The organism is Candidatus Bathyanammoxibius amoris (genome assembly GCA_024451685.1).
Lineage (GTDB): Bacteria > Planctomycetota > Brocadiia > Brocadiales > Bathyanammoxibiaceae > Bathyanammoxibius > Bathyanammoxibius amoris.
The window spans coordinates 1-55,986 of sequence record JAMXCW010000015.1; the positions used below are offsets into that span (position 1 = coordinate 1).

The 55,986-nt window shown below is 53.0% G+C and carries 63 protein-coding genes and 1 tRNA gene; 10 read left to right on the forward strand and 54 right to left on the reverse strand.

Annotated elements, in window-relative coordinates; genetic code table 11:
* Together NOU37_08180 and NOU37_08185 are read left to right on the forward strand one after the other, a co-directional pair.
* A partial coding sequence (locus tag NOU37_08180) for an ATP-binding protein (GenBank protein MCQ4575207.1) occupies positions 1-2,205 on the forward strand: 2,205 nt, incomplete at its 5' end.
* Positions 2,206-2,613: 408 nt separating this feature from the next.
* On the forward strand, positions 2,614-4,680 hold the full coding sequence (locus NOU37_08185) for a diguanylate cyclase (GenBank protein MCQ4575208.1): 2,067 nt from the start codon (positions 2,614-2,616) through the stop codon (positions 4,678-4,680).
* Between the two features lie 447 nt (positions 4,681-5,127).
* Here the strand turns inward: NOU37_08185 and NOU37_08190 are convergent, their stop codons facing one another.
* Complete coding sequence (locus NOU37_08190) at positions 5,128-7,110, reverse strand: DUF1858 domain-containing protein (GenBank protein MCQ4575209.1); 1,983 nt, start codon at positions 7,108-7,110, stop codon at positions 5,128-5,130.
* Between the two features lie 595 nt (positions 7,111-7,705).
* Between NOU37_08190 and NOU37_08195 the strand changes: the two genes are divergently transcribed.
* The 3 genes from NOU37_08195 (at position 7,706) to NOU37_08205 (ending at position 8,436) form a co-directional block, all read left to right on the forward strand.
* Positions 7,706-7,936 (forward strand): hypothetical protein, encoded by a 231-nt coding sequence (locus NOU37_08195; protein MCQ4575210.1) that lies wholly within the window; start codon positions 7,706-7,708, stop codon positions 7,934-7,936.
* A gap of 96 nt (positions 7,937-8,032) precedes the next feature.
* Positions 8,033-8,188: a hypothetical protein gene (locus tag NOU37_08200; GenBank protein MCQ4575211.1), complete on the forward strand. Its 156-nt coding sequence runs from the start codon at positions 8,033-8,035 to the stop codon at positions 8,186-8,188.
* A gap of 65 nt (positions 8,189-8,253) precedes the next feature.
* Positions 8,254-8,436 (forward strand): hypothetical protein, encoded by a 183-nt coding sequence (locus tag NOU37_08205; protein MCQ4575212.1) that lies wholly within the window; start codon positions 8,254-8,256, stop codon positions 8,434-8,436.
* A 318-nt stretch (positions 8,437-8,754) separates the two neighbouring features.
* Here NOU37_08205 and NOU37_08210 read toward each other — a convergent pair whose 3' ends face one another.
* The 8 genes from NOU37_08210 to NOU37_08245 all read right to left on the reverse strand — a co-directional run bounded on the left by NOU37_08210 (position 8,755) and on the right by NOU37_08245 (position 16,558).
* Positions 8,755-9,867, reverse strand: a complete 1,113-nt coding sequence (locus NOU37_08210; GenBank protein MCQ4575213.1) for a hypothetical protein — start codon at positions 9,865-9,867, stop codon at positions 8,755-8,757.
* 127 nt (positions 9,868-9,994) lie between these two features.
* Positions 9,995-10,855: a hypothetical protein gene (locus tag NOU37_08215; GenBank protein MCQ4575214.1), complete on the reverse strand. Its 861-nt coding sequence runs from the start codon at positions 10,853-10,855 to the stop codon at positions 9,995-9,997.
* Positions 10,831-11,223 (reverse strand): dual specificity protein phosphatase family protein, encoded by a 393-nt coding sequence (locus NOU37_08220; GenBank protein MCQ4575215.1) that lies wholly within the window; start codon positions 11,221-11,223, stop codon positions 10,831-10,833. Before NOU37_08220 ends, NOU37_08215 begins: the two co-directional genes overlap by 25 nt.
* Before the next feature lie 14 nt (positions 11,224-11,237).
* Positions 11,238-12,734 carry a S8 family serine peptidase gene (locus tag NOU37_08225; GenBank protein MCQ4575216.1) on the reverse strand — a complete coding sequence of 499 codons (1,497 nt, stop codon included), beginning with the start codon at positions 12,732-12,734 and terminating at the stop codon, positions 11,238-11,240.
* A gap of 78 nt (positions 12,735-12,812) precedes the next feature.
* Positions 12,813-14,285, reverse strand: coding sequence for a hypothetical protein (locus NOU37_08230; protein MCQ4575217.1), 1,473 nt, complete (start codon positions 14,283-14,285; stop codon positions 12,813-12,815).
* Between the two features lie 53 nt (positions 14,286-14,338).
* A complete protein-coding gene (locus NOU37_08235) occupies positions 14,339-15,013 on the reverse strand; it encodes a hypothetical protein (protein ID MCQ4575218.1) in 675 nt (224 codons plus the stop codon).
* Between the two features lie 272 nt (positions 15,014-15,285).
* Positions 15,286-15,741: a hypothetical protein gene (locus tag NOU37_08240; GenBank protein ID MCQ4575219.1), complete on the reverse strand. Its 456-nt coding sequence runs from the start codon at positions 15,739-15,741 to the stop codon at positions 15,286-15,288.
* Between the two features lie 160 nt (positions 15,742-15,901).
* Positions 15,902-16,558 carry a hypothetical protein gene (locus NOU37_08245; protein MCQ4575220.1) on the reverse strand — a complete coding sequence of 219 codons (657 nt, stop codon included), beginning with the start codon at positions 16,556-16,558 and terminating at the stop codon, positions 15,902-15,904.
* A gap of 60 nt (positions 16,559-16,618) precedes the next feature.
* Between NOU37_08245 and NOU37_08250 the strand changes: the two genes are divergently transcribed.
* A complete protein-coding gene (locus NOU37_08250) occupies positions 16,619-17,524 on the forward strand; it encodes a hypothetical protein (protein ID MCQ4575221.1) in 906 nt (301 codons plus the stop codon).
* Here NOU37_08250 and NOU37_08255 read toward each other — a convergent pair.
* The 30 genes from NOU37_08255 to NOU37_08400 all read right to left on the reverse strand — a co-directional run bounded on the left by NOU37_08255 (position 17,521) and on the right by NOU37_08400 (position 40,372).
* Complete coding sequence (locus NOU37_08255; protein ID MCQ4575222.1) at positions 17,521-18,231, reverse strand: hypothetical protein; 711 nt, start codon at positions 18,229-18,231, stop codon at positions 17,521-17,523. The two genes, NOU37_08250 and NOU37_08255, sit on opposite strands and share 4 nt — an antisense overlap.
* Positions 18,228-18,668 carry a class I SAM-dependent methyltransferase gene (locus NOU37_08260; protein MCQ4575223.1) on the reverse strand — a complete coding sequence of 147 codons (441 nt, stop codon included), beginning with the start codon at positions 18,666-18,668 and terminating at the stop codon, positions 18,228-18,230. The genes NOU37_08255 and NOU37_08260 overlap by 4 nt, the downstream gene beginning before the upstream one ends.
* Positions 18,665-19,282, reverse strand: a complete 618-nt coding sequence (locus NOU37_08265) for a hypothetical protein (GenBank protein ID MCQ4575224.1) — start codon at positions 19,280-19,282, stop codon at positions 18,665-18,667. The genes NOU37_08260 and NOU37_08265 overlap by 4 nt, the downstream gene beginning before the upstream one ends.
* Positions 19,264-19,533 (reverse strand): hypothetical protein, encoded by a 270-nt coding sequence (locus NOU37_08270; protein ID MCQ4575225.1) that lies wholly within the window; start codon positions 19,531-19,533, stop codon positions 19,264-19,266. Before NOU37_08270 ends, NOU37_08265 begins: the two co-directional genes overlap by 19 nt.
* Before the next feature lie 35 nt (positions 19,534-19,568).
* Positions 19,569-20,513, reverse strand: a complete 945-nt coding sequence (gene rfbB, locus NOU37_08275) for a dTDP-glucose 4,6-dehydratase (protein ID MCQ4575226.1) — start codon at positions 20,511-20,513, stop codon at positions 19,569-19,571.
* A 355-nt stretch (positions 20,514-20,868) separates the two neighbouring features.
* Positions 20,869-21,705: a sugar phosphate nucleotidyltransferase gene (locus tag NOU37_08280; protein MCQ4575227.1), complete on the reverse strand. Its 837-nt coding sequence runs from the start codon at positions 21,703-21,705 to the stop codon at positions 20,869-20,871.
* Between the two features lies 1 nt (position 21,706).
* A complete protein-coding gene (locus tag NOU37_08285) occupies positions 21,707-21,958 on the reverse strand; it encodes a hypothetical protein (GenBank protein ID MCQ4575228.1) in 252 nt (83 codons plus the stop codon).
* Between the two features lie 16 nt (positions 21,959-21,974).
* A complete protein-coding gene (locus NOU37_08290; protein MCQ4575229.1) occupies positions 21,975-22,418 on the reverse strand; it encodes a hypothetical protein in 444 nt (147 codons plus the stop codon).
* Positions 22,419-22,420: 2 nt separating this feature from the next.
* Positions 22,421-23,791, reverse strand: a complete 1,371-nt coding sequence (locus NOU37_08295; GenBank protein ID MCQ4575230.1) for a hypothetical protein — start codon at positions 23,789-23,791, stop codon at positions 22,421-22,423.
* Between the two features lie 163 nt (positions 23,792-23,954).
* The gene (locus NOU37_08300; GenBank protein MCQ4575231.1) at positions 23,955-24,149 is read right to left on the reverse strand and encodes a hypothetical protein; all 195 of its coding nucleotides are present in this window, start codon (positions 24,147-24,149) and stop codon (positions 23,955-23,957) included.
* 72 nt (positions 24,150-24,221) lie between these two features.
* Complete coding sequence (locus NOU37_08305) at positions 24,222-24,986, reverse strand: glycosyltransferase (protein MCQ4575232.1); 765 nt, start codon at positions 24,984-24,986, stop codon at positions 24,222-24,224.
* Positions 24,987-25,006: 20 nt separating this feature from the next.
* A complete protein-coding gene (locus NOU37_08310; protein ID MCQ4575233.1) occupies positions 25,007-25,258 on the reverse strand; it encodes a hypothetical protein in 252 nt (83 codons plus the stop codon).
* Positions 25,255-26,253, reverse strand: coding sequence for a glycosyltransferase (locus tag NOU37_08315; GenBank protein MCQ4575234.1), 999 nt, complete (start codon positions 26,251-26,253; stop codon positions 25,255-25,257). Before NOU37_08315 ends, NOU37_08310 begins: the two co-directional genes overlap by 4 nt.
* Positions 26,250-26,783 carry a hypothetical protein gene (locus NOU37_08320; GenBank protein ID MCQ4575235.1) on the reverse strand — a complete coding sequence of 178 codons (534 nt, stop codon included), beginning with the start codon at positions 26,781-26,783 and terminating at the stop codon, positions 26,250-26,252. The genes NOU37_08315 and NOU37_08320 overlap by 4 nt, the downstream gene beginning before the upstream one ends.
* 53 nt (positions 26,784-26,836) lie before the next feature.
* A complete protein-coding gene (locus NOU37_08325; protein ID MCQ4575236.1) occupies positions 26,837-27,922 on the reverse strand; it encodes a hypothetical protein in 1,086 nt (361 codons plus the stop codon).
* 1 nt (position 27,923) lies between these two features.
* Positions 27,924-28,307 (reverse strand): hypothetical protein, encoded by a 384-nt coding sequence (locus NOU37_08330; GenBank protein MCQ4575237.1) that lies wholly within the window; start codon positions 28,305-28,307, stop codon positions 27,924-27,926.
* A 16-nt stretch (positions 28,308-28,323) separates the two neighbouring features.
* Entirely contained in the window at positions 28,324-28,548 is a 225-nt protein-coding gene (locus NOU37_08335) for a hypothetical protein (GenBank protein MCQ4575238.1), read from the reverse strand.
* The gene (locus tag NOU37_08340) at positions 28,545-30,524 is read right to left on the reverse strand and encodes a hypothetical protein (GenBank protein MCQ4575239.1); all 1,980 of its coding nucleotides are present in this window, start codon (positions 30,522-30,524) and stop codon (positions 28,545-28,547) included. Before NOU37_08340 ends, NOU37_08335 begins: the two co-directional genes overlap by 4 nt.
* 4 nt (positions 30,525-30,528) lie before the next feature.
* The gene (locus NOU37_08345; protein MCQ4575240.1) at positions 30,529-31,476 is read right to left on the reverse strand and encodes a phage tail tube protein; all 948 of its coding nucleotides are present in this window, start codon (positions 31,474-31,476) and stop codon (positions 30,529-30,531) included.
* A gap of 10 nt (positions 31,477-31,486) precedes the next feature.
* Positions 31,487-31,960, reverse strand: a complete 474-nt coding sequence (locus NOU37_08350; protein MCQ4575241.1) for a hypothetical protein — start codon at positions 31,958-31,960, stop codon at positions 31,487-31,489.
* 233 nt (positions 31,961-32,193) lie between these two features.
* Positions 32,194-32,715, reverse strand: a complete 522-nt coding sequence (locus NOU37_08355; GenBank protein MCQ4575242.1) for a head-tail connector protein — start codon at positions 32,713-32,715, stop codon at positions 32,194-32,196.
* A gap of 333 nt (positions 32,716-33,048) precedes the next feature.
* The gene (locus tag NOU37_08360) at positions 33,049-34,209 is read right to left on the reverse strand and encodes a phage major capsid protein (protein ID MCQ4575243.1); all 1,161 of its coding nucleotides are present in this window, start codon (positions 34,207-34,209) and stop codon (positions 33,049-33,051) included.
* An 81-nt stretch (positions 34,210-34,290) separates the two neighbouring features.
* Positions 34,291-34,962: an HK97 family phage prohead protease gene (locus NOU37_08365; GenBank protein ID MCQ4575244.1), complete on the reverse strand. Its 672-nt coding sequence runs from the start codon at positions 34,960-34,962 to the stop codon at positions 34,291-34,293.
* A gap of 173 nt (positions 34,963-35,135) precedes the next feature.
* Entirely contained in the window at positions 35,136-35,327 is a 192-nt protein-coding gene (locus NOU37_08370; protein ID MCQ4575245.1) for a hypothetical protein, read from the reverse strand.
* Positions 35,328-35,409: 82 nt separating this feature from the next.
* Positions 35,410-35,805 carry a retroviral-like aspartic protease family protein gene (locus NOU37_08375; GenBank protein ID MCQ4575246.1) on the reverse strand — a complete coding sequence of 132 codons (396 nt, stop codon included), beginning with the start codon at positions 35,803-35,805 and terminating at the stop codon, positions 35,410-35,412.
* A gap of 3 nt (positions 35,806-35,808) precedes the next feature.
* On the reverse strand, positions 35,809-36,483 hold the full coding sequence (locus NOU37_08380) for a DUF5678 domain-containing protein (GenBank protein ID MCQ4575247.1): 675 nt from the start codon (positions 36,481-36,483) through the stop codon (positions 35,809-35,811).
* 3 nt (positions 36,484-36,486) lie between these two features.
* Complete coding sequence (locus NOU37_08385) at positions 36,487-37,131, reverse strand: hypothetical protein (protein MCQ4575248.1); 645 nt, start codon at positions 37,129-37,131, stop codon at positions 36,487-36,489.
* A 223-nt stretch (positions 37,132-37,354) separates the two neighbouring features.
* The gene (locus tag NOU37_08390) at positions 37,355-38,560 is read right to left on the reverse strand and encodes a phage portal protein (GenBank protein ID MCQ4575249.1); all 1,206 of its coding nucleotides are present in this window, start codon (positions 38,558-38,560) and stop codon (positions 37,355-37,357) included.
* Between the two features lie 128 nt (positions 38,561-38,688).
* The gene (gene terL, locus NOU37_08395) at positions 38,689-40,158 is read right to left on the reverse strand and encodes a phage terminase large subunit (GenBank protein ID MCQ4575250.1); all 1,470 of its coding nucleotides are present in this window, start codon (positions 40,156-40,158) and stop codon (positions 38,689-38,691) included.
* Positions 40,064-40,372: a hypothetical protein gene (locus NOU37_08400; GenBank protein ID MCQ4575251.1), complete on the reverse strand. Its 309-nt coding sequence runs from the start codon at positions 40,370-40,372 to the stop codon at positions 40,064-40,066. Before NOU37_08400 ends, terL begins: the two co-directional genes overlap by 95 nt.
* Positions 40,373-40,764: 392 nt before the next feature.
* Here NOU37_08400 and NOU37_08405 point away from each other — a divergent pair, with 392 nt between their 5' ends.
* The gene (locus NOU37_08405; GenBank protein MCQ4575252.1) at positions 40,765-41,529 is read left to right on the forward strand and encodes a hypothetical protein; all 765 of its coding nucleotides are present in this window, start codon (positions 40,765-40,767) and stop codon (positions 41,527-41,529) included.
* A gap of 143 nt (positions 41,530-41,672) precedes the next feature.
* On the opposite strand, the gene NOU37_08410 is transcribed toward NOU37_08405, so the two are convergent.
* The 5 genes from NOU37_08410 to NOU37_08430 all read right to left on the reverse strand — a co-directional run bounded on the left by NOU37_08410 (position 41,673) and on the right by NOU37_08430 (position 47,308).
* Positions 41,673-42,650 carry an acetylserotonin O-methyltransferase gene (locus tag NOU37_08410; protein MCQ4575253.1) on the reverse strand — a complete coding sequence of 326 codons (978 nt, stop codon included), beginning with the start codon at positions 42,648-42,650 and terminating at the stop codon, positions 41,673-41,675.
* Positions 42,651-44,255, reverse strand: coding sequence for a B12-binding domain-containing radical SAM protein (locus NOU37_08415; GenBank protein MCQ4575254.1), 1,605 nt, complete (start codon positions 44,253-44,255; stop codon positions 42,651-42,653).
* Positions 44,256-44,580: 325 nt separating this feature from the next.
* A complete protein-coding gene (thiC, locus tag NOU37_08420) occupies positions 44,581-45,909 on the reverse strand; it encodes a phosphomethylpyrimidine synthase ThiC (GenBank protein MCQ4575255.1) in 1,329 nt (442 codons plus the stop codon).
* 56 nt (positions 45,910-45,965) lie between these two features.
* Positions 45,966-46,505 carry a class II SORL domain-containing protein gene (locus NOU37_08425; protein MCQ4575256.1) on the reverse strand — a complete coding sequence of 180 codons (540 nt, stop codon included), beginning with the start codon at positions 46,503-46,505 and terminating at the stop codon, positions 45,966-45,968.
* 38 nt (positions 46,506-46,543) lie between these two features.
* Positions 46,544-47,308 carry a hypothetical protein gene (locus NOU37_08430; protein MCQ4575257.1) on the reverse strand — a complete coding sequence of 255 codons (765 nt, stop codon included), beginning with the start codon at positions 47,306-47,308 and terminating at the stop codon, positions 46,544-46,546.
* 273 nt (positions 47,309-47,581) lie between these two features.
* Between NOU37_08430 and NOU37_08435 the strand changes: the two genes are divergently transcribed.
* A complete protein-coding gene (locus tag NOU37_08435; protein MCQ4575258.1) occupies positions 47,582-48,553 on the forward strand; it encodes a polyprenyl synthetase family protein in 972 nt (323 codons plus the stop codon).
* 45 nt (positions 48,554-48,598) lie between these two features.
* Here NOU37_08435 and NOU37_08440 read toward each other — a convergent pair whose 3' ends face one another.
* From NOU37_08440 to NOU37_08485, 10 genes are read right to left on the reverse strand one after another with little or no spacing between them, the layout of a single operon-like run.
* Positions 48,599-49,132 carry an NUDIX hydrolase gene (locus tag NOU37_08440; GenBank protein MCQ4575259.1) on the reverse strand — a complete coding sequence of 178 codons (534 nt, stop codon included), beginning with the start codon at positions 49,130-49,132 and terminating at the stop codon, positions 48,599-48,601.
* A 14-nt stretch (positions 49,133-49,146) separates the two neighbouring features.
* Positions 49,147-50,061, reverse strand: coding sequence for a radical SAM protein (locus NOU37_08445; GenBank protein MCQ4575260.1), 915 nt, complete (start codon positions 50,059-50,061; stop codon positions 49,147-49,149).
* A 2-nt stretch (positions 50,062-50,063) separates the two neighbouring features.
* Positions 50,064-50,522 (reverse strand): glycine cleavage system protein H, encoded by a 459-nt coding sequence (locus NOU37_08450; protein MCQ4575261.1) that lies wholly within the window; start codon positions 50,520-50,522, stop codon positions 50,064-50,066.
* A 20-nt stretch (positions 50,523-50,542) separates the two neighbouring features.
* Positions 50,543-52,534 (reverse strand): (Fe-S)-binding protein, encoded by a 1,992-nt coding sequence (locus NOU37_08455; protein ID MCQ4575262.1) that lies wholly within the window; start codon positions 52,532-52,534, stop codon positions 50,543-50,545.
* Between the two features lie 58 nt (positions 52,535-52,592).
* Positions 52,593-52,844, reverse strand: a complete 252-nt coding sequence (locus NOU37_08460) for a sulfurtransferase TusA family protein (GenBank protein ID MCQ4575263.1) — start codon at positions 52,842-52,844, stop codon at positions 52,593-52,595.
* A 21-nt stretch (positions 52,845-52,865) separates the two neighbouring features.
* Positions 52,866-53,135, reverse strand: coding sequence for a hypothetical protein (locus NOU37_08465; protein MCQ4575264.1), 270 nt, complete (start codon positions 53,133-53,135; stop codon positions 52,866-52,868).
* A gap of 11 nt (positions 53,136-53,146) precedes the next feature.
* The gene (locus tag NOU37_08470) at positions 53,147-53,500 is read right to left on the reverse strand and encodes a DsrE family protein (protein ID MCQ4575265.1); all 354 of its coding nucleotides are present in this window, start codon (positions 53,498-53,500) and stop codon (positions 53,147-53,149) included.
* Between the two features lie 10 nt (positions 53,501-53,510).
* A complete protein-coding gene (locus NOU37_08475; GenBank protein MCQ4575266.1) occupies positions 53,511-53,864 on the reverse strand; it encodes a DsrE family protein in 354 nt (117 codons plus the stop codon).
* A gap of 18 nt (positions 53,865-53,882) precedes the next feature.
* The gene (gene moeB, locus NOU37_08480) at positions 53,883-54,686 is read right to left on the reverse strand and encodes a molybdopterin-synthase adenylyltransferase MoeB (protein ID MCQ4575267.1); all 804 of its coding nucleotides are present in this window, start codon (positions 54,684-54,686) and stop codon (positions 53,883-53,885) included.
* Positions 54,687-54,690: 4 nt separating this feature from the next.
* Positions 54,691-54,960, reverse strand: a complete 270-nt coding sequence (locus NOU37_08485) for a sulfurtransferase TusA family protein (protein MCQ4575268.1) — start codon at positions 54,958-54,960, stop codon at positions 54,691-54,693.
* Between the two features lie 186 nt (positions 54,961-55,146).
* Between NOU37_08485 and NOU37_08490 the strand changes: the two genes are divergently transcribed.
* Entirely contained in the window at positions 55,147-55,554 is a 408-nt protein-coding gene (locus NOU37_08490; GenBank protein ID MCQ4575269.1) for a bifunctional nuclease family protein, read from the forward strand.
* Positions 55,555-55,643: transfer RNA gene (locus tag NOU37_08495), tRNA-Ser, on the forward strand.
* The last annotated feature ends 343 nt before the right edge of the window (positions 55,644-55,986 follow it).

A 55,986-nucleotide genomic window follows, 5' to 3' on the forward strand; every position in this document is an offset into this window, starting at 1 on the left:
TGCATCTCGCTCATACCCATCGTCTTAATCTCCACCCTGGGCTACATCCATGCGAGGAGGACGCTGAAGGAAGAGACACTGAACTGGCTGACGGCGGTTGCGGAATCGAGAAAGGCCCAAGTCTTGGAGTTTATGGAGGTAAAGAGTAAACAGGCCGTAAATTTTGGCTCCGACGGGTTCATAAGGGATAAACTCGAGACAATCAATGGCAAGGGATTTCTTAATGACAAGGCGGTCATTGCCCTGAATAAACACCTTTCCTTGGAAAAGATGCCGCTGGACACCAATATTTTAGCGATAGAAATTTTGGGCATGAACGGCACGACCGTAGCATCCACTAACGAATTGATGGTTGGGCGGGATGTGTCCGACGATGAAATATTTAAGCAGGGCATACATAGGAAGTATAATGAGTCCTATATCAGTCAGCCCCACAACTCTCCCGTCCTCAAGATGAAGAGCATAGATGTTTCCATTCCTATTACGTCGAGGAGAGGCACTGATACAATAGGCGTCTTAGTCAATCACTATGATGCTTCCACTCTGAATGAGCTTACAGCCAGCCGTGCCGGGATGGGCGAGACTGGAGAGGTCGTGTTAGTGCGGAGGGAAGGGGACAACATAGTATTCTTGAACTCCTTGCGCCATGCTCCCGATGCACCCTACAGCCTGTCCATACCTGTGGATTCCAGAGAGGCGAAAGCTATGAGACTTGCGCTGGAGGGGGAGAGCGGGACGCTGATAGCCCCTGATTACAGGGACGTTACGGTACTGGCCGCATATCAAGACATCCCCTCCCTGGGCTGGGGGCTTGTTGTGAAGATAGACGAGTCAGAGGCCTTTGCCCCGGTAAAAATGGTAGGCATCTTTGCGCTGATAGTAGGCCTGATAAGTGTCGCGGCGGTTATCAGCGTGGCGTTCTTCTTTGCCGCTTCGACGTCAAGGCCCATCAGGAGATTGACTGATGTAACCCGGAGATTTGCGGGCGGTGACCTGAAACACAGGGCTGTGGTAAACCGTGGTGATGAGATAGGCGTTCTGGCCCGGAGTTTTAATGCAATGGCCGACACCATTGAGGGCGACATTAAAGAAATCAAGAACGGCCACGACCACCTCAATATCATTTTAGCCAATATAGGGTGCCTGGTAAGGGTCATAGACCCTGAAACCCATAAGGTCTCTCTGCAAAACGACCCGTTTTGGGAGCTCTGTCCCGACGGACTCAAACACCCCTGTTACACCTTTTGGGGGAGAGAAAGCGAGTGCGAGCGCTGTGTCTGCCGTGAGGCCGTTAAGGATAACGCCCATCGCCATAAGGAGGAGCTGACACCGGACGGGAAGATCTATGAGGTCCATGCCTTCCCCCTCCCTAATCCCGATGGCAGCGTAACAAGGGCTATAGAGGTTATCAGGGACGTTACAGCCAGGAGGAAGATGGAGGCCGATCTTGAGGAAACGAGGATGCAGGTACTTCAGGCCCAGAAGATGTCAGCCATCGGAAGCCTCTCAAGCGGCGTGGCCCATTCTATAAACAATCCCCTCTCCGGGATAAACATGTTCTCCGACCTCCTCCTGAAGAAAACAGAGGAGATTAAAGACTCGGCCCTCCACAAGGAATTCAAGGACGGTCTCACGGAGATAAGAGAGGCCGCCAGACGCTGTAGCAATGTGACGAAAGACCTGCTGCGCATATCAAGGATGCCGAAACCGGCGAAAGAACCCGTTTACATCAACGAAATCCTGCAACATACCCTTGGCGTGTTTGTGCCTCAATTAAAATTATTGAAGATAAAGCTCGTAGAAAAGTTATCTCCGACTATTCCCCATGTCCTGGGGAGTAGCAACCAGTTAGAGACGGTGTTTATGAACATCATATCAAATGGCGTAGACGCCATGCCGGAGGGCGGGACATTGACCATTAAAAGTCGATACGTCCCAAAGGAGGAAAAGGTCCAGGTAAGTATAACGGATACCGGCAGTGGGATTACTAAACAAGACTTGCAGTATGTAATGAACCCGTATTTCACCACCAAGCCCCCGGGGAAGGGGACCGGCATCGGGCTGTCCTCTGCCCAGTTAACGATACAGTCCCACCGGGGCACGATAGAGATAGAGTCGGAAGTGGGCAAGGGTACAACGGTGAAAGTGACACTGCCTATCACCAAGCCGCCCCCCTCTGTACAGGGAGGCCCTGCGACACTCTAAATTTTTTTGCAGTGGCAGGGCTTTGCTCTGCTCAAATGTAGGGCCATGTGCGCCTCCGGCGCAGGTGGGGGTGAACAGACGGTCGATGAGCGTCAACGAAGTAAACTTCGTTACAAAAGGGTCACAGGTTGGACTCGGAAGCCGCGCGGTAATTAGCTTGACGGACTTGAACTGAGGAGGTAAATTTAAGTTGTTGGGTACGTTGGCATTCTTCCAGGGTTTTTGGCGGCATGTCCTTATGAGAGTTCTGGAAAACGCACGAAACTGTCACTGCGAGGAACGGAAATGGCGAAGTCACGCCAGAGGCTGAAAAACCCGTCAGTTAGTTTGGAGGGGAGATCGCAATGATAATGCGCAACGTTACTTTGCAGTTTTCAGACATCTTTTTGTATATGGAGGTGCAGTTATATGGTTGCTGAGAAGGTACTCATTATAGACGATGAGGAATCCATCCAGAAAGCCCTCTCACTTGTATTGAAGGGGGAGGGGTACAATGTCAGCGTAAGCGGGACGGGCAACGGGGGCCTGGAGAAACTCGCCAATGAAAAATTCGACGCCGTCTTCCTCGATTATAAATTGCTGGACACTGACGGCCTGAATGTGGCCAAGACTATACGAAATACAGACTCACAGGTCGCCATAATCTTTATAACCGCATACTCTTCTATAGACACGGCCCTTACCGTAATGAAGCTGGGGGCCTTTGACTTTCTGGAGAAACCGCTTCAAAAGGATAACACCCTTGCCTCCCTGAGACGGGCCCTGCTGACCAAAAAGTTTCTTGAGAAGGGCAAACATGCGTTGGAAAGGCCCAATATCCTTGTTGTGGACGACGAACACGTGGTACGTCTGGGACTGGAAGAGAGCCTAAAGGGTGCGGGCTATTACTGTAAGAGCTGCAGCAGCGGATACGAGGCCGTAAGGAAGGTTGAAGAGGAGTTATTTAATATCATCATAGTGGACCTTAAACTCGGGGATATGGAGGGTACCGAGCTTGTACGGAGGGTACGGGAACATTTCCCCGAGATGATGGCCATAGTTATGACGGGCATGCCCAGCATAGACAGTGCAGTCATGGCCATGAAGTCCGGCAGTTTTGATTATATAACAAAACCCTTGGATACCGAAGACGTAATCGGCAGGATAAAACTGGGGTGGGAGAAGTACAGGCAGGGCTTCCTGCTCAAACAGCTCCTCCACAACCTGCAGGCGGCAAACCTGGAGCTGGAAAAGGCAAACCAAAAGCTGAACGCACTCTCAGTAACGGACGGACTGACTTTACTGTACAACCACCGCTACATACTAGACACCCTGGAGATAGAGTACCAGAAGGCGCGGAGATTCCAAAAACCCCTGTCTTTGATTATGCTGGATCTAGACCACTTCAAGACGATAAACGACACATACGGTCATCAAGGTGGTGATAAAGTGCTTGTGAAGTTTGGCTCGTTCCTTAAGGAGCATCTGCGGACCATAGACATAGTGGGCAGATACGGCGGTGAGGAATTCTGTGCCATACTGCCAGAGACCGATACGGCCGGGGCCGTAGTAATCGCAGAAAAGCTGCGTCAGGCCGTCAGCGAAAGAACCTTTGTCCTGGATAATGAGATAAAAGTCCATGTCACTGCAAGTTTTGGTGTAAGCTGTATACAGGATGCGGGTGTTGACTGTGTTGATACCTTACTCGGTCATGCCGACAGCGCACTCTATGAGGCAAAATTGAGGGGCAGAAACCGGGTGGTCTGCTGGGCTGAGATCCACAAAAAGCCGGAAGCTCCCGCCAGTCAGGTCGCAAAAACAGCCGTCGCGGATTATGAACGCTATGCGTCAAGTACGGCAAAAGACCTGAAGAGCAGCTACGTACAATCCGTCAAGGCCCTAGTTAATGCCCTTGAAGCCAAGGACGGGTACACTGCCACACACTCATACCTGGTGTCCTACTATGCCGGCGCGGTCGCAAGACACCAGAAACTCTCTGATGAGGAGGTAGACGTCATTGCTACGGCGGGTCTGCTGCATGACATTGGAAAGATAGGAATCCCGGACGGGTTATTGAAAAAAGAAGGTGCGCTTACTAAAGAGGAAACGGCCGTTGTAAGAAAACATCCAGAGGCGGGGGCAAAAATACTCGGCCCGATGGGCTTCCTGCAGAGGGAGCTGGAACTGATCCATTTCCATCAAGAACGGTGGGACGGCCTCGGTTATCCCTACGGGATTAAAGAAAATAATATTCCATTTGGGGCGAGACTGCTGGCCATATGCGATGCATTCGAGGCAATGACCTCTGAAAGGCCCTATCGAAAGAAGCCGCTTACTGCAAGGGAAGCCCTGGAAGAGATTGAGAGGATAGGCGGTAAGCAAATAGACCCAACCCTTGTGGCACCCTTCGTGAAAGGTATAAAGGAACTGCTGTCAAAAGAAAAGAAGATATATCTAAAAGACCTTAACAAGACTGTGCTCCTGCCGCAATTGTAGGACACGTTGTAAGATAGTGAATCCACTTTACCCCGTTATCCTTCTGCCCGCAATCCCCGCCCATTAAGAACGAGTAGCAATCCGTTCCATGTGTAAAATACCTCAACGCTAACGTGTAGGGTAGGGGCAGGCCCCTGTGCCTGCCCAAATGTCTGCCGTAGGGACAGGCCACGCAAGAGGCGGATAAAATCTGCTGCGACAGTCTTAAGCAGAGTAAACTCTGCCGCTACAATCTTGAGACTATGTAGTGGTCGAGCCTTCGGCCTCGAGGTCCTCAGCCCGAAGGCTTGCTCGACTTTATGGTCAATCTATGCAAGACATTCCGGGGGAGGGTAAAAAGAGATTGTAGTTGAGACTGCGACTCAGTCGTATCTACTGGTATCTGCGGTTTACTATGTGTGTGTATTTCAGTTAACAATCGGGCCTCAGGGCCGGAACGCGGCGTAACTACTTGTCAACTGCGTCGTTGAGTTCCTTCAGAAGGCTTCCCAGGTCGGTGCTGTGGATGCTTACGGCAGTGCCTATGTTAACTGTACGTGCCAGTGTATTTAAGAGCATGGGGTTCCTTAGCTGTTTAAAGCCCCGGTTTACCAGGACGTCGAGCGTCTTCGGATGTTGTTTCACCAGCTGGTAAACGTTTGTTTCGGGAGTTACCACGGTAATTTTCTCTCCCGCATCTTGTTGAGTTTCCTTGACAGGTTTCTGGCCAACTGTCTTCCAGATGTTGTAGCCGAAGAGACACAGCGCGCCCCATTCCAAGAAGCCGCTTATGCCCATAGGGAGGTAGAGGGCGGTCATGTTGTAATCCGCAGCCAGCGGTTGACACGTAACGCGCAGGACGGTACCCGTGTTTATCAAGACAAAACTCCAGAACAGGGCCCTGTAGCTATAGAGCTGCACTCCTATGCTCATGGGAATCATCTTGGAGGCGCAGCCCAATATCATCATGGTTATAAACCCTACGAATATGGCGTGCCGGTAGGCGCCAAACAGGGCGTACGGCACCGCTGCACCGGTGTAGAATTGGTGTAAATTGAAGTACAGCAGCGCGAGTTCCGCCACAATGAACCAGAACAGGGCGGCCTTTATGAACTTCCGAAAGTCCTTTCTCGGCACACCGGATTCTATTTCTCCTATGCGGTGCAGTCTGAGGTTATAAAAGAAGAGCAGGACCGCCAGCGACTCCAGAAACCCTGCCACAAGAGACGTTGTCTTGAAGAGGGGGTACGTTTCCATAAAGAGCAGACTCAGAACCCTGAGCAGGATTGAGGCGTTTAGCAGCAGGAATGCGTAGAGGTTTATGTCTTTTTTGGGTTCCTTTATACCCAGGAATATGGGTAGGGTCTTGGTCAGGATTCCCAGTATTACCATACAGGCGAAACCCATTATCTGCATATGTAGCATGGGCTGTTCTACCCGGGGCGGGATGGTATCCAGCCCGTTATAGGCCATGTATACCAGGGTCCCAGTGAAAATCAGTGCCTGTACCAAAAACCAGGCGTATCCCGCAAAGAAATATGCCTCGTAGACCTCAAACTTTCTGGTGGTATTGGAACGGTATGTCTTGACCATGAGATAGATAAAAAGGCATATTGCCAATAACTCCATAAGACTTCCGGCTATGGCCATGACCCAGAACGGTGTATAGTTTCCCATAAGTAGCAGATGCCTGGACACGAAGACCAGTACTATGCCGATTGTCATTGGTATAAGCGTTTTCCCGGCGATAAAGACGTTATACAGCGGCGTGCCCCAAAATCTGGGCAGCGCAAAGTAGGATATCCCCATGATAAAGAGTCCCACCCACCCGTAGACCTGTGTGTGGCCGTGAGCCTCCAGCATGGCCCTGGGCACCCCCGAAAGGGTGCCGCTCATGGCAAAATAGAACAGGAAGCCCGCACCGTACAAGCATCCTGTGGTTAGCGCAAACAGGATGGACACCTTCAAGAAGCCTATGTGGATGTCTTCCGGCCGGGGAACGGCGCCACCCTTCAAGGCGGTGGCATCTGAACCTTCCAGGGCCTCGTTAAGCTCGTCAACCAGCTTATCCGATGACAGGTGGAGACCCAGGGCGAAGAAAGACATCTTTTCGTCAGGCCAGTGCTCCTCTGCCAGTTCCAAGATTTTGTACGTGTTGAAGACGGCCCTCGTCTCGGGGTAACGGGTGGTGACCAGCCTGAAGCTCATGTTCTGGTGTATCTTTCTGCCGGGTGTAACTCCAGCGGCTTCAACGCCCGCGGCAGGGGATGCAATGGCGGCGTTCAGCTCCCGTAAGAACGCCTCCAGATCCGCTCCATCTTTAGCGGCTAGAGTCTCCAGGTCGCTGTCCAAATCCCTGAAAGGATAGAGGTGGAACTTGTGGAATACCTTTGCTGCGGCAGGATATTCCTTCAGTATGTCCAGTACCTTGCTGTTTTTTGCAGCCCTCACGCTAGCAGTTCCTCAAGTTAAATTCTGCAGGAGAAGAAGTTAAATGTATAAATAGTAAGTGGAGGGTAAAAAAAATAATAGCACAGAGGAAGCAGGTAAGTCAATCAGTTATTTCCGCACAAAGGCTTTCGCCGGCGGCCTCGCTCCGCCTCAGGCGGATTGGGCGAGCCCTCAGAATGACAATTCTGGGGACTTTTTCAGAGGTCTCAATATGTTTATATAGTATTTTAAATACTATTTATATGCTGTGGCTTTTGCCCTGAAATGTTACATACTTTCAATATTTAAGTTCCTCATTTGAAGTGTCTCTGAAGAGAATGAAATGATGACCGGTCGCATGACACGAAAATATTTCGTTCCAATTTTGGCGTTGCGGTGTCATATGGAAAATATTTGGTGTTCATTTTCAGATGCAGTTACGTAGAATGGCTTTGGATGCGGGGGGTTAATTAGCGTAAGGGCTGAGTGGACAATAGGATAAATGGCTCACCAAAAAGATGCGTGTAAAAGTGATTATTTGGCACGCGAAATGCAGTTTTTACTGGATGACTGTTGCGAATTTAGAAATGTTTCTGGTGGAAGAAGGAGCCCTACAATGAAACGCACTATGAAATTTGACTATGGCTTAAGGGCGCGGTTCAGGTCGAGCAAAGGGGTTAGGGCCTGTCTGATGTGTGGCAGGGTGTTCAGGAGTGATGGGCCGCACAATCGCAGGTGCCCCCGTTGCAATTATCTGCTGGAGCACGCCCGGGAAGGCACATATTATGAGCCGAGGGTTTATTCGGCCATGGGCGCTCGGGGGGTTGAGGTATTGGACGTCACCTAGATATCGATTGGTGAGTCTGGTAAAATCCCTCGCGAAGGCGGTCCGTATCCAAATCGTTACACCTTGTATCATTTAAAAAGTGTGGAGGGGTGTAAAATGTTCAAAAAGAACGTGAGGTCTTTTAACGAGACGGTATTATTGCAGCCCGGTAGAGACGTGAGGAGACCGAAGGGGAGCCGAAAGGCGCTTAAGATAGCGGCCAGCGTTGGTGCCAGTGCCGGTACGGTCGTCCTCGCCTTCGTGAGGACCTAGATCATGGCCATATTGACTATTTTGCGCCCTGGTCACACGGATGTGGATAGAAAAGGGGTGGTGTTGTGGGTACCAAGCTTATTGACAGTAAACGACGCTTTGCAGAAATAGACGTATACCCCCTTACGTTTGAGCCTGAAATGGCGTGGGGGAAGTGCTTTGAGAAGGAAGAGGTGGATAAGGCAAAGGTTGGGGCCGCGTCGAGACGGCAGCGATATTTGCTCACCAAGAACAGGGGAGGCGGCTAGGAGTTAAAAGCTGGTCCTCCATCTCCATTCCGGAGTGCATGAATTGGTTAGTTCCCGTAACTGCCTTTCACAGAGGATAATTTGACATCTGTGACCCCCAGCAGTTTCAGGTGACAAAATCCTCTGTGGAAAGGCATGACTGAATATCTGAGCCAGAGGATGCGTTTTTTACTGTCCCGTTGACATAGATAAGGCGGGACCACATTATACACTCCTGCCCCTGCCAGTATGTCGGTTAGCCCCCGTTGTTCCCTCCTCTTAACAGGGGAGGAAACGTCCTTTTGTGGGGTCATCCTCCGGGCCCCACATCCGTTATGCCTAACCAGCGAAATAATGAACTATAACGCTAATCCCCTCGGCCTGTTCCTGGGAGTCGGCGGCCAGGATCTTTAGTCCGAGCCTGTCGCCGGGTCCGTAGTCTATGGACTGAATGGCCGTTGACCCGGAGAGGGTGTCCTGGGTGAGTGTGGCTGTGCGGCCCTGGGCGGAACCGTTCTTCATCAGGTCTATTTCCACATTACTCCCCCTGGGTGCGCTCCGCGCATGTATTGTAATCCTATCTATTGTAACGTCTTCACCAAACAGGAAGCCGTCGAAAAATACCTCCCCCTGGCTGGGCGCCCCTTCATGGTACACCGTCAGATACCGGTGTTCTACTTTAGGGGCCTGGAGGAATATCCTGACGTCCCTCACGTCACCGGGGGCAATGTTATCGATTGTCCCGGCGGCGGCCGAGCCGTCATCGTGGACGGTAACGACGCAGACGGGCATCTCGCCACCGGGGAAGGCGGGAGGCTGGACGGAGTCAGGCGTGTCGCCGGGACTCCCCTCGTAGCTGTTCAGTCTCGCGGAGGCGTCCACCGTAAATAGGACCTTGTTATAATATCCCGCCGTCATCGCAGCGACCTCAAACTCACCTGCCGTCCCCAGTCTTATGTTATTATTGCCCAGGAAGGTCGCCTCGGTGTTGCCCAGCATAAAGGCCCCACCGGCTATCGTGATAGACCGGTTCGGCGTATCCTGCGCCGACGCCCTCAGGCGGTGGGTAACGTCTCTGGCATAAGTAAGCTCGCGTGTAATCTTGTTTATATCCGTGGCGTCTATGAGTGAGCCCATGCCAAAATACTGCGGGTTTACCACCTCCCCGGCGTCCGAGCTGTGGAAGTGGACATAACCCATCACCCAGTCCACGTAGAACTCCCCGGACTGGGCGGGTAGCGACGTTACCTCTGTGTACCCGGAGATGTTTACGCCCGATTCCCTGTCCGGCACCTCGTCCAGCCTCACCCTGTATGGAGAGCTCGTGAGGATGATATGGAATTCCGTCGTGATGTACTGGAGGCTCTCCCTGCGGTTCACCTCCGTTGTAAACGTAGCGGTCTCCACAGAGGCCCTTACGTCCAGTCTTACGTTCTCTAATGAATCAGGCATGGTTTGTCACCTCCATCTCATCTCTCAGTCTTATTTGGAGACCTTTTGATAAACTATTATTATGGAGCCCAGTCCGCTTCAGGCGAAAAGTCCGCCAGAGGCGGCCTCATGCCGGTCAAGAAACTCTTTAGCTCATGATGTGAAGCTTGACCAGTACCGTTTCAGATTTTTTGCCGCTAAACTCTCCGGAGATTGCCCGGCCGAAGGGGGTCGAACCGTAGAGCACGCTGCGCAAAAACTTCAGCCTGAGCGCGACAAAGACCAGGCCCATGGACGCGGCGGAACCGGGTACGGACAGTCTGAAATCAAGCGTCTTTTTACTGTTGGCGCGCACGGGCCCGACGCTGAACTCCGTCCCCGTTGTAAGTGGTGTGTAAGCGGACTGACCGGTGAGTCTTACCTCCAGGTATCCGTTATCCACCATCTCCTTTCCGAGACGGTTATCGTTACCCAGCGGAAATGCCGATATTCTCACATCATCCGCGGCTTCAGCCGCCTGAAGCCTGGCGAACCACAGGTCAAGACTGAAGGTTCTCTCGGTGTCCTTCCGGTACCAGTTCACGGGTATTGTCAGCAACTCGTGGTCTGTCTTGCCGCTGCGGTAGAGTTCAAGCCTCTCCTCTCCCAGGCGTCTCCCGGAAGGCGCAAACGCCGTGGTGAAACTGAGCCGCAGGGGGCTGCGGGCCTTTACGTCCGTATTGAAAAGCCAGCCCTGGGGGAACTCCGTTTCAAAGTTAAAATCAAATATTGCAGCGGCTGCGGCGTTGCTCCTTAGCATCCACCCGTCGGCCACGCCCGTCGCAAAGGCGAACTCGTAGGCACTTCCGGCCTTTACGTCAGACCAGAAACCCAGCAGTGACGTCTCCGGCAGTCTTGCACCTGTCTCCGTCTCAAGCGACCACTCCGGGGCCAGCCCGGTGGAAAACAAAAATTGCCACGCACTGCCCGCCCTTGTCTCGGTCCTTAGTCTTTCTTCTGCGATAAACATTTAACAATCGACTCCACTATCAACGGGTGAGGTCTCGTTATGCCGCGTTTCGACCTTATCAGCGCCACGGCCTCATCAATTTCCATTCCCCCGGAGGTCAGGTAGGCGGTAACCGCCCCCGCGCTCCGGGATATGCCCGCGTCGCAGGCCACACAAACGCACTCCCCCCTATCCAACCAGCCAGAGATCGTATCAACAACAAACCCCACGGTCTCACACGTCCAGGGAACGCAGTCGTCAATCTCTACGTGCACGTGCTCCCGGGTTATGCCGTTAAGACTTATCAGCAGTACCTTGTACTCGTCCTCAGGGAGTTCCTCGGCAACGTAACGGTCTGTAATGTACAGGTTGTCTATTATCTCGTTCATTGTTGGCTTGAGTCCTATGCAGTCTCCAGAATCCGCTCATACACAAGACCCGGTTTTCCGGCCAGGTCCCATGCCTCTATCTCGACGTCTACGGTTTCTTCGTAGCCCCAGCTGCCCGAGGGAGGTTTTACCTCTATATTGTAGCTGCGGCGGGTGCCCGTGAAGGAGAAGCCGGGGCTACCGTGCTGGTAGACGTCCCCATTAATCTTGACCTTCACCGTGCTTATATCGATACCTACGGTGTCACTCCTCACCGTAAACCTTAGCGGGTTATTGAGGGGGACGTTTGTCTCTTCATCGGTGGGAGACGGGTATCGCGTTACATATGGAACCGGGTCAACCGGCGCGGTAACCCTGGGCGGGGTATTGGCCAGGGCTGTTACCTTTTCCGGGTCGCCCAGCCCTTTTGCGGTAATACCCAGTCGTGCCCGCTGCGTTTCTATGCTGTCCGCGGCCACGGGCCAGGGCGGTGCCGCAAGAAGCGCATTAACCAGCCCGTGACCGTATATCTTCCGGTTAATCTCGTCACCGAGACCTTCACTTCTCAGAATGGTTGCCGTGTCGGCCAGTCTTTGTCTGACCTCCCCGGGGCGATAAACAATACCGCCCGCAACCACAAGCGCTGCCACACCGGCCACGTATGCCGCACTGATTGAAGTTCCCAGACCAATCCCCATACTGTTCGTTCCCTTTGTTGAACCGATACCTACTTTAAGCTCTGAACCGTACGTTATCCTGCCGCCGCCCTGGGCGACCAGCTCAGTGTTGCCGTCTCTTGCGTGATAGATACGCCAGGTCCGCATGATCTGCACCCATATATCCCAGAAGCTTTTGTAGTGGTCGGGCCTGTCACTGAGGTTTATGTTTCCCACACCTATCACCTTCTCGTGTCTTGCCGGAAAGAGTGCCATAGAGATGCTGCCCGGAAAGTCGTTATTTATACCTGTGTATGCCGCATATGTGCCACCCACCGGCGCTACCAGGATGATGCCGGCCCGGTATGCCCTGTCAAGGGCCTCGCTCAAAGCATAATTGAAATTATTTGATCCGAAGCCCAGGTAGATGACCTCCAGCCCGTTCTCTATGGCCCAGTTCACGGCGGCCACCGCACGGTCCCATGTCAAAACCCCATCGTCGTCTGATATCCTCAGGTCGTACAGGTGGGCTTCGGGGGCCACGCCGTTTATGCCCAGGTCCAGCGGTCCGCCGGGTTGGGAGGCGATAAATGCCCTGCTGCCGTCGGCGGCGATAATACCGGCCTGAAACGTCCCATGGCCGTAGCCGTCCGTGCCGTCGGGGGCCTGTTTTCTGACAAAGTCCCAGCCGCCTTTAATGCGCTCTCTGAAGGCCACGTGGTTTGAGATACCGGAGTCCACCAGGCCGACCCGCACACCCGTGCCTTTATTGTACAGGTGGACCAGGTCCGCCCCTATCCTCTCGAGCGCCTTCCTGCTCAAAAGCGAGGTCTTTTCGTCTTCATACTGTGACGCAAAACCCTGAAGTCTTAACATAATTCCTTCCTCAAAGATGTAACGCCTATGCCGTCCCGCAGCGCAAGCGCTGAGGCACCTTGAATCACGCCTGCCGGATTACCCCTGGTTCAGTCCCGGATTTCCGGCCAGGTCGGTGGCAAACGCCTTGACGCTGACACTGCGATTGTACTCAAAGTCCGTGGTGGGGTCTATGGTAATGACATACTCCCCGGGTGTCCCGGAGTAGCTAAAACCGGCGTCCCCCTTCTCATACCTGACGCTGTCTACCTCTACCCACACGCTGTCTATGTCCACACCCCAGCCGTCGTCCCTGATGGTAAGCGTAACGTTCGTGTTGACCGGAACCCCAGTCAGTCCCGGCGCCGGTGTTGGGTAGTTGAATACATAAGGTCCCTGTGTGTCCTGTGTCTTGAGTTCACACCTGAGTCCCTCAAACCCCAGGTTGGAGGTGGTGACCTCTGCCCTCAAACTCTCAAGTGCCTGGGCATAGCCTTCAAGCTGGGCCTTAAGGTCTTCATGGCTCCATGCGTTTCCGCTAACTTCAGTCTTCAGGTCCTCAAGGGCCGTATAGGCCTGTGCCCGGGCGTCGGCCATAAGGTCATCCAGAGACCAGCCCAGCGCGTTAAGCTCCGCCTTGAGGTACTCAAGCCCGGTGGGGTATTCTGCGTCAAGGAATGACTCCAAATCCTCCAGGGCGTCATATACTGCCGGGTCAGCGGCGGTGTATTCGTAGTTATTACTGTAGCTGTCATAGGGCGTGTAACCACCAAAGACATAGCCTTTGTAGCTGCCGATGGTAACTGCGGACATTTGTGACCTTTTACCGGGCATATCTGCCCTGGTAGTCCACGCATTGGCACTTTGGTCATACTCCTCCGTTGTCTTTATAGCCGTGTTCAGGGTGGCATGATCCCCTCCGGCGATATAGCCTTTACCGTTTACGGCGGCACCACCGGGAGCAGTCGTGGCCTCACCCTTGCTGGTCTTTGTAGCCCAACTGTTACCGCTTTGAGAGTATTCATAATTATCAGCATAGTTAGTGCCACCAGTCCTGCCCGCTACAGCATAATATTTATCAGAATCCAAAGTAAAACCACCTGGGTGACTACGGGAATTTGGGGGCAGTGCCTTACTTGCCCAAGAGTCTCCACTCTGCGAATATTCCTCATGCGCAGAGCCTTTCCTGCCGTACATCTTATCACTCCCGATGGTGCATAGCACATCACCGACACCGCTGCCTCCCGTAGACCAGTTGGATGAACCGGTTCTGGTAGACCACGAGTTGCTGCTCTGGGAATACTCGTAGTTTGAAATGTTGTTCATCGCGCCGGTGACATATAGTTTGTCGCTGCCTATAGAAGTGGAACCGGGCAAGGTGGCCATGCTTGCGGGCATAGATGTCTTTGCGGTCCATGAATTACCGCTCTGGGAATATTCTTTGTGATGGTCATTCCCTCCACCGGATATAGCACCGCCGCTTATGTAGCCTTTATCTGTGCCAATGGAGGCGCCCCCGTGCTGGTATCGGGCCTCTGGAAGCGCCGTCTTGGTCGTCCATGTATCAGCCATTGTTATCTCCTGTCCGTCAGGCCGGTGTAATAGTTAACGTATAAGAACCCCTGTTAGTGCCCACCTACTGCCCCTTCCCTGTTGTCTTCAAGCTGTTTTACCCTCTCCTGCAGTGATTCAATAAGCCTTTCCTTTTCGGCCTCCGGTATCTGCGGCAGGTTTTCGCCCCGGTTGCCCTGTACGAACCTGCGCAGGAATTCACCCTGCCAGTACTCCGGCTCTGCCTGCTCGTAGTTGCCGGGGAATTTTCTCTGCGGGGCAAGCCGGTCCATCTCCTCCTTGAATTGCGTTATCTCCCGCATAGTTTCACCAATGGCCTTCTTTATGTTAAGAAGCCCCCACTCCTTCATGGACACCTCAAGCCTCGACGTCTCGATAGAGAGCTCAAGCCGTTCACGCTCGAACTGGTCGCTAACCACGTTCTCAAGCTTGTAGTCGCGTTCCCTGACGTTCACCTCCTCGGTCTTTATCTCAAGCTCAGTCTTCCGGTACTGATAGTGCATGTCGAGCAGGCTGTGGTAACGGGTGTTTATCTCCGTGAGACATTGCCTGTGGGCACGGTCGGCCGAGCTTTTCTCAAACTGCCCTATGATGAAATTCTTTATCTGGTACCGGGAATGACCGAGGGGGAGGGTTTTGAAGAATTGTTCTACCTCTTCCAGCAACTTCCGGTTCCGTCCCTTAACCAGAAACAACGGGTCAACGTCTTTGGTTAGTACATTCTTCATTATCTTCCCTCTACAAGGTTAAGCTGTAGCGTAGTCCGCTCACACCAAACACGGCGGCAGATTTTTACCCTGAGGCGGACTGTATTTCGCACGATCCGCCGGTTTGTTTGGAGGGCGTATTTGCCTGAGGCGCGACCTTCGGCATGACTTGCTCGAATTATGATGAATTTGTGCAGAGCAAGCTCTGCCGCTACAATCTTCAACGAAGTAAACTTCGTTGTCTACCGTTTCATTTTCAGGCGCGATGGGTATTGTCTCTGTACGTGAAGGTTTCAATCCGTTTCTACGCCCTTCCTCCAGCCCCAGGTCTCTGAGCCGAGGTACTCCTGGCCGCGTTTATGGACACGGACGCTTACGTCTCCAGCCTGGACGGGGCCGTCGTCGGACTTCTGGAAAGCGGTGAGCCTGTAGACCACCACATCGCCTTCCTTTTCCCCTTCCGCGGCCGCCTTGCCGGGCCGGCCGTTCCCGCCGGCACCCATCAGGTAGACATCCGTAACGTGGGGCCTGCCGCCTATGTGCTGCACGCACTCCACCATGTGGTTATACTCCCGGTAGCCCCGCAGCACTATCATGTCACCGTAGGGGTTTGTGTACGAGAGCTTCTTTATGGGCTTATCCGGCAGGTCGTTCCAGCCGGTATCCACCGAGCCCAGGGGCCTGCCCTCGGCCACCTCACCGTCCTCAAAGGTGACAACAAATCGCATCAACTCCGCCTTTGGTGTCATTTCTCATCTGTCTCCTATATATTGTAGTGGCAAAGCAGGGGCAGGTCTTGCGCCTGCCCTGTTTGGGCGACCACAAGAGTCGCCCCTTCGAATAGTCGAGCAAGCCTTCGGGCTGAGGTCTTCGAGGCCGAAGGCTCGACTACTACTTATATTGCCTTGTTTATGAATAAGAGAACCTCAGGGTACATACCGGGTTATCGGAGAACGGGCTTGCCGACGCGGGCACCCTTACGGCCAGATTAAAATACAGGTCGGCACCGCCCCCGGGGACGTTGGCAGAGGAAAGTTCCAGACGGTTGTCAGAGCCTGAACCTGCCACCCTGACGGCCCCAGCGGCCCAGTCGCTTGAACCCGGACTTGAGTACGTGGTGCCGGAGCCATAGATGTAGGAGCTGCCCGCCGTACCTGAACCCAGCACCTGGGAGTTAAAGCTGTTATGGTTGTCGTCGTTCCAGAACTCAAGAAACGCCTTCGACTGCGTTTGGCCGGCTATGTGGATGCAGAAGACGTATCTGTTGTCGCCGCCCTGCTGCAGGCCCTGGTTGGTGCCCGCGAGGGGTACCTGGTCGACTATGGAGCCGTCGTCTATAAAGGTCTTGTCTATCTCGACGGAGCCGGAGTCAGGTATGATGATTGTGTCACGCGTGCCGGTGGGGTCACCGTCATTGGCGGCCGAGCCGGTCCATAACAGCGTAAACGCGGACGCTCCGGTACCCGTGGTAATGGGATTAAAGTTACTGTCCGACCCCGAACCGGCTGTCTTTGCCACGTTGCTTGTGGTGTGGTTATAGAACCAGTAAACGTCAGGTTTTGCCATCGGAAAAATCCTCCAAATATGTTTGAATCGTGTCTATCAAAAGTCCTATAATCGCGGTTAATGGTTACCGAAAGGGAACGAAAGGGAAAATTCATAGAGTATTTTACCAAGACCCCATCCGGCATATGCTGCCCGCACTTCTGGTATCTGAAATGGGCAAACGGATGCCCGTACAAATGTGAATATTGCTACCTGCAGTACACCTTTCGCTACCTGCCTGAACCCGTCATCTTCACCAACCTCGATACCGCCATGCTGAAGGAGGTCAAGGCCTGGCTTATTCAACAGACCGAGCCTCGTATACTGGTCACGGGCGAGCTGGCCGATTCCCTTGTCTACGACAAGAAAGTGGGCCTGACCAAGCTTTTAATACCCGTCTTCCAGGATTCAGGCCTCAATCCCTGGGGCCATCGCCTGTACTTCCTTACGAAATCAACGTGCATTGATAACATCCTCAGTTTCAGGCCTTCGCGCAGCGTAATAACTGCCTTCTCCGTAAATTCCATACCCGCGTGGGAGGCCTATGAGCACGGCACGCCTTCCCCGAAAGAGCGGCTTGCCGCGGCTGACACGCTGAGCCGGGCGGGCTGGCCCGTCAGGATACGCCTCGACCCGATGGTGCCCATCCCCGACTGGGAAGAATCGTATGTAGAAATCGCTGAGGAGATATGCTCCATCAAGACCCTTGAGAATGTTACACTGGGCTCTCTTAGATACTTCCCGGGCCTGAAAAGGTTCGCGAGACCAGGACACGGAAGCGATATATTCTCCTTCGGCAAGGACCATAATGACCCCGATAGGCGGCGGAGAGTTCCTGCCGAGACACGCCTGCGCATGTACCGCAGGGTCGTTGAAGCCCTCAAAGAGCGAAGACCGGATATCCCAATAGGTCTCTGCAAGGAAGCGGAATCCATATTCCCCGGCCTCCCGCTGCCGCTGCCCCAGAAGGACTGCGCCTGCATCTAGTCAATCCTGTAAGAGGCGTAGTACGCCGTGCCCCCTGAATTCCTCTCGCCGTTTATCTTCTCCGCCTCAAATCCGTGCATCTGGGAGACTATTCTGATGAACTCGTCAACAATCTCGTCGTAACGCTCATACATCTCGTCTGTTATACTGACCGTCTCATCCTTACCCTGCAGGTAGTGCTGGTAGAGATTAATTTGTCCCCTAATCCTGAAGGTGGTTAACGCTCCGTCAGTAAGGGCCAGGACGAAGCCGTCTTCCCTGTCTTGAATCTTCTCAAAAAAACTCTGGATGAGCCTGGCGGGTGAACCCCAGTGGTCGAAATCTATGAAGGTAAAATCCATATGATTCTGAAGTTCATTATCCAGGAAATCCTGATTGTCTCCCACGAAGACGTTTTCAGCCCCCACAAGTTCCTTAAGCCCCTCTGCCTTCTCTTCGTCCTTCTCTACGACGAAGACCTTGCTGAATAAGTCTTTATAGAACCCGGTGAGCTGTCCCGTTCCGGCAAATAGTTCCAGTGCTTTGGATTTTTCCGCCTCTTGAGCGGCATCCATTCTCAGTCTGAGCTTGTCTGCGTCCAGGGCATCACCCGATGCCTGGTCCGCGGATATAGTCAATTCCTCTTCGATTTCGTTGTAGGTCTCCAGGACCTTGTCTTTTAGGTCCTCCACACGCGCAAGAACACTGTCCAATAGATTTTCGGTCATTTTCTCACCTCCGGTTTCTCAAGCACCACAGTCATGTCGTCCTGTCCTACCACCTGGTCTATCAGTCTGAAGGGCCTTATGTTCAGTCCGTCATACACCCAGGGGTGTTCGGTAAAGTAGATAAAACTGTCCTTGTTAAAATACCTCACATGAGTTGGGTCGCGGAAGGCACCCGTGCCAGCCTCTACAATGGGTACAACCGCCGTCAGACGGCCCCCGGTTTTTAAAACCCGGTGCACCTCGTTCATCACGAAGATGAGGTTCCGGCAGTGCTCCAGGAAATGAGAGGCCCTAATCTCATCCACGGAGCTATCGTCAAATGGAAGTCCGTGGCTGTCAACGTCCCTCACGACGTCCACATCGGGATATCGGTGTACGTCTATCCCGATGTAGTCATCTTTCTTGTTGGAACCACAGCCAAGGTCCAGTCTCCTCACGAGACCTTTCCCTTCACCATGTCATGGATTCTGGCACTGGTACCTGAGGCAAGCGACCTGTCCTTTATGAGCTGCTTGAGCAGCCTGCCAGCCTCGGTATTGTCGTTCGAAAAGTTCTCGATGCTTTCTATGAGGGTGTTTGCCGCCCCTTGCAGCTCCGTTTTGTCCCTGCCGGCGACGGTCAACATCTTTCTGGCCCTCATCAGACGGCCCCAGCCTAGACCGGAGGCCACCATACTGCCCAGCAGGGTTATACCTCCCCCGACCAACGGGGCAAGAGGGAACACGGGTGCCGTCTTCTCTATGGCCTTGCCGACAAATTGTGAGGTGTACGCGACCTTCTCACCCAGAGAGGGCTGGTACGGGTTGTAAACCTCCGGCGTGGATACCTTGTCCATTGCCTTTTTGGTTAGATTGTCTACCACTGCCAGATGTTTGTCCGTCTTGGCGGTAGCTGTTGCGGTCAGGGCCTTTTCATGGATTCGCTCCACGGCCTTGGAGCCGCCGCCACCGCCGGTTAAAGGTCCAAACACAGGAGGCAAGAGGGTTGAACATCCGGTCCCCGAAAAAAGTAACAAAAAGACGATTGTCAAGACTACTCCTTGCTTAACCATTCTAGATACTTCCTCCTACAGTTTGCTGAACAAGAGGGATGAAATACATTTCTTCTCTCCTGAATTTCCCCCGGGTTAATGAGATAAATCTTTTTATTCAAGTCGCTGCTGCATATGATGCATCTCTCTCTATCGGGCAGGAATCGATACAAGATGCCTGACAGGGTGGTGGCCTCGGCAATTTCTTCCCGGGCGCGGTTCCCAAAGTTAAGCCCCTGTCTCGTCCTCCTCTGATGTGTGGCAACAATCATTTCTCTCCCCCCTCGCTCATGTGCGTTGCGTTTGTCTATACGGCTATACAGTCGTTGCGTCTGAACCAGCCGACCGTTTGTTTTATGCCCTCATCAAAAGTGGTCTCGGGCCGCCATCCAAGCCCTCGCACTCTGGTGGAATCTATGGCGTATCTCCTGTCGTGTCCCAACCTGTCCTGCACGTGCGTGATGAGTCCTCTTGACGCGCCCAACTCGTCTAAGAGCTTCTCTGCCACCGCCAGGTTCTTCCTTTCGGCGCCACTCCCCACGTTGTAGACCTCGCCGCAGGAGCCTTTATCCATAATGAGCGCGACGGCAGCGGCAAAATCCGTTACGTATATCCACTCCCTGGTCTGCAAGCCGTGGCCGTAGAGGGGCACGGGTCTGCCAGAGATGGCATTAGTTATGACCTTGGGGATGAACTTCTCCGGGTACTGAGAAGGCCCGTAGTTGTTACATCCTCGAACCGTAACCACGGGTACGCCGTGCGTTACAAGATAGGAATATGCCAGGTGTTCCTGGGCGGCCTTTGAGGCTGAATACGGGTTTCTGGGCCTGAGCGGGTCCGTCTCCTTCTTTGATCCTTCCAGACATTCACCGTAGACCTCATCGGTTGAGACGAGCACAAACCGCCTTACACCATGCCTCCTCGCGGCTTCGAGGACAGAGTGAGTACCCATGACGTTTGTCTCGAGAAATCTACCGGCCTCCATGATGCTCCTGTCTACGTGGGTCTCGGCGGCAAGGTGAACGATGTTTTCCGGGCGGGACTCATCCATTACGTGCTCCACCAGTCCCCGGTTGCAAACGTCGCCCCTGTAGAACCTGAAACCCGGCCGGGCCATACACCCTTTCAAGTTCTCAAGACTCCCCGCGTAAGTGAGCTTATCGAGGACCGAGACCTGCGTACCCATCTCGAGAAAGAGCCTTGTAAGGTGACTCCCGATAAAACCCGCTCCACCTGTTATCAACGTGGACATGATGCTTACCCGATAGTGTTTAAAAAAGAACTCTCCAAAAAGTATTTCAGGGGGCCACAGGGCCCGGAATCGCCTGTTGCGAGTTCCACCAGAGACCGGTTTGTCACGCCAAAGGTGAAAGGCCGCCAGCTTGTGTGGAAGGCGGCTCTGCCTTTGGCACGACCTCTGTCATGACCCTGCGGCGCCCATAGAACACAGAACCGGAAAAGAACAAGGCACTGAAACAAAAAAAGGCCCGAGGGATATCGTTCCTAGAGAAAAATTCCCTCGGACCTCTTGACATCCCCCGGTCTGAGGCCGGGAGATTCTTCGGTTACCGACTTACTGGACTGTATTAATGGTCCGGCGGCTTAACTCATGCTAAACATGCCTCCTGCACCTGTTCGCTCTCACCTGTGCTGGTGGGGTCGCAGCAAACACCTTCCCCGGCCGCCACCAATCTTGTAGCCATGGCCAGATTCAGCGGAGAACTTCCCGCGTCTATCCACCAGCCGTCCAGAATGCTGTACTCAAGTTCACCCGCCCTCAGGTATGCGTTGTTCACGTCGGTTATCTCAAGTTCGCCGCGTTCTGAGGGTTTCAGACCCCTGATGACGTCGAAGACGTCGCTGTCGTACATATAAAACCCGGTGACGGCAAACTCGGAAGGCGGGGTCCGGGGCTTTTCGATTATCTCGACCAGCCTACCCATCGGTCCATGAGCTGCGATCATGCCTGGCGTATGCGGGCCGAATCTCGCCACCCCGAAATTTTGCGGACTTTTAACCTGCGCAAGGAGAAGACGCGCGCTGTGCTCCTGTTCGAGGAACGCCGTGACGTGGCAACTCAGGTCCTTCTGGAATATATTGTCCCCAAGTATGACCGCTATAGACCCGCCGTCTGCGAAGTCTTCTGCCAGCGCCAGCGCTTCGGCAATTCCACCCTCGCCTTCCTGATAGGTGTAGTGAAGCCTCTTGAGGCCAAAGTCCCTGCCATTCCTAAGCAGTCCGAGGAAATCACCCGCCCTGCAACCGCCCGTTACCACCATAATGTCCCGTATCCCTGCGTCTATCAGGGTCTTCAGGGGGTAATGTATCATGGGCCTGTCGTAGACCGGCAGCAGGTGCTTATTCGTTACCTTTGTCAGCGGACCCAGCCGTGTCCCAAGCCCGCCCGCCAACACTACGCCTTTCATGTCTTTTGTCGTCTCCATATCAGCCCTGCTTTTCATTGGATGCGCGTGATCCCTGTCCGTTCCTGCTGTTGAAGTAGTATCCGAAGGCTACGCCGCCCAGTGCCTCAATCACGCCGAGGGAGGCATGAAACCTGTCCTTGTCGATGTCGTATACGATATTGGCTATGAGCAGGACGCACAGCGTGCCTATCAGCGTGAGCGTTATCAGCGCCCTTATCGACCCCTCCGGCAGCCAGAGGGGTTTGTCGTGTTGGAACCAGCCGTTAGTCATTTTAGATACCCTCGCCCTAATCCATACCGTCTTTTATTTGTTGCCGAAGCACGGCAATATCTATTGAGAATCTGTCCGCCAGCACTTTTAAAAGCGCCTTTATGACAGGGGCCTTAAGCTGGCTTTCTTTTTTCTCTTCTCTCTTTGCGGCACTCTTACTGAGGCTGATAGTAATGGGATTGCCTTTTGTACCTTCCCAAGCCCCTCTGTAGTCTCTTGAAGGTAACTGAGAAGAATCTATATCGTCATAAGGTCTACCCTCTACCCTTGCTGTTTTAGCGGCTTTGGCACATACCCGGTCCATAAACGCCTGCTCATTCTCGCCTTCTTTCCGAGCGTTTGGCGCGGGGTAAACCACAATAACGGATTTATCTGCCTTGTAATAAACCCTGACCTTACCCGCCTCGGCAGAATCAACAAGCAACATAAAACAGAGAAAGAAGACACCTATGTATCTCATTATTATTGGTCTCCTATTGCAATGACCCCTACTACGTCCATGTCTGTAGCCGTACCGGCATCGTTGAAAGTCCTAATCTGTACTGAACCAACGGCCCAATCACTCAATGTGGCTGAAGCAATCGCGGCAGACGCTCCCGAAAGACCTGCGATCGCCGCAACGCCGTAGTGTGCATTTGCGAAATTAGTGTCCCAGTTAACGGTGACAATACCCGTTCCGTTGTCAGTAACAGAACTCACATTATATGAGTCAAGGATGGCGGCCGTGCCCGTATCGTCGAATTTAACCCATCCCTTTATCACCGCATCGGCGGCTGGGAGTCTTGAGTCGTTCCCTTCACAGGCAGTATTCGCCGAAGTTCCATAGGGAAGTTGAGAGCCTGTTAGCTTGGAAGAACCGTCAAGCCCCGCGTAGCCGCTGGCGGCATCCTTGTTGGCCGTAGCCTCGACCGTAGAGTCGTGGGCTCCGGACCCGTGCGTCGTGGGCGTCCGGGAGTCGGTCATTCGTGAGTCGGAATCCGTTACGTATTTATTCGTGCCTGACGGCGTACCGGACGTGCCGGCCAGGGCCGCCTTCTCGTCGGAGGCGGGGTCGTTGGCGTTTGAATGGGTGGCGTAGTTGAGATTGAGCTTGCTCTCTACAATGGCGGCGGTACCGGAGACCTCGGTGTCTGTTACTGTACCGTCCGTTATTTCTGAGGAGTCTATCCCCATGCCGAACGGATTATATTTGTTTGTCGTGCCCTCGCTTAAATCATCAGTGGTCTTCGTCCCAAACCGGGTATCAAATCGCGTGTCCGTGTGGTAGAGATTAGTTGAACCCTCTGAGAGGTCGTCGGTGGTCTTACCGCTGAATTTAACCGTGTCTTCGAGGGATACATTTGCCTCATTGGTGGGTGACTCGGTAACTATAAAATCGGAGGCGTCAAAATCGAGTGTTGCGGTGTTCGCGACCTTCTGTGTGTCACCCTCTTCCGTAACAGGGTTGCCGCCTAAATCCTGGTACGAAGTGCCGTCGTGTGAGACCTGGACCTTGCCGCCCTGAGCGTTCCACCTGAGACCCGGCAGGTTTGACCCGCCTTTGTCAAACTTGTAGTATTTATCGGTGTCGTTGGCGTCACCGATGGTGAAGGTGTTGTCAAGACTGCCGGAGCTTGCGAGATATTCAGAGCCTTGCATGCCGTCGAGCAGGTCGGCGTCAAGGCCGGAGCCCGTGCCCTGATTTGCCTTTGTGACTGCGGTGAAGTCTATTACGTCCCCTGTGTCCAGCCTGTATTTCACGGGGGCCCACACATAATCAAACGTACACAGGACTAAAGCCATTGCAAGGGTCAGACAACAGGCAATGGGCCATATCTTACCAGCGCCTCTCATGTTACCTCCCGCCGATTATTCAAATGTGGAATTGTGATCACGTCAAAAGTGCAAACAAAAAAAGCCCGAGGGCCTTCATTTCTGAAATCCCTTCGGGCCTAAGGATATCCCCCGGTCTATTGCCGGGGAATTCTTCAGTTACCGTTTATTTTATGACTACCTTTTATTTAATCGTTGACGCCTCGGTCAGGAAATGTTCCGGCATCATACCCTGTCGCTTTACAGTGAGCCTGTACACCTTTCCGGACGGCACCTCTATCGACGCCACGGTGACACCCTCCCTCGTGACGTCCAGTTTACAAGGGCCGCTCAGGTTGACTACCGTCTCATCCCATCCAGGGTCCAGATTAATCTCCATCCTGCTCAGGCCTCCTTTCCTGGTCACTGCAGAAGCGGTGCCTGTGGTTAAACACAGCGCTTTCTTCTAATCTTAAGGATAGCACTCTACCCCTTTTTTCTCAACCATCTTCCTCTCCGTATCAATGTTTCTCACCGTGTCCTGATATTTCTCAACACCGTCGAAGTGTACGCTCATGCCGGTGATCTTCCTCCCAACTGCCAGATATTCCGGCACATGCGCAACCTTCTTGTCGGCGGCAAGGACCCGTTTCAAGAAACCCCAGTCTCCGCACTTCATGTAACGCGTGTCGTCATCCCACTTTATGTTGTCTCTGAACATGTTACGGTGCATCATCGCAGAATGGTCTATGTAGTTCCGGATGTTCTCGACCCAGTATCTCAGCCCCGGTGTCCACTCGTGCGACAGGTCCCAAATCGCCTCCAGGTAATCTTTATCTCTGGAAACCCTGAAGACCTTCATATAGTGATAGGCCAGGAATACGTCAGGACGGCTCTCAAGGAATTCCGCCAGAGTCCGGTTTCGCTGCGGATGATAAAGGTCGTCGTCGGTTGCGTAAGTAATGTACTTCCCTTTACAGAGCGGAAGGGCCTTATTTATCAGCTTTACATAGCGCACCTCGCTAAGCCTCTGTCCGTCTGTGGGATTCTCCCGGATTATCTGGAAATCGTCGAAATCCTGCCTGAATTGCCCGGCCACCTCAAGGGTCCCGTCTGTGGAGCCGTCATCGCATAGGACGAGCTGAGTGGTGCCGGGGTAATCCTGCTCGGCCAGCGTCTGAAGCGAATCCCTCAGGAACTCACAGCGGTTGTACGTGGTTAATATTATGCTTATCATGTTGAATGTATGGCGTTTTCCTACGTCGTTCCTCTTAAATAGTGCACCAGCATGGTAACAAAGGCGGAGCCGAAGAAGGCCGACAGGCCGGCCAGGAGCTTCCACTGCGACTTCAGTCTGACAAGGTCGTTGTGGTCCCTCAGAAAGATGGTAAACTTGTCCTCAAAGCCGCCGACACGCTCATCCAGTCGCGCCACTTCTTCCGACAATCTAACCGTCTGCTCGGCCATGCGCCGCATCTCCTCCAACATCCGTGCGTCACACACCTTCATCGTGCCAGTACCTCCCCGTAAGCGGTTGACCAGCGGTCAACACCCTTCTCTATGTCATAGTTTTCCCTGACATAACCATACGCGGCCTCTCCCAGTTGAGTCCTCTCTTCCGGGCACTCTATCAGACGGCTAATCGTCTCGACCCACTGGTCGTCTTCTGCGGTTATGCCGGCCAGTCCATTGCATAATGCCTTGCCGTACTCGCCGTAGTTGCTTGCGACTATCGGTATCTTCATGGCCGCGTACTGCAGCAGTCTCAGGTTAGACCGTGACCTGGCGAACTCGGTCTTATAGAGCGGCGCTATCCCGACGTCAAACCTGAACGACGCCATCCAGAAGTGAAATTCTTCTATCGGCATGAAGGGCTGCAGAAATACCCGCGTGTTCTCCCTCTCGTAAAGCCCCTTCGGGCAGGCGCCGTACATGATGAGGACGACCTCCGGGTATTTCTGCAAAACACTCTCCAGGGCCTGCTCCACCAGACCCAGGTCCTGGACATGATAATGGCCGCCGGCCCAGCCGACGGAGAGCTGTTTCCTTGCGGAGAAGTTCATGCGCTCGATGTCGGCAAAATCTATCTGGTTCGGCAGTACGTAGACGGGGGTGTCCACCAGTTCCCTGACGGTCTCGGCGATGGCGTCGGTGGAGGTCGTTATTGCGTCCACACTGCGCGTAATCCGCAGGGCGCTCAACGTCTCAGCCTGGAGTCCCTTCCTCACGTACTCCACACTGTCGGGATATTTAAATATATTGTCATCCAGTTCGTATACCACCTTCTTGCCCTCAAGCTTGCAGTATCTGACTACGTGACATATCAGGTCGCCGACCACCCTCTGGACAACAACGAGGTCGGCCCAGTCTACGTACTCCTTCGCGATGCCAGAGACCACCCGGGTCTCCGCCAGGCCTCTCTTGCGGAGGTGGCGGGCAGGGAGTGTACACCTGTAATAGGTGCAGGCGTTTGCAAGCGGTGAGACATAAAGTATCTTCATCATATAAGGGCATGCTCCATAAGAAGGTCTACGTAGAGCTGCGTCTGTCTTTCCACGGAAGGCAGTGTGCGCGCAAAGCCGTCGCCCATACCCGGCGTCCACTCGAAGGACCATACCTCCTCAACCCAGGGGGGGATGCCCACCCACATGGCGGCTATACTGGCGATAAAGAGTTGTCTCATGAAAAGCCCCGGTACCATGCCCAGGGCAATGCTTGAGGCGTAGACGGCCTCAAGGTTTACTTTGGGCCTTGGTACGCCCTGCTTTTCCATCCAGGTCAGGGTATAGTGGGCCGCGAAGCCTGATGGGTCGTTAATATTACTGTAAGAGACCGTTGATTTTATGGGTACCCAGTTGCCCGGGTCGCTCGAGAGTCTGAGCGGCGTCAGGTGTGCGTACATGCTCCAGTTGTCCGCCTCCTGCTGAAGCCACTCCACGTCCATCTGCTGTTCCTTTATGGAGAACAGCCTCCCGTCCAGGTAGACCGGGTTCCGGTGGTTTATCTGCAGCCGTGATTCATCTAACAGTGCCATTTCTCACCCAGGAAAAAAATCAAATTTATCATAGCTTTCTTTTACTTATTTTGTCACTTCTTCTTCCCCAGTGAAACCACCGAGGTTTGCGCTACCAGCTCTGCCTGCCGGGAGTAGGCGAAGTTCAGGGTTGACTCCTGCACCCAGCCTATACCGTCGGCAGACGTCCATGTGGTATTGATGCCGTACCTGTTGATATATGCCCTGTACCCGCCTGCGGCCCTCTCGATGTATATCTCAGCGGGCTGCGGATTGATTTCCTTGAGCCGGTCACTCAGGCCCGTAAGCTGTGAGTCCATGCCGGAAGACACCGTGTGTTCAGATATTCTGGGCAGGTAGTTTACCGGCAGCCCGGCGATGGGTGTCTTATTATAATGGTCCTTGGGGTCGATTCTCAGGTCTTCTCCCACGGTGCGGCTAAACGCCCAGTTTTTCAGGTCGGCGGACACGTACTCATTTATGATGGCCCTGTTGTTCTCATACGCCCTTCTGAAACTGGAAGACCTCATCACCCTCTCCTCCGTAAGCATCCTGTATCCGGCTGAGACTGAGGGGGCCTCCTGATATACCCAGCACCTGATTACGTGGTTGTAATCACTTGCGGGGTTATTGTCCTTCGGTACCCCGGCAACCTTGCTGACGGTGCCCCTGAAATGTTTACCGTCCGTCAGCGAGCCTGAATAGAAGTGGAAGCGGTTAGAAAACCAGGCCGTCTGGCCAAGGATGAAGAAATTGTCGGCACGCACAAGATACTCTTCAATCATCGGTATATCCGTGGACATTTTCAGCTTGTTACCGAGTATCCTGTCCACCAAGGCGTCGAGATCATCAGGGTACTCATCCTTAAGAACGGGCCATATCTTCTTGTACCTGACCCAGCCGGTGGCCGGGCTGTTGCCCTCCTCTGCGTAGAAGATGACGCCCCTTAAATAAAGGTAGGCCAGTCGTCTTCCGGTCTTCATCTGCCGCCGGGGGCTGAAGAGGCGGGGGGGTGAGTATCTTGGCTCGGGTATTACCCTTTCTGCCGATAATACTCCTCCCGGGCCTATGACCCGGTCCCCCGTCCTCTTCGCTTCAAAGGCCAGGCTGTACCTGCCGGCCTCGTCTTTATAGACAAACTCTCTGCGTGTGCTGGACATGTTAGACGGGGTAGCTCCTCGGCTTTCCGGCCACTGCTACCACACCAAAGGTAAAGCTGGGCGATGTGCCGCCGATAGTGGCCGTTGCCCTGACATACCTGCGGAAACCGGTTACACTGAGTTCCTCCGAACCGGTATCGGTCTTTTGCGTAAAGGTAGCGCCTGAGATATCCGAGAAGCTGGAGTTATCGTCCGAGTCCTGCAACTTGACGTCAAGTGTAGGTGACGTCCCCGCGGCCGCGCCGACGTCAAGGAAGCATACCAGCTCCCTGGGATTACCGTAGTCAGTGCCATGTGTGTCAATGGCGGTGCCGTTGCCGCTGGAAGTCCGGGCCAGCGGTGAAAAAAGACCGGCAACCTTTACCTCTCCCATCAGATCTCTCATCCAAGATTCCTCCTTATTATGTTATCTGTCCTAGATACAATATTTCATCCGGGTTGTCGCCCAGACTTATTACAATCCCCACGTTATTGCTGTCAAAACGGTTCCTCATTGCAGTGGAGAGCATCAGGCCGCGTGAACCCACGGTTCCACTGATACCGTAGGCCAGCGTTACGTCTTTGCGTCGTTCCGCGTCCTGAGGCCTCTCTATTCCAATGCCCGTGAGTTGCTGGTGTCGTGTCACTGTAACCGCCCCCTTACTACAAGTGTGGTGACTGCCTTTCCGCTTGTTACGTCCTTCTGTATCTCGTACCCCACCACTACGGGCTTGAAATCCGGGTCGAGTGCAGGGATGGGAATCTGCTCCGAGCCGTCCAGGTTTGACATTGACTCCATGTCTATTTGCAGGCCCACATGCACGTTAAGTTCCCCCATTACCTGATACGTCCTCAACACCTCGTCCTTGCCGTACCTCTTTTCCAGAAACGGCAATATGTTTTCCAGTGACTCCCAGCTTGGTGTGTTGATGGACAATTCCCTGGAGGGCGTATCCATGACCGCAGTCGCATCGGACGCGCTGCCCCTTGAGGCGGCTCCCCTTTCTGCGTAGGTCTGCATCTTACGCAACTGCACAGGCGAACCCTGGACCGCCCCGGCCTGGACTATCTGTGTCGCAACGTCCGTATCGTACCTGCCGTCGGGACCGAGGCTTGACAGTACCCTGCGCATGCCGTAAGAATCTTTGCTTATCTGGGTGTAGGAAATGGACTCTTCTCTGGTAATCTTCCTTCCAAGTATACCCCAGGGCGAGATGTCGTCTTTAGCCATGGATTTAAGTTCTTTGTGGGTGACGCCATCATCGGTATAGACTACGGCTTCCGTGGTGGTGACTTGGGCTGCAAGCTCACCTTCACGGGTGTACCAGTAATCGGTGCGGGTTTCTTCCAAATTTTCAAAGAGGCCGAATACCACCTGTCCGTATTGCGGAAAGAAAACCATCTGGTCCAGTGAAGTAATCCGGCCGGGAATGGCATAGAACCTGCGTCCTACAACGTTGCCGTACTCACGTGGTGCGGCAAAGCTCCAGTGTGTATTCTCATAGATGAAAGCCGCTTTCTCCCTGGAGAAAAGGACACGGTTCGGTCCCGATAGCGTATAACGATACTTATATGTGGAGCGTGTCTCACCTAGAGTAAAGGAGGCATTGCCGAATATGTCCTTACCCTTAAGTATCGAGACCTCCTCTTCGGAGTAGCCGTTTACAATGAATGTGTCGACGTCATACGTAAGACCATAAGGGTTTGGACCCCATATTGTGATGGCTTTTGAAGTCGCGTAAACGCGTTTTCCGGGTGTACTGACACTGTAAGGTGTACCTGTGGAATCGGCCTGTGTTAGGAAGTATTCCCTTTCGATACCATAGGCATAGTTCCCTATCCAGCGGTCTCCAATCCTGTCGAGTACCCACTGGTACGGTTCTGATGTAATCGGTCCCTTGAACCTCTCGGGCCTGAAGCGACCGACGTTGCCGCGCAGCCTTATCTGGGAGGGTTTCTCTTTCCTGATTACCTCCTCCCTGACCATCCGGACACCGCTTAGCTCCAGCACGTTTTCTGCGTCAAGGGCATACTCAGCGGCACCGCCTTCGGTGATGAAGACATGACCAGCTACACTATAGATAAAAGGCTCCATCGGGCTTACGAGTGTCTTGACCGCTGAGAGAATGGGAGTACCGGGTTCCACGGTAAACTGTTTTACCCAGTAGGCGGGCAGGCTGGAGTGCACGACGGTACCGGCCATCTGTCCCAGCGTCTCTATAATCTGATTGGAATTCCAGCCACGTTCACCGAACTCGTCACCGATAAGTATCCAGGGACGATATTCTATCTGTGCCTCACTCCCAGCATAATCCTTTCGAAAGTCGTCATACTGCGTTTGAGAGAGGGTGAAGAATATCTGCTTCTTCTTGGGTGATTTCCTGCCCTCAAGCTGCATGGGTGAGAGCAGGCTGAGGCTCTGAGACCAGCCGTCAGTGCCCAGTTCTTTGCTTATCCCTTCGACCACGAATTCCCGTTGCTCTCCCGCTACGTCGAACTGTATGGTGTCGCCGGGCTGATAACCCCCTGAAAAACTGTCCAGTTCCACTGTAGCCGTCTCTGAGAGTGCATCAAGCCCGTGGCTTACTTTAATCTTTTGCAGGTTTTCAGTGATGCTTACCATGATTTCAAATTGCCGGCTGATTGTTGATTAAGGTTATCTTTATGTCCGTCGCCTCGGTAGTGTCCTTCAAGGCTGCGAAGTGGAGTCCACTCACGAGAGGACCCGAGTTTTTGACCTCAGGCACGGGGGCGCTGACGTTAAAAACTATCCTGGGCAATAAAATCTCCATAGAGAAACTACCCTGCACCGCGGTAATCTTCAGGGAAGAGGTGCTGAGGTCATTGAACCTGTTGTAATAACTGAAATCCTCAAACTCCAGCGTCAAAGTGCCTGATACGTACCTGAGACCTTCGCTGATGGAGTATCTCTCCCTCTGGCCCAGAACAAAACCGTTCCTGTCAAGCTGGTTTGCGATGACAAGCTTGGCGTTAAGTACGTTGTTCAGTACGCCGGCACCGTCCTGTATGCTGACCTGATATGAAATGGGCGCACCCTCGCCTTCTAACAGGGAGGAAGCAACCGAGCCGGTAGCCGTGTCTGCGGTCTTTGAGAGTATATCAAGCAGGCCCGTAACCGGGCCACCGTCACCGGGGAAATTGAGTAGCAGTGTGTCTATCCTGCACCCTTTAAACAACAGGAAACTCCCGACGTCGTTAAAACCCTTTTCTATGGAGAGGCCGGGAGGGAGACTGCTGCCACCCGTGATGACGTGTGTATAGGGTGCGCCACCACCGCTGGTACTGGCGTTTCCGAGGCTGTGCTTGAGAAGTGTGCCAATGGAATCAAGCTCTATGTCAAGTGCAACCTTGCCGCCTGTGTCGATGTGGCCAGACCCGGCACCCGTAGACATCCTCTCCGAACCGTCTTTAACCTGCATAAAGGCGCTGCCCCTGACACCAAGCCCCTCGGCGGTAAAGGGTATCAGCCTCATCTGGGGGCTTGGAGGGGTTACCCCGAATGTGGTTTCTTCTACATAGGAAAGCCTGGTACTATTTCCTCTGGACTGTGGCATCGGTGTCTACTTAATACGCCCCTACGGATGGTCTTTCCAGGGCCGTGAGTACGACCCTTGCAGTCTTTACAAATGCGTCTGCACGTGCGGATTCTTCGGGATACTCATGGCTAAGTATCGCCGAATCTATTACATTGCCGCTCAGGGTGGGGTCGGTGCTCACCAGTCTCTCCACCGCCTCCACATAGCGCCATAGCTTCTTTTGCAGGATGTCTGTATCGACACTTACCGTTCTGTCGGTAATCTCCACTGAGATCCTGTGTTTCAATTCCCGCCTGCTGGAGAGGATATTACCTGTCGATGTTTCCAGGCCGACCACCGTTATGTTTGGATACGACGGGTCCTGGTGCTCTCTTTCAACGAAGTATCCCTGTATGTCATCGAGGGTAATTCCGTCGTTCCTTTCGGTATCGATGGTGTCTAGCTTTCCCGGCATATTAGTTTGTAAAAAGGTCTTCACCTGGTCTACGACGTCTTCAATCATTTGCAAGAAACCTCCATATTCCCGTGCCACATGATTAACGGCAGTGCGCAATAGTCATTACGCAAAAAACGCAAAAACTTGTTCGGACGGAGGCAAACCCCGTCGCTTCGTCACTCGTGCGGGTACCGTCTACCTTAGACCTAAAATCCGCTATATTGGGGGCGGCCGGGTGGATGTCCGCACGGACTCTATAAGCAAATGTCTAGGAAATCCCTGTTCACCCAACTGAACCACTAGAACCTGTATCTCTTATAGAGATCCAGGACTACCTTTATCTCATCGGGCAGATGCGATATGTACGAAACACCGGCTTTAGAACTTATACCCAGCCTGTTCCTGCCCCGGTCGTAATATTTCATGGCCACCAGCTCGATGGCAGCCTGGTCGAGGTCCTTCGGAATGCTGGCATAACCGGCTGTGTACTGAAGCCGCACGTTCTTCTTTCCTCTGGAAAATGTCCCGGAGTTTAGCTTCAAGAGTCCAAGCTGGCCGTAAAGTGTGTATGCCGATGCATCCTTCTCGATGCTATCGACCTCCAGCAAGGTGACAGTGGAGATTGGATACTGATTGGTCAATATCCCCTCTGTCCCATCACCGTCGTAGTACTCGTCGTAGGTGCCCTCTGTAAAGGTGCGCCCACAGTAGGAGTGGATCAGGTCAGTGGCCCAATCCACCAGCCTGCTTATGAGCGCATCGTCAGAGCTGCCCGCGACGCCAAGGTAATCCTTCACGTTTGTCACCGTAGTAAGAGACATTGTCTTTTACCTGTCTATGTCCTGGCGGTACTGGTTTTCTTGCCCGTGGCGTGTCTGGACGTATTCCGGCATGCCGCCTTCCGGGTGGTCTTCTTTAAATGGACCATCTTGTCTTTGTAGTCCTTGATAGTCATCACATTTTCCCTCCAACTGAATAGCAGGGCATTTTTACACTCCTGCCCTTAAAAACCCTTAATTTCTGGTGAGGCCGAGTGGTGCCGGCAGTCACGTCTGAGGAGGGCAACTCTGCACCAGAGGTAAAACACCTCTCTTGCAGGGGGGAAACAACAACGTTCCGTGACCCCGGCACTCTGGGCCCTTGCGGCCGCTGTACTACGGCCTTACGCCTGTGACCTTGCAGAAGACCTCGGGGGTCCTCAGGATGAAGTCCAGCCTGGATATGGTCCTTATCCACGACTGATAGTACTCAAAGGCCGTGCCCGACTGGTCTACGGCGAACTCCATGCCCAGCCGCTCGCCTATAATGGCCTCGTCGAACTGGCCGCAGAGTATGTAGGAACAGTCACTTGAACTGCCGACAGTCAGGTTTGTCGGTATCTGGGTGGTGAGATGCACCGGTATACCCATCAGGCTGTCCGGCTCCTTCAGGCTGGGCGAGACGTTGTAGATGTACTGCCCGTTAGAGTCCTTTATTTTCCTCAGGGTGTTTTTGGTCCTGGGATGCATCAACCATGCGGATGCGGCGCCGTTGTTGAGTTCTACCTTGTAGAGCGCATCGTATATATCGTCAAAATCCGGCGTTCCACCGTTTGCGCCCAGAGTTACCTCGTTCACGTTGCTGGTGTTCATGATGCCCAGTGGTTGATTGGATGTCCCATCGCCCGCGATGAAGGCGATATCCTCGGCAAGGGCCAGCACTTTGGCAATGTCCCTGCGTACGGCCGCCTCTGCGGCGCCGGAGGAGTCCTGCAGCAACTGGTTTGACACCTTAACCATCGCCGCCAGTACCTTTGCCACCAATTGCGACTGCGCGACGGTCTGGTCACTGGACGTTATCTGCGCATTCTCACCTATCCAGTATGCCATGGCGCCACCGGAAATCTTTGGTATGTTGAGGGTGTCGGTAGCCATCGGATAAACGGTAGCGCCCGCCCTCCTGATAACCGCCTGGGCCGTTATGCGGTCCTTAACCTCACTGACGTGCTCTTCCGGTACAAGAAAGCCGCCTGCCGAACCGGTCCCTTCGCCCAGTGCCTTCCTCTCATAGCGCGCCCCCGTCCAGTCCTTTGTTGACATTGCCTTGAAGAGGCGGCCAAAGCTGAACCTGCTCGGTTCACCACTCCCTGCCCACTTCGAGGGGAATTCCAGCTTCCTTGGGCTCCTGACCATTTTATGTACGGCGTCATTCAGCCTGTTCTTCACCATACCCTCTATCCTGTCGGCCAGGGACTCCTTGTGTTTTTCAAGTTCGCCGGGCATGCCCTTCAGCATCTTCTCAAGGACATTTACCCTCTGTGTGACTTCCTTATTCATCCAAATTCCTCCTTTGCGGTAATTACGTTCGGTTACAATTGCAGATTCTGCACTAATGCGGCCAAAGGGTACGACTGCTCCTTATCTGGAGCCGGACGAGCATACGCTGGACCCAATGGATTTCTCTATAATACTGACTACTTCGTATGAAGAGATCAGGGGTCTCGCCGTGAGATCCTCAACCTCCTTCAGCATGGAATCAAGTTTGTCTACCAGCGCCTGGTCGGATGCCGTCCGGTCGACATTATTTCTGAGCGACTTCATCTCCCTCTGGCTGATGAGACCGCTCCTCCTGGCCTCCGCAAGGGCCTTCGGATTTGTCGGGATGGGCACTGCAGATATCTCAACCAGCTCCTGTTGCTTGAAACGCCGTCCCCTCGTTGCGCCGGCGATTTCCTCCCAGTCCTTGGGTATAAACCCCACCGAGAAGCTTCTAAGAAAGCCGCCGCGATAGAGCTTATAAATGGTATCCGCAAACGGGTACTCGGCGCGGGTGGCAAACTGGAGCCTGAACATCAGCTGTCCGTTGCCGATGCGGGTCTCAAGGACCTTAGCGATGGGCGGGCTGTCGTATTTGTGGGCAAAAAGCACCACCGGGTTCTTTCTGAAATTTTCCAGTTCCCAGCCGGTGGTACTCATTACGTCGCCGTCGCGGTCGGCCTCCTCCGTAGAGGCCACGGCCCAGAAACTCCTTGAGGCGTCGTCCTCTTCCTTTAACACGACCCCATACGTCTTGTAGATAGTGGTTGGCATGTCTCTCCCTTTTCTCATCTCTCGCTTTAACAACCGGAAACAAAAAAGGCCCGGGAGAGTTTTTTTTGCTCAAAACTCCCCCGGGCCTCATGGTTTCTTAAAAAGAACCTTCGGTTACCGGATTTTTTATTTCGTGCGGCGTCCGTTCATCACTCCGGACGTGTTCCTAGTATCTAATGGTCTATCTTCTCCTGCTCCTCAATAGACGTTTTTATGTTTCTTATGATGCCGTCTACCAGCACCAGTTCCAAATTGACCGTGCCGTAAAAACCCTCGCGCATCACGCCGTCAATCACCCGGCCGGCCTTTACGCGGAACCGGTCAACCGCCTTTTTATTAATTGGTTTTTCCTTCGTAACCATCATAACTTGAATTTACCACACTTTGTAAACTTGTCAATGGCAGGAATCAACAGTAATCAACACAGGCACAAGGCTAATCTAGCTTTTAGCCTTCCTCTATTTCAATAATGCCTTGTTTCCCTCTTAAAGTGACGGTCCAATTGTTTATCAAGTCTCTCCCTATGCACGCGTGCTCCGCATCTGTTACTATTACTCTGTGAACCTTCTTGTCAAACGGGGACACGGATACTTTTGCTGAGTAAACATCTTCGAATCTTATTGCGGTCGCTTCTTTATAACCAGCCACGAGCATTTTATCTACCTTTACGAGTCCCAATTCTGTTACAATTTTTTGGGGAACTACACTGATAGACGCTCCTGAATCAACAATTGCAGGTAGTGTTCTTGATGAAGATTGTGTGCTATCAGGAATAGAAACAGTACAGTCAATCACTGGTGCAGACGGAAGAAAAGAGGGATTGTAAGGTATACTTAAGCTCATCTCTTACTTACGCAAGAACGGTGTGGGTATATGAGCAACTTCTGGTTCCCTGGTTACCTTTGGCATGTATATAGAACGGTAGCCATATTTTTTGTATACTCTCTCCGCTAATCCAGAGAAATCTTCATCGAAATCAACAACCTCATTGTCTACAATAGCAATAAATTTATTCTTGTAATCTTTGACAAGTCTTTCTTTATTTGCGTTAAAGAACTTCACTGCCTCTTCAAATTCTTCACTGTCAGAACGTTCTACCACCTCTTCATGTTCACCGAAATCTTCTAATGTGTTCCATGGGTCTGTTTCTATTGCCGGTTCACATGCTAGCACAAAATTGCCTCCAAAAGCAACCTTCCACTCCTTTTGCCTACGTAACCATTCATCAGTTTTCCCAGTAGATTGTGGTCCTAGTACATCAACCCAAGAGATTGTTATTTGTTCGTTTGTTGGTGTGTATTCGCCAGAAAATAAGTCAACAGAATCAATAACAATTTGGAAGCTTCCCAACACATCCGCAAGACTTTTCACAGTTCCAGTGTTCCATTGTAACGGTTCTGTTCGCAATATAGGATCTTGCCCTCTAGCTACCATTACGGCGTTATTTCTAGCGGAGTATATTGGGACTAGTGGCGCTGCTTGTCTTCTAATTTGAGTATCCGCAAGAGCCGGTAATGTCATCGTTTATCCCTTTTCTAATAAAGTCTTTAATACACTTTTAGAGCGGCGTATTTTCTCATCAACTTCGGCAACTCTGCGCTTTACATGTTCAACGTTTCCAACATCGCAATGGTAGTTAAATCTGCCTATCACTTCCTTAACAACAACATTATTATCAATTATACTAGGAATTGGGTCAATAGTTAATTTTACTGCAAAATCGCCGTCCTTATAGCGAATAATGCTCCCGGGGAAAACTGCACCTCTTACTAAATCATTGAATGCTTTTGTTTCGGATTCGGGAAGAAACTTTTGCTTTATTAGACCAGTCAGGTCTTCTTCTCCAGGCTTCTTGATGTTCCACGAAGAGTTTAATCCCACAGCATTATATGGCGTATGAGGCAGTTTATTAACATATTCAATCACAATCTGCTTTAGTGTTCCAAGATTACTTTCATTAACTACTTTTAGTCCTACCTCCAATTTGTTCTCATCCACGGTTAGCAAGAAATTTTGCGATTCAAATAGTGAGAAAAGAGGCGTATTAATAAAATTTGTAGCTTGTTCTGCAATAATGTTTTTGTCACGCAACCAATCTTTTGAAGCGATTGAAGGGTTGTAGTTCTGTGCCAAGACAACAATATTAGCGCTATTTAATAGTACATTCATGTGGCACCTCGCATATTAAATGCAACCATACTACATAAGTAATTGCATCAATTCAACTGGAATCCTCTAAGGCCTTTTAACAAAAATACTTAAATTAAGGAATGATTAAATAGTTTTATTATATTACTCTGCTTATGTAGCTTCAAAACTATTCCTGTGCAAAAAAAGGACTATTCTGTTTGTTGGATTCGTGGCCGGATGAGCGTAGGTGACACGTTTTTTTCTATTTGGAATCATTTTCTCGACTCTGTGAATCTCCCCACTCCACGGGGGACATGTTCCATAGCTTCTTGCGGGCCTCGTTGACGGTCCAGACGTCGCTGCCCACAAGTTTAGTTGCTATGTCGCTCTTGTCAAGCTCGTTGTCCCTGAGCGCTTCAACGCCTGAGAGATCGAACTCTCCGAATATGCCCACGCCGAAGCGTGGCGCGAGGAACGTGTTCACACACTCCTCTATTTTTCTGAGGCGCGGGATGACGCCTTTTGTCCAAAAAATCCTGTCCTGTGTCTCAGAGTTGGCATAGTTCGCATGTTCCAGAATCCCGACCTCTATGGGCGGCACCTTGTAGACGGCCAGTATCTCCTCGCGCGACAACCTACGCTGCTCGATAAACTCCATGTCCTTCTGCCCCAAGCTGATTGACTGCCACTGAAGACCCTTTTCGAGCAGGATCACGCGGTGCGAGCGTTCGGCGCCGGAGTATGCCTGGTCAAATTCGGCCCGTAGACGCCACATAGCGGCATCGTTTAGTTCAGCCTGTGTACTTATCACCCCTGAGGGCCGCGCCCCCTGTTTGAAAAACTTTTGGTTGTACATAACGGCATAGAAGTCGGCCAGAAGTCCCTGCCGCACCGCCGCAAGCGGTGACATTCCCCACAATTCGTTGAGCGGGTTAAAGTACTTTAGGTGTATCATCTCGTCCCGGCCATAGCCCACACTCTTTTCGCCCACGCTGAAGAGATAACCGTCTACCAACTCTTCCTTGTTGGGTATGATGCGCATCCTGTCGGGCCTGAGGGGCCATATCTCACCCGGATGCCCGTCGCTGTTATTCTTCTCAAGCGCCCAGAAGCAGTTGCCCGTGAGCTCCATGTACACCATCGAGGCCTCCCAGAAATCGTAGCGTGTCATCCGCGGGTTAACGCCCCAGAACAGTTTTACAAGCGGGTGGGTCTGCGGAAGTCTCTCACGGCCCGACGACGTGTCTTTATAGAACACGAACGGCACGCTTGCCACTGTCTGCGCAATCGCCTTCACACAGGCGAAGACCCAGACGCTTGAGTACTCCGCGTCGCCGTATATTTCCATATATTGTTTGGAACGCCAGTCAACGGGGGTTGCATAACCGTCGCCCCAGGGAGAAAGTGACAGCGAGAGTGGCAACGACCGGTTTGATTTCCTCTGTATGAAGGACATGATTTTGTTCATTACACTCATTCTCTTGACCTCATGTTGTTGGGTGTAGACGGTATGGCATCCGCTTCGACATTCATTATCCTGAATTTACCACAAGTCTGAAATTTGTAAATGGCAGGATTCAACACACCTCAACATGGTCAAATAAACCTTATCCTCGGTGTGGAGTGGTGGCGGAGCTGGCGGACGGCCATCTCCAGGGCGTCGGGGCCGTCGTCGTGGGAACCCCGGGGGAATTCTATCAGCTGCTCTATAAGCAGCTTCAGGTCACGATTAAATAAAATAGTCCCGTTTTCTATCAGCGCAGATAGGCTCGCTATGCGGGCGGTCTTGTCGCTAAAATTCTTAACCCCGCGGATGGGGATAAATAATTTCTCGCGCCTGGAAATGTCTTCAAGCATGTCTTTGAGCACTACCTGAAAGACGTTGGTCTCCACGGCAAGACAGAGAAAATGTGACTTTTTTTTACTGGCTTCCTCTCCGTCCGAATGCCCCGACCATCTCTGAAAATTCCTGACAGCGGCATCGGCGATGGCCGCGGGCCTGCGTCTTTTTATATCAGCCTCAAGCACGTATATCTTTCCGCCAACCTGACCCACCGTGACCATGGCGCTGTAGTCGCCCGAAGAGGAAGAGCCCAGTGCGGGGTCAATCGCCGTCGCTATCAAGAGTTCCTGATTATATAAATCCTCAGGCTTGTAGTAGCTAATCCACTCCTCACGAATCAACTGTTCCTCCGGACTTATCGGGTTATTCTGGTATTCGCACTCAAACGCGATGGATCCAATTCCTTCTTTACCACCATCACCTTGTTTTATTTTTTTCAACCTTTCGGCGTCATAGTAGCCGGACCACAGCGCCGCACCATCCGTACCCAGCGCACGGTATCTTTTGCCCTGCCATTTCTTGAGAAGTTTTGAGAGGAGGCTGTCGTAATGGAGTATCGTGCCCACAACGATTATGTCGCCTTCGGGTCCCGGCAGGTTCAGCACCGAACGGTTGAACCATGACTCAAGCTTCCGTCTCTGCTCGGCGCTCAGCACGCCCTCGTCGTCCTCGAGGTCGTCGCATATTACAAGGTCGGGTCGCGACTCAAAGCTCCTCATTCCGCGGAGGCTTGAGCCGACCCCTTTGGCAACCACCCTCACACCGTTGGAGCATAGAATATCGGTGGATGTCCACTTCTCTCTGCCCACCAGCTCTCCGAAGTCCATCCTGATAAGCCCGTTTTCCTTCAGCTCGCGTATTATCGCCCCCAGGAAACCCTCCGATATGGTGCTTGAGGATGAGATGATTACTATGAAACGTTTCCTTCCGGTGCAGATGGCCCACAGCGGATAGACGAGGCCCATCAGTACGCTCTTGCCGTGTCCCCTGGGTGCCGCAACGGCCTCACGCTTGTTCTCAGTGCTGGAGGCCATGAGGTCATAAAGCTCGGCATGGAACGGCGCGGGAGAGGCCGTCAGATAGTGCCTGAGATACCGCCCGGCAAAGGCTGCGGGGCTGTCCCAGGCATCAAGCTCCGCAAGAAGCTCTTTGCACAGAAGTAATCTCTTCTCTAAGTGAGGTAACCTCCTGTATGAGGGCAGACCTGAGCGCCCGGCGTTCAACCTCCGCAAGTGCCGAGAAATACACGTCTCCAGCATCGCTTTTCCTTTCCTCCCGGTACGCAATCAATAGCTTAAGGGCCTGCGGATCGCCTTCCCCGGCCTTACCGGCAATGGCCTTAAGACCCTGTTCTATCTCGAGGTCTATGTTCAGACCCGAAGCCGCACGTACCGGTATTCTCTTTTTTGTTCTCTTTTTCTGTTTGGATTTCGGCATGTAAGCCCTGGAAAACTGTATCGGCAGGCAGTCTGGTGGAAAGGCAAAAACGCTGAAAAACCCTCGGCCGCAAGCATGCGGGCCTCGGGCATTCACCTGTCCGTTAATAAAGGAAAAAGGAAGGCGGGGTGTACGGTTTGAAACCGCGCGTCATCGGCCTTTGTTTTATTTAGCCTTCCCATATACGGGAAACACACCCCCGGTGCCTTCCATGACTTCTTGTAAGAAGCTTACCACATAACCCGCATATGTCAATGTCCGGACTCAACCAGACTCAACCTGGCTCCACGTCGTTGACACAACCGGACAATACAGTATACTCTAAATATTGTACTGACAATTTCAGGACCGTTTCCATAAGAGGCGCTTTTAATTGTGAAAGGTTTTTCCAGATGAGCAGAGCTTTATTTATTGTGTCTTTACTGATCTTTGCATTATGTGTACCTGTTGCAATGGGACAGGAAATAGCTGGCGAAAAAGAGAAAGCCAGTAACGAAGCCGATTCCCACGAGGGAGGAAAGAAGGCCGCAGAAAAATCAACCGGCGCCAGCCGGGATTTCCTTAAGCTTGCCGAACCCGCCACTAAAAAGAAGAAGAAAGGGGACAGTGCCAGGCCCTACGGGAGTTACTGGACGGCCCTCTATGGGGGCAGAACAGAGGCGGGGGCTGGAATCGATGAGGAGACGGGTGAGCCTGAGGAACCCGCCTTCAGCCCGTATTACGCAAAACCCTCAAAACCTCGCAAAACCACAAGACCGAGGGTATCGGGTGACCTGAAGCTAACGCCACTGACACCGCCGCCGCTCTCGGAATTTGCAGAGGTGGATTTCGCAAGGTTTGCCTCCGGCGCGTTTGCGTCTGAATACGCAGACAAGTTCGTGAAACTTAAGTGTGAATTTGCAAGCCTGGCCCCTCAAGGAATGAGGCTGAAAGAATTTCCGGCGCCGGAGTACGTCAATTTTATGGTAAAGGGCGTCGGCACCACCATGTACGGTCTCACGGTAGCCATGCCCAGCGCCAAGGCGCGCAAGCTCTTCGGGCTTGAATCACATAAAGAGATATTCCTCTACGGCCGCGCAGTCCGCCTCGGCATGAGCCGGCTCACGGTGCTTGTTGAAAAGGTGGACATAACGCAACCAGGAACCCCGGTGAAATAGTAATAAGTACGCCGGGTACACCCTGCGGGCCGTGCCAAAGGCAGCCGCCTGAGGCGCCCTTGAAAGGATTCACCGATGGCGAACTTTCAGCCTCTAGCCAACTTTCAGTCTCCGGCATGACTCTGCCACTACAGCGTCAATGATTATTTCTGCCCCGTGATTAAAGCGGAGTCTTTGTCAAGCCGTACCACCTTGGGCCTCTTGAAGCCGGCCTTCTGGAGCCATCCCTTCATCTCCTCCTCGTCGTAGGATGAACCCTCGCATGTGCCAAGCAGCATATTGAGACTGAAAAGCACCGGGAAGAGGGGGCCTGTACCCGTACCGTCCAGCAGAAATTCGTGTATTATCACCGTGCCCCCCGGTTGAAGGGCGGTATGGCATTTCTTCAGTATACCGACGTTTGTAGCCGGGGCGTAGATATGGACGAGGTTCGAGACGAAAACCACGTCATAGGCCTCACTGCCAAACTCTGCTTCCAGACAGTCCCCCACCCTGGTATGCACCCTTTCCTCAAGCCCCGCCTCCTTTATGCAGCGCCGGGCTATCTGGATGTTGTCCTCCAGGTCGAACACCGTGGTGGTAAGTCCGGGATGCAACCTGGCAAACTCGATGGAATACGCACCGGGACCGCCGCCTAAATCCAGCAGGTGCTTGAAGCGTTTCAGCCCGAATTTCCTGGCAATCAACCGGGCCTTCATAATGCCGCTGTTGTGCATGGAGGCCATGAAGTCCTCCAGGCGCGCGGGGTCGGTTCCGATGTCCTCCACCACCGATTTGCCCGTGCGCACGGCCTCCTGCAGCCTTGCCCACCTGTCCCAGAGGTTGTGCATGTGGTGGATGCGGGCGCCCTGATAGAGCGGCTTATCCCGCACGAGATATTCATTTGCCCAGGATGTGTTTTCATATCTCCTTTGTGTCTTCCTCAGGAGTCCGAGGGAGACTAGGGCGTCAAGGAGCATCTCCGTCGCCCTCGCGTCCGTCTTGAGCTCCTGGGCGGTCTCAATGGACGACCTTGCACATTTACCAAGCAGGTCGAATATCCCAAGTTCTACCCCGGCAAAGATTACCTGTGACTTCCAGTAGGCCCAGCTCAATTCTTCCATGCGATCTAGTTCCTTCATCTAAGTCCTCATTCCCGTATTCTCGTACAGTGAGTTCTTTACGGCACGCAAGGTCTCATCATGGATGCGCCGGGCCATTTGTTTCAAATCTTCCATGGTTTCATCGTTATCACCGTGTTCAAACCGCGAGAGCACATCGTCATAAGCGCTGATAAGCAACTCGTTCACCCCGGCGAGCATACCGTCTTCTCTGGTTACATTGCAGACGTCGGCGTCGTCAGGTTGCAGCATGTCCAGAACCCCCCGGCAGAGGCTGACTGCGGCCTCTGAGAATGCAGCAACCTTTGGGTCACTGAACTCGCAAAAGGCCTCGTAGCCGGTAAGGGGTTCCGCCGTTGTCTGCGGCAGTTCGATTACGCGCTGGAAATCGGGAGTGCCCCGAAAAAACGTCTGCCCATGGTGCAGGATGTGGGCGGTTACTGCGGGCGTACGCAACAGTTCAAGTTTTCTGAGAAACTCGAAATTCTCTCTGACGTCAGCCAGGGTGGAACCGGGATGAAACATTATAAAACCCAGTGTGGGTTCAATACCAAGGCGCCGGAGGGTCTTTACGGCCCCCTCGTTCGCACCTATAGAAACGCCCTTTTTGAACCGGTTGAGGACGTGCTGGCAGCCGCTCTCTATACCAAGAAAGACCTCCCTGAGTCCGGCATCTACCAGCCGTGACAGGCTCTGTTCCTCTACGTCATTGGCGCGGCATTCAATGCCGAATCTTATTTTCAGACTGTCCTTAATTATGAGGCCGGCCAGTTGAGAGGCCCGTTGCTTGCCATCTCTGCCCGGACCGAAGAAGTTTGCATCGGCGAAGTAGAAATCCCGTATGCCCCGGTCTCTGTACAACGTCTTTATCTCCTGGAAAACATTTTCGGCACTTCTACCCCGCCATGATGCGGATGTGTTATTAGTGTAGAAGGGATTGATATAGCAGAACGTGCAGTGGCCGTAGCAGCCGCGGCTGCCCAGCACGTAGGTGGTGATACCTCGTTTTTCATGCGGCCACATGTCACTCCGGTCAGGGAACGGGAGGCCGTCCAGTTCTGTGTTCAGGACACGCGGCCTATTTTTTATAATCCGGCGTTCCCCGGTGGCGGCGTCAATCCGCGCGAATGCCAATCCTTCTATCTGACCCAAAGTTTCAGGGGCGGGGTCATCCAGGAGGGATTTAGACAGCTCTAGCAATGTAAACTCAGCTTCGCCGATGGCGACGGAGTCTATAAAAGGGAATTGCTTAAGAATGTTATCGTATGAAAACGTTGGGTAGAAGCCGTACAGGCTTATGTGTGTCCGGGGGCACAGGACGCGCAGGCGTGAGAGCATGTCGAAGACGCCGGCGGTCTTGTCCCAAACATACACCATATGAACCGCGAGGAGTTTCGGCGGCTTTGTTTTGATTTCGTCCAGGGTCTGCTGCATGGACCAGCGCATGAGATTTGCGTTGATGATTTCCGCGGGCATCTTGTGTGATTTGAGCACGGCGGAGATGTAGGGTGTCAGGAGATTTGCGGACAGCGGGGCGTTAACCACGTCCTGATGCCTCTCCGGGTCATCCGGCCGCGGGTGTTCAAGCAGGATGATGGACGATACTTCTTGGGTGTTTGATTTCATAGTCCTGAGCGTTCCCGGGTTCTTTACGTGGTATTAAACACAGGTGCTTAAGCGCTGTCAATTTATTTCAGGTCGTGGGTGAGATAATGAGACCCTTCGCCAGTTCCTTCGCCCTGCTCAAGGCTTCGGCTCAGGGTGACAAGGGTTATACAAAATGCCATTCTGAGTGGAGTGTAGTCACGTTGTAGGCGGATTCACCTCTGCCGCTACAATACGATGGCAGGTACTGGAGTCTGCCCCGAAAATACAAGCAAAGCAGGCTTTGCCACTACAATTATATCGGGATGATGTATGACAATCGAAGGTTTTGAAGTACCTGGTTATTCTACAACGCCGCGGCTACGCTTCTCTTCCGGCTTTTTTCGAGATACGGCTGGTAATATTCCTTAACCGTCTTGAGGGAGCAGAGCTTGCCGCACATGGTGCAGGTGTCGCCTTCCATGGGAGGGCGGCTCTTGCGAATCTCCCTGGCCCTCTTCTCGGATATCGCGGTCGTGTACTGAGTCTCCCAGTCCAAGTCCCTGCGCGCGACTGCCATCTTGAGGTCCGCGTTCTTTACCTTGTCCTTGAGCTTGACCATGTCGCCCACGTGGACGGCCACCCTTGCGGCCATGACCCCCTCCCTGACGTCGGCAACGTTGGGCAGGGCGAGGTGTTCGGGCGGAGTGACGTAACAGATGAAGTCGGCGCCGTACATGGACGAAAGCGCGGCGCCTATAGCCGACGAGATGTGGTCATAACCCGGTGCAACGTCGGTAGTTATCGGTCCCAGCATGTAGAAGGGGGCGTTATTGCTCAACCTCTTCTGTAATATAACGTTGGCCTCTATCTCGTCGATGGGTATATGGCCCGGGCCTTCGACGATGCACTGGACGCCCTTTGACTGGGCGTATTCGGCTATCTCCGAGTTGATAATCAGTTCCTGTATCTGCGCCCTGTCGGTTGAGTCGTGGACGGCCCCGGCCCTGAGGCCGTTGCCCAGGCTGAGGATGACGTCGTGCCGCTTCATTATGTCTATAAGGCGGTCTATCTGTTCGTAGAGGGGGTTTTCCTTCTGATTGTGTTCAATCCAGGCGGTGAGGAACGAACCGCCGCGGCTGACCAGACCGCCGAAGCGGTAACCCTGTTTCTTGAGCCTCTCCAGCACAAGGCGGTTTACACCGCAGTGGATGGCCATAAAACCGATGCCCTCTTCGGCCTGCTGCTCGATTATATCGAACAGGGCCTCAGGGTCCATCTTCTCCACCGCGCCCCTGTCCCTGATAGCCTCGATGGCTGCCTGGTACAGAGGAACTGTGCCGACCGTCAGCTCTACAGCATCAAGCACCCTGCGCCTAATTTCTCTCAGGTCGCCTCCGGTGGATAGCTCCATCAGTGTGTCTGCGCCATATTCCTCGGCGGTGCGGGCCTTCTCCACCTCCATGTCAATGTCCACAATGTCTGGCGAGGTGCCGATGCTGGCGTTTACCTTGGTCCTTAGCCCCATGCCTATGCCCACCACCCGCGATTTCCTGTGTGGGTTGCCGTAGAGGACTGTCTGGCCTCTGGCTATTCCTTCTCGTATAAACTCAGGGCAGACGTCGTCGTAACAGGCGGCCTCTTCCATCTGAGGCGTAATCTCGCCCTCTCTGGCCCGCTCTAATTGGGTCTTCATTAGTTTGTCCTAGCTATAAACGGCTGTGACCGTCTCGTTGATTAATGTTTAAAGGTTCAGGCGGGCACTACCCTTTGGGAGCTTTCCCATATCCCGTGCAGGTTGCATCTCTCCAGGACCTTCAGCGTTGTTTCCTTTTGTGTAAGAAGGGGAACCGTTACGATAGCCGAGGGGCTTCGGGGGCTGAATTCGGTCCTTGACACTAACACGTTATCGGCGTGGACCTCTATCCACTGTATCCAATGGTTTGGACTCATGCCATGAATGATGTTGCCCACCTGCGCGGTGAGGTAGAAGGGCTGATTTATCTTTACGTAGGAGGGAATGCTTATGACCGGGGCGTGTTTCTTCTCCAGAGTGGTCATGTTGTCCGGGTCGGACACGCGGTTTATGCATGCGAAGAGGTCGGTTTTTGTCCCATGCGCCCCCTTGCCGTGGCGTGCAGCACATCTGGGACACGGGGACCCGCCGGCCGCAATTCTCGATTTGCACATTTCACACGGCTCATCCGCCAGCACATCCTTCAACAACACAACCGGTCCCAGGAGGGCTAAACCTGTGCCCGTTAGAAACTCCCGCCTCCCCATGGTCCGCATACGTCCCTCCTCTTGCGATACTTACGTAAAACAAAAGCTTATTTGAACGTTATCTTCTTTACTTCCTTCTTTTGGATAATTACCAGCCCGTGAAACATCCTCCGGACGAGTAGGAAGTCTTCTGATTCACTTATCAACTCACCCTTTATCAGGGGCGAATTCTTGGACTTCAGCCTTATAAGCGCTTGCTTCTTGGGGGCCTTCTTCTCACCGAAGGTTATTTCCCAGAAGTCCAGCGGTTTGCTCCTGTTGGGAAACACCTTATTCAGGAATTCGGGACTGTAGGAAAAGGCGGGGTCGATTTCCGTGTTTTGCGAGAATTTCCCTTCAAGCAGCTCATCTATGTCAACGTTTCCCTTATAGACTCTGGCCAGGATGTTTCCGTGTATGTCACGATTTCTGAGTCCGAACTCAAGCCTCACCTCTTTGCCCTCAAGTAACCCCCGAACGTATCTGTATGCCTCTTCCCCGTCCTCTTCGGTCAATTCTACCCCTAACATCCGGACCTGATCCCCGTTTTCAAGCAGGATAGTATTGGCGCTTATTACCTTGGCCACCTTGTGGAGGGTCTTGGGTTTCCTGTTGAGAATATAGACGTCGGCATCGAAGACATCGGCCAACGGTTTAGTTAGTCCTGCGCGTCCTGCCTGTTCTGCGGCATCCACAGGTGTTTCGGCATACCCTCCAGGCGTCCCCTCCAGACCAGCGAGGATCCGATCTACGTCCTCCTGGGCATTGACATTGGCCGTAGCGGCACACAAGAGGGCCATAAAAACAAGTATCCTTGAATAAAAGACTAACATGGCATAAATCCCCATAAAGGATTGCCACCCTTTCTGGTCACGCACATATTAAAAGAAAGCCACTGTTTTGTCAACACCGGGGATTAAGCAGGCCGGGGACGAGGGACAGTAAGACATCTTCCGTATTCCCGGCAGAATAGCCATGAACACCCGTGACCTTTTGGCAATGCTACCGGGATTCAGGTGAAATAAGATTGTTGACATCCCAAACAGGCCTTGATACGATATCCGCCTTTCCAGCTTGCGGTATGACAACCACTTAAGGAAGGTATAATGGACTTTGCAGCGGCTCTGAAGCCTGTCAACTCATCAATGATAGAGGTCGAGCAACGCCTTTTCACCGACCTTGCCGCCGACAATAGAGAGGTCGGCGAGATAATCCTGCACGTAAGCAGATTTAAGGGCAAGAGGTTCAGGCCAGCCGTTCTTCTCCTCAGCGGTAAGGTCTGTGGGAAGATAGCCCCACAGCATCTGGACCTTGCGGTTGTTGCAGAACTGATACATATAGCCACCCTGATTCATGATGACGTAATCGACGAAGCTACGATGAGGAGACACGTCGAAACCGTGGACGCGAAATGGGGCAGAGAGATATCCATATTGCTGGGTGATTATATCTGGTCGAGGGGTTTTACCATACTGGCCTCTATGGATTCACAGATGGCCACCTATATAATGTCACAAACGGTGAACATCATGTGTGAAGGCGAGCTGGTTCAGCTTATAAGGCGCTACGACCTGAGCCTTACGGAAGAGGAGTATCTGGACATAATAGAGCGTAAGACCGCCCGCCTCTTTGCCACATGCTGCCGTCTTGGAGCCATGTTTGCCGGCGCGAATCGCGGTATGCAAGAGACGCTGGCCAGCTACGGCCTCAAAATAGGTATGGCGTTCCAGATAGTGGACGACTGCCTTGACATAGTCGGAAATGAGGACGAGATGGGCAAGTCGCTTTCTACCGACCTGCAAAAGGGGAAGCTTACATTGCCCATTATACGCCTGGCTGGAAACCTCCCGGAGACCAGAAGAGAGAGCACGTGCAGCTGGATATTCCAGAATTTTAACGACCAGAACCGCAGTACGGTACTGGAACTCTTTACGGAACACGACGCTGTCGAGTACTCCATCAACAAGGCCAACCAGTATGTCCGTGAAGCCAAGGACGTGATCTCTTCCCTCGCGGAGTCAGAGGGCAAAATGGCCCTGCTGGAGCTGGCTGACGCGGTGGTCAGCAGAACAAAATAAAGATCCCGAGGGGTCGAAACGCTTTCTAAGTGTGTTCGCCGTGCCTTAATGCGCTTCCTTTTGTGTAATCCCCCGGACTACCCAGAATATCCCGCAGATGGTCTTGGCGTCTGCTATCTCGCCCGTTTTGATCTTGTCTATGGCCTGACCCAGTTTCATCTTCACGACCTCTATACCTTCTTCAGGCTTGTACCCCGGCGCAGTCAGCTCTGTAGCCCTGTAGATGTGCATCAGTTCGTCCATAACACCGGGAGAGGTATAGAACTGTCCCAGTTTCTCCATCTTTCCGGCATTCAAGCCGGCCTCCTCTCTCAATTCTCTCACCGCGCATTGCTCCGGACTCTCACCCTTCTCAATGATCCCGGCAGGTATCTCATACAGTTCGGAACGGATGGCATAGCGGAATTGCTTGACCAAAAAAACGTCTCCCTCCTCCGTTACGGGTACGACAGCTACGGCGCCGGGATGAGATACAACCTCGCGAAAAGTGTGCCTGCCGTCAGGGAGTTCCACCTCGTCCCTGTATAGACGCAGTCTCCTTCCGTCATATATCATTTTACTCTGGAGAGTCTTTTCCACTTCGTTTCCTCCTTTCATGCCGAAGAGAACGGTATATCCAGCCCGCAACAGGTCTCCGCAAAGACCGTCTCAAGACCTTTGCCGTGGGCGTAAGCCGCTGCGCCATCCGCCGGAAAAGCGATACCGTCAAGTCCCGCGTCGATGGCCAAACGGTCGACCGTCTGCTTGTACCTGCCCATGGGGCGGGCGCAGCCCAGAATAATGCGGGTGGAAGGCATTTTCGAGCGCGCCCGCTGGAAAAAACTACCCACCGCTTCAACCGGTGGCGGCGTGACATCCGCCATCGCCGTACCCAGGAGCGGCGTTAATATTACAATTACCAGCGCCTTCAGCTCGTACCTCGAAGTAAACTCCAGGGCTTTGTCCTCGCCCTTGAAAAGGCCGCGATGAAGCCCGAGGACTATATGTGGCATTACCGGTATTTCTCGCCGGGACAGTGCACGCAGAGAGGCCTCATAATCTTCAACTCCGGCCTCGAGATGATAAACTTCCCTTATGGTCTCATTACTGCCGATTATGTCTATGAGCACGGCGTCTACGGAAGACCGTCTGAGGCCCTCGGCCTGAGCCTCGTCCACAAGCCCGGAGTGGACAAATACCCTTAGACCCAGCCCCTTCTTAAGTTCACCCATCACGTCAAAGAACTCCTCAAGGGGAACGCGCCCGTGGACGTCGCAGCCGCCTGAGATAAGCACTCCCGTTGTGCCCGTTGAGGCGGCGCTGCGGCACGTCTCAAGGAGCTTCTCTGGCGTGGCCGCGGCCCTCATATGTCCCAGGAGCTGTCCGCCGCAGTGTTCGCAGTCAAGCGCACACTTTTTTCCGGTGATACTTACCGGCAGGAAGTTATTGGGGTTCGCCTGCCTGAATTCTTCAGTCTCGTAGCGTTTAAGCCCCGGCGCGTAGAAGACGATTTGACCTGGTTTGCGCATTTTTACTTCTGTTCTTCTTCACCAAAGAGCCCTTTTTCGGTATAATCCTTATATTCCTGCTCCAGCCATGACTGTACGTCTGACGCACCCTGTACCAGGTCTTTCCTGTCTTCTTCCAGATTGTCGGGCTCTATTACCACGAACCAGCCCTTGCCATAGGGGTCTGTGTTTACAAGGCGCGGGTCATCAAGAACCTCCCGGTTTACCTCTACAATCTTCCCGGCCACGGGCGCCTTCAGGGGGCCGATGTATTTGCCGGCCTCAAGCGAGCCGAAAGAACGCCCCTTGTTGACCGACCTGCCCGCGGGAAGTATTTTGACGTACGCCACCGTGCCCGCGGCCTTCTGGCCGAACTGGTCTAAACCCACGCGCACCTTCCCCTCCTCTACTCTCGCCCACAGGTGGTCTTTGCGGTCGTAAAGGTATTCGTCCGGGAGAAATATGTCTTCAAACCTGGCCATTGCATGTACCTCGATACTTATTAGAGGGACTTGAGAAGTAGCTCGGTTATGTCCATCACCTGCATCTTGCCTCCCAGGTGTTTCCTTGCGCCCTGAAACATGCGTTTACACTGCGGGCAGGCTACTACCAGCACATCGGCGCCTGTCTCCACAAACTTTTGATACGTCTTGTAAGATATTTCAGAGGCCAGGGTAGGGTCCGCTGCCTCAAGGACACCACCGCCGCCACAACAGATACTGTTCGACCTGTTGTCACCTATCTCACGGAAATCAATGCCGGGAATTGCCCTCAAAACTTCCCTCGGAGATTCATACACGCCGGAGTTTCTCCCCAGGTCGCAGGGGTCATGATAGGTTACCTTTAAATCCTTCTTGCGAAGCTTGAGGCTGCCCTCTACCAGGAGTTCCTTAAGGAACTGGGTTGAGTGTTTGAGGGTTATGCCATTAAGGAAGGGAGAATATTCAACGTTCCAGGTCATGTAGCATGAGGGACAATTGAAAACCACCGTGTCCGCTCCAATCTCCGTCAATTTCTCAATATTACGTTCCCTGAGCCCTTCCATCTGAGCTTTCATGCCCGCGGCCTTCAGCGGGAAGCCGCAACATATCTCTTCAGGACCCAGTATGGTAAAATCCACCCCGGCCTTCACAAGCAGGGCGGCAAATGCCTGCGGTATGTCCTGAGCCAGCGGTGAAAAGCTCGACACGCAGCCCACGTAGTACAGGACCTTTGCCCTGGATTTCCGCAGCCCTTCGTGAGGCGGCTCTTCCTCTAAAAAATCCACCCACAGCGCCCGCTCTACGTTCGGGTAGTTGAAGATGTTACCCTCGGCGGCAACACCGTCTTTTATGTGTCCGAACCCCTTGGGGAATTCGCCTGTGCCCGTGGCGTACTCCTCTCTTATCGAGTACCACATGTTCTGGAGGTCTATCTTGGAAGGGCAGACCTCGGTGCAGTAACCGCACAGGGTACAGCGGAAAGCCGCCTCGGAAAGGGTGAATAAATCCTGCCTGGAGAATTTCTTGCCGCCAAGAAGTCTTGAGGCCCACGCGGGGCCATATTTGTAGAGCAGGTGGTCCCTCATTTCTTTGAGCTTTACCACGGGCGCAATCGGGTCCATGTCGCGTCCCTTGTAGGTCTCGCAGACCCTGAGGCACTCCCCGCACCGGGTGCAGCCGGAGAATTCAATGAGCTGTTTGACGGTGAAGTTTTTTGGGGTTTTCCCGCTCGTATCAATGGAAACAAAGGAGTCCTTGTGGTCGAGCGAGTTTATCAGCATTGTAAGGGGAGTGGTCAGCAGGTGAAAGGCCCTGGAAAAGGGGATATACGAGAAAAATGTCAGTGAGACCAGCGCGTGGAACCACCATATATATAAATATGAGCCATCCCGTCCCTCGACCAGAGGTGCCATAACAGATGCCATGCCGGCGCCGACAAACGACGCCCTGGATTCCACGTCGCTCGATAACAGACGGAGCCCCTCCACGGCATACCCGCTCACCAGCGATACGAGAAGCAGCGTGACCAGTACCTTGTCCTCCAGGAACGTCTTAAGGTAGGGCAGCTTTAACACGTAACGCCTGTGCAGGGCCAGGAGAAGACCCACAAGCAGGAGCAGTCCGGCGGCGTCATTCACAAAGGCAAACCAGGGCCTGTCCTTCTCAATACTCAAAAGACCCCAATCGGTGAACTGGTCGCCCAGACTCCCTACAAAAAACAGTATGCAAAAGCCCAGGGCCAGGGGGAAGTGCATGGGCCATCGTGTCGGGTCTCTGCCCAGGAGGGTCTTTTCAAGCAAGATGTCACGGGAGAAAAGACGAAGAATCCCTTTGCTGAAAATTGCCCTGTATAATGCCCCGGCCAGAAAGGAGAGTTTCTCCGTAAAACTGCCCTCTCTGGTCCTGCTAAGTGCGCCCCTGAGCCAGAAACTCAGGTGGGCAAGAATACCCGCGGCAAATATTGTCGTGAACAGGATCTCTGCGGCAAGAAACAGGCGTGGATATTGCTCCAATGTATATACCTCTTAAGCACGCAAATCTTTACTATAGATGCAGGACAGAAAAATGCGGTTAGTCTGCCTTTTCTATAAGAATCTTCCAGAGGTCGTCAGCCTCCTGGAGGACTTCTATGGGATAGCCCTTTTTCTGGCAGAAGTTGGGGATAGTGTTCTTGGCAGCCGGTTCGTAGTCGCACATGACCTCCAGAACCTGTCCTTTTGAGAGGCCTTTCAGGGAGTCCCTGGTTTCTATGAGCGTGTAGGGACATATTTTTCCGCGGATATCAACCGATTGTTCAGGCTGTTTTTCTCGTAAGGAAGACATTGCTTCTAACGTACCTTCCGGCTAGGCAAAATTTATAACCTTGTTATGGACTATCAGCTCCACAAGCTGGTCGTAATCTATGAAGTCAACGTCCTCATGGAAACGGTCTTCCAGTCCCCTCTTTAGAACGTCGTCCTTCAGCACGTGAACCTTAACCTTCGACCCCACAAAACGCCGGGCGTCAAGGTATATGCCGTCCTGTATGAGGACTACCTGCGCGTCTGCGTCCAGCTTTGCAATCTTCAGGCCGTTCTCTCCGTAAGGCTTGTTTATCAGGTACAGGTTAGCCATCTGGATGTCTCCTAGAAATCCATAACGAAATCGGCTGTCCGGATGAGCTTCAGAATCTCTTTTCGAGGAACTATTTCAAACTCGGTGCCAACGTCCCTCTCTTTTATACGACGCTCTTTCAGGGACTCTCTTTCCACTAACAGCTTGGCCCCTTCCTGTTTCTGGAGGGACGTTATATATCTTTCCGTGTCTTTTCTGTTCACGCCGTGCAGGGTAAAGTATACGCCGTCGCCCAGGTAGGCCACGGTGGCGACATTTTCGTCAATACCGCTTGTAATACCCACGGCCGCCCTCAAGCCCTCTGTGTAAAAGACATTACCGAAGGGAGCCTGGTTTATCGTTATGAGTACCGTTCTCTGTGCCACAGAAAGTCCCCTATAGTGTGATGAGGCTGTCTACCTCGCTGACCATTTCCGCAAAGTCGGGCAGCCCGCCCACCACCACGCCTTCGATATAGTCCTTCCCCTTCTCCAGGCCGCGCGCGTTGACGCATACGCCGCATGCCACAATAGTCGCCCCCTTCCGCACCAGCTCCTCAAAGCGGTCCTTGGGCACTACATCCATGTCGGGAAAGGTCTGCAGCTTTATGGGGTTGTACACGCCGTCAAGGTAGAGGAACATCTTTATCTCATGACCCTTATCAAGGGCGCTGCTGGCAATATTGCAGGCCGTCTCCCAGTTCTCAAACTGGTAAGGACCAAGGGTAAGCAGCATGCCTATTTTTGCCATGTTAAAAAATACCCCCCGCTAGAAATGTACCTGACAGAACTCCTGGTAATCAATGAGCTCCTTAATGGTCGGATTCTCGCCGCAGACCGGACACTTCGGGTTCTTGCGGATACGTACCTTGCTGAACTCCATGGTTAACGCGTTGTAGAGCAGGAGCTGTCCTTTCAGGAGTGTCCCCTTGCCCAGGAGGAGTTTTATTATCTCCGTGGCCTGAATGGAGCCCACCACGCCGGGTAAGACCCCAAGGACCCCCGCTTCCTGACAGGAGGGCACAAGCTCGGCCGGCGGAGGCATTTCAAACAAACATCTGTAGCACGCCGTCTCGCCCGGAATTATCGTGGTCACCTGGCCTTCAAACTTAAAAATAGAGCCGTGGGAAAGAGGCTTACCCGACAGCACGCACGCGTCGTTGACAAGATATCTTGTGGGAAAATTATCGGAACCGTCAAGTATGACGTCGTAGTCTTTTATGATGTCCATTATGTTTTCTGAGGTCAGCCGCTGCATGTACGGGACTACTTCTACGTCGGGATTAAGGGCCTCAAGCGTCGCCTTCGCTGAGAGCGCCTTGGGAAAACCTATGTCCTTTGACGAATGCAGTATCTGGCGCTGCAGGTTGGAGTGGTCCACGTCATCGTCGTCGACTATACCGAGCTTTCCGACACCGGCTGCGGCAAGGTAAAAGCCCGCGGGTGAGCCCAGTCCTCCGGCGCCGACCAGGAATACCTTAGAATCAAGGAGCTTCTTTTGTCCGCGACCCCCTATCTCATTCAGTATGATATGCCTTGAATAACGCTTTATTTGTTCTTCCGAGAACTCCATGCCCTTAATCTGTCTCCTTTTTAAATACCATCTTCCAGCTACTCTCGCCTATCTTTTCGACGGCCAGGACCTTTTGTCCTTCATTCTCCATGCTCTTCGGAACGTTCTCCACCGCGGGTTCATGGTCTACCTCTACTTCAAGGATTTCCCCAACCCTCATTTCCTCAAGCGCTAGCTTTGACTTCACGAATGTATACGGGCAAACTTCGCCCTTCAGGTCTATCTTGCGATGCGGGGTTACGTCGCTGGCGCCTTTGGCCTCACTTGCCACCATTATACTCCCAAGCCGGCTGAACGGCGTGTTGGCAAACTGGACAAAACGGAATTATAGCATAAAATGGTATCCTTTCAATCACTTTTTGAATGCAAAAAGAGGTTGACAGTATCTGCGTTGTTGTTAGAATTGCTTGTATTAGCGTATTTTAGGAGAATTTTGACGGGTCCTCAAGGGGTAAGAGTCATGGTCAGGATGGAACTAGTGAGGATAGTGATTTCTGAGACCAGCGACCATCAGATTATAGTTCTGAAGGAATCCCATGGCCAGCGGAGCTTCCCTATCGTCATTGGACTTCATGAGGCCTGGGCGATAGACCGTGCCGTGAAAGGGATACCGACGCCGAGGCCGCTCACGCACGACCTGCTCAACAGCATAATGGAGGGGCTGGGAGCGGGCCTTTCACAGATAATCATAAGCGACCTGAGAAACAACACCTTCTACGCCAAGCTGATGGTCAGGGGAAACGATGACGGGGTAGTTGAGATTGATTCCCGCCCCAGCGACGCCATTGCCCTGGCGATGCAGAGAAAGACGCCGATATTTGTTGAAGAAAAGGTCCTTGAAGAGGTCTGCAAGTGGAACAGTCCCTAAGGAGGGATGGCCGAGTGGACTAAGGCGGCAGTCTTGAAAACTGCTGTGCGCTCTGCGCACCGTGGGTTCGAATCCTACTCCCTCCGCCATTTTGCCTGTCTTGCCGGGAACAACGTTTTTTGCCACACCTCCACAAACACGCCCCAGCAGCACTTTTACTCGCAGGCAAGCTGACGGTCGACAACGGAGACATCCCAAGGACCCTGTATTACCGTCATTCTAATTCGTATAAACGCGCGGAGGCTGACGTCACGCCAAATGGGTGAAAATAATAGATGAAGATAGGGATAATAGGTCTTGCAAACTCGGGCAAAAGCACCATCTTTAACGCCCTTACCGGACAGAACGTCCCTGCCACCGCTTATCCCACGGCAGAGGGTAAACCCCATATCGGGATGGTAAAGGTCCCGGACGAACGGATAAAGAAACTGA

Excerpts from the sequence above, each read along its gene's own strand:
- NOU37_08245 (MCQ4575220.1), bottom strand. The coding sequence starts at position 16,558 with ATGGCAAAACCTGACGTTTACTGGTTCTATAACCACACCACAAGCAAC.
- NOU37_08185 (MCQ4575208.1), top strand. The coding sequence starts at position 2,614 with ATGGTTGCTGAGAAGGTACTCATTATAGACGATGAGGAATCCATCCAG.
- NOU37_08345 (MCQ4575240.1), bottom strand. The coding sequence starts at position 31,476 with ATGCCACAGTCCAGAGGAAATAGTACCAGGCTTTCCTATGTAGAAGAA.
- NOU37_08430 (MCQ4575257.1), bottom strand. The coding sequence starts at position 47,308 with ATGTTAGTCTTTTATTCAAGGATACTTGTTTTTATGGCCCTCTTGTGT.
- NOU37_08295 (MCQ4575230.1), bottom strand. The coding sequence starts at position 23,791 with ATGAGAGGCGCTGGTAAGATATGGCCCATTGCCTGTTGTCTGACCCTT.
- rfbB (MCQ4575226.1), bottom strand. The coding sequence starts at position 20,513 with ATGTCCACGTTGATAACAGGTGGAGCGGGTTTTATCGGGAGTCACCTT.
- NOU37_08465 (MCQ4575264.1), bottom strand. The coding sequence starts at position 53,135 with ATGGCTAACCTGTACCTGATAAACAAGCCTTACGGAGAGAACGGCCTG.
- NOU37_08225 (MCQ4575216.1), bottom strand. The coding sequence starts at position 12,734 with ATGTTAAGACTTCAGGGTTTTGCGTCACAGTATGAAGACGAAAAGACC.
- NOU37_08210 (MCQ4575213.1), bottom strand. The coding sequence starts at position 9,867 with ATGCCTGATTCATTAGAGAACGTAAGACTGGACGTAAGGGCCTCTGTG.
- NOU37_08460 (MCQ4575263.1), bottom strand. The coding sequence starts at position 52,844 with ATGTCTTCCTTACGAGAAAAACAGCCTGAACAATCGGTTGATATCCGC.
- NOU37_08485 (MCQ4575268.1), bottom strand. The coding sequence starts at position 54,960 with ATGGTGGCAAGTGAGGCCAAAGGCGCCAGCGACGTAACCCCGCATCGC.
- NOU37_08320 (MCQ4575235.1), bottom strand. The coding sequence starts at position 26,783 with ATGGCACTGTTAGATGAATCACGGCTGCAGATAAACCACCGGAACCCG.
- NOU37_08490 (MCQ4575269.1), top strand. The coding sequence starts at position 55,147 with ATGGTCAGGATGGAACTAGTGAGGATAGTGATTTCTGAGACCAGCGAC.
- thiC (MCQ4575255.1), bottom strand. The coding sequence starts at position 45,909 with ATGAAGACCCAATTAGAGCGGGCCAGAGAGGGCGAGATTACGCCTCAG.
- NOU37_08445 (MCQ4575260.1), bottom strand. The coding sequence starts at position 50,061 with ATGCGCAAACCAGGTCAAATCGTCTTCTACGCGCCGGGGCTTAAACGC.
- NOU37_08215 (MCQ4575214.1), bottom strand. The coding sequence starts at position 10,855 with ATGTTTATCGCAGAAGAAAGACTAAGGACCGAGACAAGGGCGGGCAGT.
- NOU37_08340 (MCQ4575239.1), bottom strand. The coding sequence starts at position 30,524 with ATGGTAAGCATCACTGAAAACCTGCAAAAGATTAAAGTAAGCCACGGG.
- NOU37_08365 (MCQ4575244.1), bottom strand. The coding sequence starts at position 34,962 with ATGCCAACCACTATCTACAAGACGTATGGGGTCGTGTTAAAGGAAGAG.
- NOU37_08255 (MCQ4575222.1), bottom strand. The coding sequence starts at position 18,231 with ATGACCGAAAATCTATTGGACAGTGTTCTTGCGCGTGTGGAGGACCTA.
- NOU37_08250 (MCQ4575221.1), top strand. The coding sequence starts at position 16,619 with ATGGTTACCGAAAGGGAACGAAAGGGAAAATTCATAGAGTATTTTACC.
- moeB (MCQ4575267.1), bottom strand. The coding sequence starts at position 54,686 with ATGGAGTTCTCGGAAGAACAAATAAAGCGTTATTCAAGGCATATCATA.
- NOU37_08390 (MCQ4575249.1), bottom strand. The coding sequence starts at position 38,560 with ATGAACAAAATCATGTCCTTCATACAGAGGAAATCAAACCGGTCGTTG.
- NOU37_08280 (MCQ4575227.1), bottom strand. The coding sequence starts at position 21,705 with ATGGAGACGACAAAAGACATGAAAGGCGTAGTGTTGGCGGGCGGGCTT.
- NOU37_08270 (MCQ4575225.1), bottom strand. The coding sequence starts at position 19,533 with ATGATTGTTGCCACACATCAGAGGAGGACGAGACAGGGGCTTAACTTT.
- NOU37_08380 (MCQ4575247.1), bottom strand. The coding sequence starts at position 36,483 with ATGACATTACCGGCTCTTGCGGATACTCAAATTAGAAGACAAGCAGCG.
- NOU37_08285 (MCQ4575228.1), bottom strand. The coding sequence starts at position 21,958 with ATGACTAACGGCTGGTTCCAACACGACAAACCCCTCTGGCTGCCGGAG.
- NOU37_08315 (MCQ4575234.1), bottom strand. The coding sequence starts at position 26,253 with ATGATGAAGATACTTTATGTCTCACCGCTTGCAAACGCCTGCACCTAT.
- NOU37_08240 (MCQ4575219.1), bottom strand. The coding sequence starts at position 15,741 with ATGACACCAAAGGCGGAGTTGATGCGATTTGTTGTCACCTTTGAGGAC.
- NOU37_08355 (MCQ4575242.1), bottom strand. The coding sequence starts at position 32,715 with ATGTCTCTTACTACGGTGACAAACGTGAAGGATTACCTTGGCGTCGCG.
- NOU37_08385 (MCQ4575248.1), bottom strand. The coding sequence starts at position 37,131 with ATGAATGTACTATTAAATAGCGCTAATATTGTTGTCTTGGCACAGAAC.
- NOU37_08325 (MCQ4575236.1), bottom strand. The coding sequence starts at position 27,922 with ATGTCCAGCACACGCAGAGAGTTTGTCTATAAAGACGAGGCCGGCAGG.
- NOU37_08195 (MCQ4575210.1), top strand. The coding sequence starts at position 7,706 with ATGAAACGCACTATGAAATTTGACTATGGCTTAAGGGCGCGGTTCAGG.
- NOU37_08475 (MCQ4575266.1), bottom strand. The coding sequence starts at position 53,864 with ATGGCAAAAATAGGCATGCTGCTTACCCTTGGTCCTTACCAGTTTGAG.
- NOU37_08300 (MCQ4575231.1), bottom strand. The coding sequence starts at position 24,149 with ATGGAGATTAATCTGGACCCTGGATGGGATGAGACGGTAGTCAACCTG.
- NOU37_08310 (MCQ4575233.1), bottom strand. The coding sequence starts at position 25,258 with ATGAAGGTGTGTGACGCACGGATGTTGGAGGAGATGCGGCGCATGGCC.
- NOU37_08415 (MCQ4575254.1), bottom strand. The coding sequence starts at position 44,255 with ATGAAATCAAACACCCAAGAAGTATCGTCCATCATCCTGCTTGAACAC.
- NOU37_08360 (MCQ4575243.1), bottom strand. The coding sequence starts at position 34,209 with ATGAATAAGGAAGTCACACAGAGGGTAAATGTCCTTGAGAAGATGCTG.
- NOU37_08330 (MCQ4575237.1), bottom strand. The coding sequence starts at position 28,307 with ATGAGAGATCTGATGGGAGAGGTAAAGGTTGCCGGTCTTTTTTCACCG.
- NOU37_08220 (MCQ4575215.1), bottom strand. The coding sequence starts at position 11,223 with ATGAACGAGATAATAGACAACCTGTACATTACAGACCGTTACGTTGCC.
- NOU37_08235 (MCQ4575218.1), bottom strand. The coding sequence starts at position 15,013 with ATGAAGAATGTACTAACCAAAGACGTTGACCCGTTGTTTCTGGTTAAG.
- NOU37_08200 (MCQ4575211.1), top strand. The coding sequence starts at position 8,033 with ATGTTCAAAAAGAACGTGAGGTCTTTTAACGAGACGGTATTATTGCAG.
- NOU37_08370 (MCQ4575245.1), bottom strand. The coding sequence starts at position 35,327 with ATGATGGTTACGAAGGAAAAACCAATTAATAAAAAGGCGGTTGACCGG.
- NOU37_08450 (MCQ4575261.1), bottom strand. The coding sequence starts at position 50,522 with ATGGCCAGGTTTGAAGACATATTTCTCCCGGACGAATACCTTTACGAC.
- NOU37_08400 (MCQ4575251.1), bottom strand. The coding sequence starts at position 40,372 with ATGCCGAAATCCAAACAGAAAAAGAGAACAAAAAAGAGAATACCGGTA.
- NOU37_08410 (MCQ4575253.1), bottom strand. The coding sequence starts at position 42,650 with ATGAAGGAACTAGATCGCATGGAAGAATTGAGCTGGGCCTACTGGAAG.
- NOU37_08405 (MCQ4575252.1), top strand. The coding sequence starts at position 40,765 with ATGAGCAGAGCTTTATTTATTGTGTCTTTACTGATCTTTGCATTATGT.
- NOU37_08265 (MCQ4575224.1), bottom strand. The coding sequence starts at position 19,282 with ATGGTTAAGCAAGGAGTAGTCTTGACAATCGTCTTTTTGTTACTTTTT.
- NOU37_08230 (MCQ4575217.1), bottom strand. The coding sequence starts at position 14,285 with ATGGCTGATACATGGACGACCAAGACGGCGCTTCCAGAGGCCCGATAC.
- NOU37_08290 (MCQ4575229.1), bottom strand. The coding sequence starts at position 22,418 with ATGAGATACATAGGTGTCTTCTTTCTCTGTTTTATGTTGCTTGTTGAT.
- NOU37_08375 (MCQ4575246.1), bottom strand. The coding sequence starts at position 35,805 with ATGAGCTTAAGTATACCTTACAATCCCTCTTTTCTTCCGTCTGCACCA.
- NOU37_08425 (MCQ4575256.1), bottom strand. The coding sequence starts at position 46,505 with ATGCGGACCATGGGGAGGCGGGAGTTTCTAACGGGCACAGGTTTAGCC.
- NOU37_08435 (MCQ4575258.1), top strand. The coding sequence starts at position 47,582 with ATGGACTTTGCAGCGGCTCTGAAGCCTGTCAACTCATCAATGATAGAG.
- NOU37_08305 (MCQ4575232.1), bottom strand. The coding sequence starts at position 24,986 with ATGATAAGCATAATATTAACCACGTACAACCGCTGTGAGTTCCTGAGG.
- NOU37_08350 (MCQ4575241.1), bottom strand. The coding sequence starts at position 31,960 with ATGATTGAAGACGTCGTAGACCAGGTGAAGACCTTTTTACAAACTAAT.